Annotated in this window: 37 protein-coding genes and 1 riboswitch (1 of these 38 only partly in view); of the genes, 18 read left to right on the top strand and 19 right to left on the bottom strand. The window is 64.6% G+C overall.

Features of this window, described 5'->3' with window-relative positions:
* Positions 1-468, top strand: partial view of a sodium-translocating pyrophosphatase gene (locus tag ASF90_RS08590; RefSeq protein ID WP_055848469.1) — the final stretch only. 1,560 nt of this gene lie to the left of the window's left edge; 468 of the gene's 2,028 nt are visible here — the last part of the coding sequence; the start codon falls outside the window, past its left edge; the stop codon is at positions 466-468.
* A 214-nt stretch (positions 469-682) separates the two neighbouring features.
* On the opposite strand, the gene ASF90_RS08585 is transcribed toward ASF90_RS08590, so the two are convergent.
* Positions 683-1,165 carry a hypothetical protein gene (locus ASF90_RS08585; RefSeq protein ID WP_055848466.1) on the bottom strand — a complete coding sequence of 161 codons (483 nt, stop codon included), beginning with the start codon at positions 1,163-1,165 and terminating at the stop codon, positions 683-685.
* Positions 1,166-1,362: 197 nt separating this feature from the next.
* Between ASF90_RS08585 and ppa the strand changes: the two genes are divergently transcribed.
* Complete coding sequence (gene ppa, locus ASF90_RS08580; RefSeq protein WP_005990841.1) at positions 1,363-1,899, top strand: inorganic diphosphatase; 537 nt, start codon at positions 1,363-1,365, stop codon at positions 1,897-1,899.
* A 147-nt stretch (positions 1,900-2,046) separates the two neighbouring features.
* Positions 2,047-3,162, top strand: coding sequence for an HDOD domain-containing protein (locus tag ASF90_RS08575; RefSeq protein WP_055848462.1), 1,116 nt, complete (start codon positions 2,047-2,049; stop codon positions 3,160-3,162).
* Positions 3,163-3,459: 297 nt separating this feature from the next.
* On the opposite strand, the gene ASF90_RS08570 is transcribed toward ASF90_RS08575, so the two are convergent.
* The 4 genes from ASF90_RS08570 to thiC form a co-directional block, all read right to left on the bottom strand.
* Complete coding sequence (locus ASF90_RS08570) at positions 3,460-6,348, bottom strand: TonB-dependent receptor (RefSeq protein WP_055848459.1); 2,889 nt, start codon at positions 6,346-6,348, stop codon at positions 3,460-3,462.
* A 48-nt stretch (positions 6,349-6,396) separates the two neighbouring features.
* Positions 6,397-7,290 (bottom strand): helix-turn-helix transcriptional regulator, encoded by an 894-nt coding sequence (locus tag ASF90_RS08565; RefSeq protein WP_055848457.1) that lies wholly within the window; start codon positions 7,288-7,290, stop codon positions 6,397-6,399.
* 110 nt (positions 7,291-7,400) lie between these two features.
* Positions 7,401-9,740 carry a winged helix-turn-helix domain-containing protein gene (locus ASF90_RS08560; protein WP_055848454.1) on the bottom strand — a complete coding sequence of 780 codons (2,340 nt, stop codon included), beginning with the start codon at positions 9,738-9,740 and terminating at the stop codon, positions 7,401-7,403.
* 418 nt (positions 9,741-10,158) lie between these two features.
* On the bottom strand, positions 10,159-12,036 hold the full coding sequence (gene thiC, locus ASF90_RS08555; RefSeq protein WP_055848450.1) for a phosphomethylpyrimidine synthase ThiC: 1,878 nt from the start codon (positions 12,034-12,036) through the stop codon (positions 10,159-10,161).
* Between the two features lie 115 nt (positions 12,037-12,151).
* A riboswitch (TPP riboswitch) is annotated at positions 12,152-12,249 on the bottom strand.
* 273 nt (positions 12,250-12,522) lie between these two features.
* Between thiC and ASF90_RS08550 the strand changes: the two genes are divergently transcribed.
* On the top strand, positions 12,523-14,493 hold the full coding sequence (locus tag ASF90_RS08550; protein WP_055848448.1) for a prolyl oligopeptidase family serine peptidase: 1,971 nt from the start codon (positions 12,523-12,525) through the stop codon (positions 14,491-14,493).
* 12 nt (positions 14,494-14,505) lie between these two features.
* On the opposite strand, the gene ASF90_RS08545 is transcribed toward ASF90_RS08550, so the two are convergent.
* Together ASF90_RS08545 and ggt are read right to left on the bottom strand one after the other, a co-directional pair.
* Complete coding sequence (locus ASF90_RS08545) at positions 14,506-16,344, bottom strand: methyl-accepting chemotaxis protein (RefSeq protein ID WP_055848445.1); 1,839 nt, start codon at positions 16,342-16,344, stop codon at positions 14,506-14,508.
* A gap of 79 nt (positions 16,345-16,423) precedes the next feature.
* A complete protein-coding gene (gene ggt, locus ASF90_RS08540) occupies positions 16,424-18,133 on the bottom strand; it encodes a gamma-glutamyltransferase (protein WP_055850281.1) in 1,710 nt (569 codons plus the stop codon).
* Between the two features lie 644 nt (positions 18,134-18,777).
* Between ggt and ilvC the strand changes: the two genes are divergently transcribed.
* From ilvC to ASF90_RS08515, 5 genes are all read left to right on the top strand, one after another.
* Complete coding sequence (ilvC, locus tag ASF90_RS08535) at positions 18,778-19,779, top strand: ketol-acid reductoisomerase (protein ID WP_055848443.1); 1,002 nt, start codon at positions 18,778-18,780, stop codon at positions 19,777-19,779.
* A 44-nt stretch (positions 19,780-19,823) separates the two neighbouring features.
* Positions 19,824-21,545, top strand: coding sequence for an acetolactate synthase 2 catalytic subunit (ilvG, locus tag ASF90_RS08530; protein ID WP_055848442.1), 1,722 nt, complete (start codon positions 19,824-19,826; stop codon positions 21,543-21,545).
* On the top strand, positions 21,529-21,786 hold the full coding sequence (locus ASF90_RS08525) for an ACT domain-containing protein (protein ID WP_055848439.1): 258 nt from the start codon (positions 21,529-21,531) through the stop codon (positions 21,784-21,786). The genes ilvG and ASF90_RS08525 overlap by 17 nt, the downstream gene beginning before the upstream one ends.
* A 90-nt stretch (positions 21,787-21,876) precedes the next feature.
* On the top strand, positions 21,877-22,995 hold the full coding sequence (locus tag ASF90_RS08520) for a threonine dehydratase (RefSeq protein ID WP_055848436.1): 1,119 nt from the start codon (positions 21,877-21,879) through the stop codon (positions 22,993-22,995).
* A complete protein-coding gene (locus tag ASF90_RS08515) occupies positions 22,992-24,554 on the top strand; it encodes a 2-isopropylmalate synthase (protein ID WP_055848434.1) in 1,563 nt (520 codons plus the stop codon). The genes ASF90_RS08520 and ASF90_RS08515 overlap by 4 nt, the downstream gene beginning before the upstream one ends.
* 591 nt (positions 24,555-25,145) lie before the next feature.
* Here ASF90_RS08515 and leuB read toward each other — a convergent pair.
* The 4 genes from leuB to leuC form a co-directional block, all read right to left on the bottom strand.
* Positions 25,146-26,219, bottom strand: coding sequence for a 3-isopropylmalate dehydrogenase (leuB, locus tag ASF90_RS08510; protein WP_055848430.1), 1,074 nt, complete (start codon positions 26,217-26,219; stop codon positions 25,146-25,148).
* Positions 26,220-26,256: 37 nt separating this feature from the next.
* On the bottom strand, positions 26,257-27,042 hold the full coding sequence (locus ASF90_RS08505) for a class I SAM-dependent methyltransferase (protein ID WP_055848428.1): 786 nt from the start codon (positions 27,040-27,042) through the stop codon (positions 26,257-26,259).
* Positions 27,039-27,686 (bottom strand): 3-isopropylmalate dehydratase small subunit, encoded by a 648-nt coding sequence (gene leuD / locus ASF90_RS08500; protein WP_055848425.1) that lies wholly within the window; start codon positions 27,684-27,686, stop codon positions 27,039-27,041. The genes ASF90_RS08505 and leuD overlap by 4 nt, the downstream gene beginning before the upstream one ends.
* A 66-nt stretch (positions 27,687-27,752) precedes the next feature.
* Entirely contained in the window at positions 27,753-29,192 is a 1,440-nt protein-coding gene (gene leuC / locus ASF90_RS08495) for a 3-isopropylmalate dehydratase large subunit (protein ID WP_055848422.1), read from the bottom strand.
* A gap of 122 nt (positions 29,193-29,314) precedes the next feature.
* Between leuC and ASF90_RS08490 the strand changes: the two genes are divergently transcribed.
* Positions 29,315-30,193: a LysR family transcriptional regulator gene (locus ASF90_RS08490; RefSeq protein ID WP_055848419.1), complete on the top strand. Its 879-nt coding sequence runs from the start codon at positions 29,315-29,317 to the stop codon at positions 30,191-30,193.
* Positions 30,194-30,303: 110 nt separating this feature from the next.
* Here the strand turns inward: ASF90_RS08490 and ASF90_RS08485 are convergent, their stop codons facing one another.
* Together ASF90_RS08485 and ASF90_RS08480 are read right to left on the bottom strand one after the other, a co-directional pair.
* On the bottom strand, positions 30,304-30,510 hold the full coding sequence (locus ASF90_RS08485) for a hypothetical protein (protein ID WP_055848416.1): 207 nt from the start codon (positions 30,508-30,510) through the stop codon (positions 30,304-30,306).
* A gap of 74 nt (positions 30,511-30,584) precedes the next feature.
* Complete coding sequence (locus ASF90_RS08480; RefSeq protein ID WP_115560302.1) at positions 30,585-33,611, bottom strand: ligand-binding sensor domain-containing diguanylate cyclase; 3,027 nt, start codon at positions 33,609-33,611, stop codon at positions 30,585-30,587.
* 333 nt (positions 33,612-33,944) lie between these two features.
* Between ASF90_RS08480 and ASF90_RS08475 the strand changes: the two genes are divergently transcribed.
* The 3 genes from ASF90_RS08475 (at position 33,945) to ASF90_RS08465 (ending at position 36,786) form a co-directional block, all read left to right on the top strand.
* A complete protein-coding gene (locus ASF90_RS08475) occupies positions 33,945-34,598 on the top strand; it encodes a TetR/AcrR family transcriptional regulator (RefSeq protein WP_055848412.1) in 654 nt (217 codons plus the stop codon).
* 128 nt (positions 34,599-34,726) lie between these two features.
* The gene (locus ASF90_RS08470) at positions 34,727-35,383 is read left to right on the top strand and encodes a protein-L-isoaspartate O-methyltransferase (RefSeq protein ID WP_055850279.1); all 657 of its coding nucleotides are present in this window, start codon (positions 34,727-34,729) and stop codon (positions 35,381-35,383) included.
* A 20-nt stretch (positions 35,384-35,403) separates the two neighbouring features.
* Positions 35,404-36,786, top strand: a complete 1,383-nt coding sequence (locus ASF90_RS08465) for a TolC family outer membrane protein (RefSeq protein WP_055848408.1) — start codon at positions 35,404-35,406, stop codon at positions 36,784-36,786.
* Positions 36,787-37,346: 560 nt separating this feature from the next.
* Here ASF90_RS08465 and waaA read toward each other — a convergent pair.
* Positions 37,347-38,663: a lipid IV(A) 3-deoxy-D-manno-octulosonic acid transferase gene (gene waaA, locus ASF90_RS08460; protein ID WP_055848405.1), complete on the bottom strand. Its 1,317-nt coding sequence runs from the start codon at positions 38,661-38,663 to the stop codon at positions 37,347-37,349.
* 76 nt (positions 38,664-38,739) lie between these two features.
* Between waaA and ASF90_RS08455 the strand changes: the two genes are divergently transcribed.
* Positions 38,740-39,660, top strand: coding sequence for an LpxL/LpxP family Kdo(2)-lipid IV(A) lauroyl/palmitoleoyl acyltransferase (locus ASF90_RS08455; protein WP_055848401.1), 921 nt, complete (start codon positions 38,740-38,742; stop codon positions 39,658-39,660).
* 85 nt (positions 39,661-39,745) lie between these two features.
* Here the strand turns inward: ASF90_RS08455 and ASF90_RS08450 are convergent, their stop codons facing one another.
* From ASF90_RS08450 to ASF90_RS08440, 3 genes are read right to left on the bottom strand one after another with little or no spacing between them, the layout of a single operon-like run.
* Positions 39,746-41,080 carry an O-antigen ligase gene (locus ASF90_RS08450; RefSeq protein WP_055848396.1) on the bottom strand — a complete coding sequence of 445 codons (1,335 nt, stop codon included), beginning with the start codon at positions 41,078-41,080 and terminating at the stop codon, positions 39,746-39,748.
* Positions 41,061-42,173 carry a glycosyltransferase gene (locus tag ASF90_RS08445; RefSeq protein WP_055848393.1) on the bottom strand — a complete coding sequence of 371 codons (1,113 nt, stop codon included), beginning with the start codon at positions 42,171-42,173 and terminating at the stop codon, positions 41,061-41,063. Before ASF90_RS08445 ends, ASF90_RS08450 begins: the two co-directional genes overlap by 20 nt.
* A gap of 10 nt (positions 42,174-42,183) precedes the next feature.
* A complete protein-coding gene (locus ASF90_RS08440) occupies positions 42,184-42,381 on the bottom strand; it encodes a zinc-finger domain-containing protein (RefSeq protein ID WP_055848389.1) in 198 nt (65 codons plus the stop codon).
* 701 nt (positions 42,382-43,082) lie between these two features.
* Between ASF90_RS08440 and ASF90_RS08435 the strand changes: the two genes are divergently transcribed.
* A complete protein-coding gene (locus ASF90_RS08435) occupies positions 43,083-46,424 on the top strand; it encodes a GH92 family glycosyl hydrolase (protein ID WP_055848387.1) in 3,342 nt (1,113 codons plus the stop codon).
* 555 nt (positions 46,425-46,979) lie between these two features.
* Here the strand turns inward: ASF90_RS08435 and ASF90_RS08430 are convergent.
* Both ASF90_RS08430 and ASF90_RS08425 read right to left on the bottom strand, forming a co-directional pair.
* The gene (locus tag ASF90_RS08430; RefSeq protein ID WP_055848385.1) at positions 46,980-49,289 is read right to left on the bottom strand and encodes an NADP-dependent malic enzyme; all 2,310 of its coding nucleotides are present in this window, start codon (positions 49,287-49,289) and stop codon (positions 46,980-46,982) included.
* Positions 49,290-49,487: 198 nt separating this feature from the next.
* The gene (locus tag ASF90_RS08425; protein ID WP_055848383.1) at positions 49,488-50,834 is read right to left on the bottom strand and encodes a dicarboxylate/amino acid:cation symporter; all 1,347 of its coding nucleotides are present in this window, start codon (positions 50,832-50,834) and stop codon (positions 49,488-49,490) included.
* A gap of 285 nt (positions 50,835-51,119) precedes the next feature.
* On the opposite strand from ASF90_RS08425, the gene ASF90_RS08420 reads away from it, so the two are divergent.
* From ASF90_RS08420 to ASF90_RS08410, 3 genes are all read left to right on the top strand, one after another.
* A complete protein-coding gene (locus ASF90_RS08420; RefSeq protein ID WP_055848380.1) occupies positions 51,120-52,292 on the top strand; it encodes an OprO/OprP family phosphate-selective porin in 1,173 nt (390 codons plus the stop codon).
* 204 nt (positions 52,293-52,496) lie between these two features.
* Complete coding sequence (locus tag ASF90_RS08415; RefSeq protein WP_055850277.1) at positions 52,497-55,136, top strand: PAS-domain containing protein; 2,640 nt, start codon at positions 52,497-52,499, stop codon at positions 55,134-55,136.
* 412 nt (positions 55,137-55,548) lie between these two features.
* Positions 55,549-57,669 carry a TonB-dependent receptor gene (locus tag ASF90_RS08410; protein WP_055848378.1) on the top strand — a complete coding sequence of 707 codons (2,121 nt, stop codon included), beginning with the start codon at positions 55,549-55,551 and terminating at the stop codon, positions 57,667-57,669.
* Positions 57,670-57,671: the final 2 nt, after the last annotated feature.

The raw sequence follows: 57,671 nt of genomic DNA, 5'->3' as shown, positions 1-57,671 counted from the left end.
GAAGCGGTGGGCCGCGCGGCGGGCGCAGTGGTCGAAGAAGTGCGACGTCAGTTCCGCGAGATCCCCGGCATCATGGCCGGCACCGCCAAGCCGCAATACGACCGCGCGGTGGACATGCTGACCCGCTCGGCGATCCGCGAAATGATCGTGCCCTCGCTGTTGCCGGTGGTGGTCCCGATCGTGGTCGGGCTGTTGCTGGGGCCACGGGCACTGGGTGGATTGTTGATCGGCACCATCGTGACCGGGCTGTTCCTGGCCATTTCGATGACCACCGGCGGCGGAGCCTGGGACAACGCCAAGAAGTACATCGAAGACGGCCATTTCGGCGGCAAGGGCAGCGAAGCGCACAAGGCGGCGATCACCGGCGACACCGTCGGCGACCCGTACAAGGACACCGCAGGGCCGGCAATCAATCCGTTGATCAAGATCATCAACATCGTGGCGCTGCTGCTGGTGCCGCTGTTGTAGCACGGCATGCCCGCAGGGATCTCGGACCTGCGGCCATAGGGCCGCAGGTCATTGCGCGGGAAAGCTGGCTATCGCGTCGGACAATACTGACGTCACTGTCTTCGCAGCGAACGTATTGGCGGTCGTTTGGCGTCCCTGCGGCACTGCGAACGTGCGCCGTCATAACGTGGCAGCAACGACACCCGCCTTTGCCATCTCTCAAAGACAGCCAATCTCAAAGACAGCCAATCAGGCCGTCGTAGATCGGCGGCGCGCCGCCCGGCAGCGGCTCGAACAAGGGGTTGGTTACCGCAAGCACACGGTACATCTCGTCCAGGCGCGTGCCGGCTTTCAGGGGCGCCGTGCAGCGCCAGACCCGGCTGTCGGAGCGGAGATAGCCGCTACGCGGATCGACGCTGATCTCGCTCGCACCGAAGGTCCAGATGCAACTGCGCACCACGCCGGTGACGCGGTGGACCGAGCAACGAAAGCGCAGCGGCTGGTAGTCGCTGAATTCGCCTCCGCAGAAGGTGTCGCCGCAGATATTGTCGAAATCACGGTCCAAGCGCTGCTCCAGATCGACGAAGGCCTCCCAGCCCTCTCCATTGGCCGGCCAGTCCACCGCGTCCACGTAAGTGGGTAGTGGCGTTGCCGCAGCGGCCACCTGGGCCGCGAGGGACAGCAGCAGTACGACGAGCAAGCGTGCGAGCCTGAACATGGCGTTTCCCCGAGCAGTGGATGAGCCTGCAGCGTGCCCGGTGCCCAGAGAAGCAGCGATCAGCGAGCCACCCGTGATGAATGCAGGCTATGCCGCATCGGACCCTCAGAAGATTGCCCATTCAGTGTCGCTGCAGCGCAACAGCCGAACGCGTAGAATCGCGCTCCACACACTGCTGACGCTTCGGAGCTACCCGCATGGGCCTTGAACTGGTCACCTCTGGCAAGAATCTGCCGGAAGAAATCAACGTCGTCATCGAAATCCCCAAGGATTCGGAGCCGGTCAAGTACGAAGTGGACAAGGCCAGCGGCGCGATCTTTGTCGACCGCATCCTGTCGACCCCGATGCGTTACCCCTGCAACTACGGCTATGTGCCCAACACCCTGTGCGGCGACGGCGATCCGGCCGACGTGCTGGTGGTCCTGCCGCTGCCGCTGGTCCCGGGGTCGGTGGTGCGCTGCCGTCCAGTCGGCGTGCTGCGCATGAGCGACGAGGCCGGCAGCGACGAAAAGATCCTGGCGGTGCCGATCGAGAAGATCTTCTCCGGCTACGCGCATATCGAAGATATCAACCAGGTGTCCAGCCACTGGATGGAGCGCATCGGTCACTTCTTCGAGCATTACAAGGATCTGGAGAAGGGCAAGTGGGTCAAGCTCGACGGCTGGGGCGGCGCGGCCGAGGCCAAGCGCATCCTGGTCGAATCGGTGGAACGCTATAATTCCGACGCGCCCTGAGCCGTTGGCCGTAACACTGCTCCGCACTTGCGGAGCGACCGGGATCACGCTTTTGCCGTGATCCCGGTGACCGCCGCCGGTAGATTGGGTACATTGCCGAGTTGCGTTTGGCCGGCGTCTACCGTCGGTGACTTCTGGGGAAGTGTCTTGCGTATTCTGTTTGTTGGGGACGAAGCCAGTCTTCCGTCCGACCTGGTCGACTACGTCGCCGATCTCGGCGACCAGTGGCAGGCGCAGCAGGTGGCCGATGGAAATTCGGCGATCGAAGCTGCCGCGTTGTCGCCATTCGATGCCGTCATCGTTGCCCCGGTGTTGCCGGACCTGACTGCTGCCACGTTGCTGGGGCAGATCCGTACGCTGCGCCCGGACACCATCCGCATCGCGCTGATCGATGCCCAGGACGGCCAGCGGACGCCGCCGGCCCGCATCATCGGCGTGGCACATCGTTTCCTGCCGATGCCGCTGGCGCCGGAAGTCCTGCTCGAAGCCGTCACCAGCCTGGAAGAACTGCGCGACCTGCTCAGCAATCCGCGCTTGCGCGCGGCGATCGGACGTATCGAAAAACTGCCCTCGCCGCCGCACCTGTATCTGAGCCTGATGCATGCGCTGGAAGAAGACGATGGCGCCGATGCGGCCGACATCGCCAAGCTCATCGCCGGCGACCCGGCGATTGCGGCCAAGGTGCTGCAGCTGTGCAATTCGGCGTTCTTTTCCGGCGGACGCAGCATCACCGACCTGCGCACGGCGGTCACCCGCCTGGGCGTGGCGACGCTGCGCGACCTGGTGCTGGCCAGCGAAGTGTTCTCGGTGCAGACGCTGACCCCGGCCGAGCGTAGCGCGATGCAGCGCCGTGCCCTGCTCTCTTCGCGACTGGCGGCGAAAGTGTTGCCACCCACCAGCGCCGAACTCGGCTCCACCGCCGCCTTGCTGGCCGACATCGGCCTGCTGTTGCCGGGCGTGCGCGATGAGCGCGAACCGCCACTGGAAGGCGGCGACGAGCGCCTGGGCCATACCGAAGCCGGCGCGTATCTGCTTGGCCTGTGGGGCCTGCCGATGCCGATCATCGAAGCAGTGGCGTTCCACCGCCATCCGCAGCGCTCCAGCCTGCGCAGCTTCTGGGTGACCGGTGCGGTGCATGTCGCCACGGCACTGGCCAGCGGCGAGACGGTGGACGAAGAGTATCTGTCCAAGGTCGGCGTCATTTCCCGACTGCCGACCTGGCGCGAGCAGGCCGAGACGTTGCTGGGGCTTGCCGAGGCGTGAGTGACCGCACCACTTGGTGCGAATAGTGAAACGATGGAGGCGCGAGAGATTCGCGCCTTTTTCTTTGGCGTTGCAGATAGCGCGGAGGGGTGCAGCAGCCCTTTGCAGCGTGCAGCTTTCGCATGGTTGCCCTGGACACCGGGATGCGCCCTTCCAGATGGCTATGCAGGTTTCTACGCAGCGCTGGCGCACGACACAACGTCAGGAGCGCTGCGTTCGTCGCATCCCGGCACCAGGAATGACGGACATAAAAAAAGCGGGCCTTTCGGCCCGCTTTTCGTTACGACGCTTCGATGATCAGAAGCGCTGGTTGTACTGCACGAACAGGAAGCGGTCGTAATCCAGCATCGGATCGATCGCCGCAGTGCTGCTGTTGGTGATCGAGTAGGTCACCGGCGGCTGCTTGTTCCAGATGTTGCGGGCACCAACGGTCACGCTGCCATCCCACGGAGCCTGCCAGGTGACAGAGACGTCCTGATAGGAGATCGAGCCCTTCTTGTTGGAACCGGTACCGCCGCCCCAGCCCGGATTCGGGGTCTGGTAGTTCGGGTTGTTGCACTCGATGCCTGCCGCTGCATCCCAGCAGTAATCGCGGAAGCCGCCGTAGTAACGCAGGTTCCAGTTGGCCGACAACGCGCCCAGCGACCAGTCCAGACCCAAGGTGGCACGCACGCGCGGGAAGTTCCAGTAGCCGGCGGAGTTTGCCCACTCGGCACCGGCTTCTGCCTGCGACTTGTAGGTCGCCAGGTAGTTGGTGTCCAGGTTGACAGCGAACTTGCCGTACGCGGTTTCCGGCATGCGGTAACGCACACCGAAGTTGTAGCCTTCGGTTTCCAGACGGCCCAGGTTGACGTTGCCGCGGCTCAGCGTGGTGACCTGGCCGGTGACCGCGTCGCGACCGTAGTCGGCGCAGTAGCTGGCCAGATTGTTGAGGTAGCAGTTGTTCAACACATCATTGGCCGTCAACGCGGTGATGATGTTGGAGATCGAAATGCGGTACCAGTCCAACGAGAAGTCCAGGCCCTGCACCCAATGCGGGCTGTAGACCATGCCCACGGTGCGGGTGATGCTGTACTCGGGTTCGAGTTCGGCATTGCCCACGCCAGAGTTGAACGGTGCGTTGCCCTGCACGTCGCGACGCGTGACCGCGTTGCCCGCGGTATCGGTCTGACGGAAACCAGCCGGCAAGCCTTCGCCAGCGCAACGTGCTGCCACGCCCGCGTTGCCCAGCGAGCCGAAGGTGGCGTCGCACGGATCGGTGAAGGTATCGAACGTCTGCGAGCCGCCACCGAAGGTGTCCGACAGGGTCGGCGCACGGAAACCGGTGCCGTAGGTACCGCGCACCAGCAGGTCGTCGATCGGCTTCCAGGTGAAGCTGAACTTGCTGTTGGTGGTGTCGCCAAAGCGGCTGTAGTTGCTGTAGCGCGCGGCCACGTCGAACGACAGTTCCTTGGCGCCCGGCAGATCCTTCAGCACCGGAATCAACAGCTCCAGGTAGGCTTCGTTGGTCTGGTAGCGACCTTCGGTGGCCTGTGCCGCCAGGTCGGTGGTGTAACCGGCGCTGGACAGCTGATCCGGATAGTCGTAACCGCTGATTTCGCGGTGCTCGACGCCTGCGGCGAAGCCCAGCTCACCGGCCGGCAGATCGAACAGACCACCGGTGACGTTGGCGGTCCACTGCTTGCTCAGGCTCTGCTGCGTGGCCTGACCCAGCGCATTGATGTACTGCAACGCGTTCGGCGTGGAGGCCGACGGGCCACCCAGGATGTTGAACGGGGTGCACTGGCCCAGCGCATTGCTGGTACCTAGCGCGATCGGAGCCGCTGCGGTACCGCACTGCACTTGACCCTGTGCATTGAGGAACGACGGGCCCAGTGCCTTCTGCAGCGCCAGCAAGTTGATGTTGCCGCGCGAAACCTGCGTCACATCGTACTTGTTGTAGTTGAAGCCAACGTCCCAGTTCCAGCCGTGGCTGCCGACGTCGAACACGCCTTCCAGCGCTGCATCGAAGTGCAGGGTCTTGACGTTGCTTTCGGTGGTACGCGGCAACTCAACCGTACGGCGGAACCAGCTGTTGATGTCCTGGCCAACCGGGTTGTAGTAGCTGCTGCCACTGATCGCCACCGGGAACTGCGGCTGCGAAGAAGCTTGCAGCGGGTAGCCGGCGATCTGACGGTTCGAGTCGCGCTCGGAGTACATCGCGGTCGACTTGAAGGTCACGCTGTCGGTCAGGTTGTAGCTGCCGGTCGTGAAGATCGACTTGTTGCGGCTGGACTGCTGCAACATCATCTGGTCGACGGAATTGAAATAGTCGTCGGTGGTGATGTCGTTGTGGTAGTTGGCGATGTTGCGCGAATCCGCGCCCACGCCACGGCCGTCGAACGAACCGGTGTGGTTGAGGATGTAGGTCTGGTCGTTGGAGGTGAAGCGACCCCACGGGCCGGTTGCACTCAGACCATCTTCGATGTGGTTCGGGCCGGCCGAGTAACGGGTCAGCGCGCGGTCCTTGGCCCACACCGGGTCTTCGTTGGTGTAGTTGACGCCGAACACCAGCGAGGCGCGGTCGGTGGTGGTGCCGGCGGTGAAGGAGTACTGCTCCTTGGAACCGTCGCCACGACCGTTCTGGCCGAAGTACGCCGAGGCTTCTGCACCGTCGTAGTTCTGACGCAGGATGATGTTGACCACACCTGCAACAGCGTCGGAGCCGTAGATCGCCGAGGCGCCGTCCTTCAGGACTTCGATGCGCTCGATCAGCGAGCTCGGGATGGTGGACATGTCGGTCAGGCCGTTCAGGCTGCTGGTCCAACGCTTGCCGTTCACCAACACCAGGGTACGGTTCTCACCCAGGTTGTAGAGGTTGACGTACTGGCCGCCCTGTTCCGGATCCGAGGTCAGCACAGCAGCCTTGCTGTAAGTCTGCGTACCGGCAATCGACAGGTTCTGGAGGATGTCACCAACGCTCACCAGGCCGGACTTCTGAATGTCCTGCTGGGAGACGGTGAAGACCGGCTGTGCGGTTTCGACGTCGACCGAGCGGATGCGCGAGCCGGTGATTTCGATGCGGTCCAGCGTCGTGGTCGACGGGGCGGACTGCTCTTGTGCGTTGGCGGCAAAAGCCGGCGTCAACGCGATCGCAATACCGGCGGGCAACAGGCCCAGCCGCACTGCGGAGGTGCGAAGGTTCATCAATCTCTCCAGGGTTCGTTAGTGGCGCGTTAAGCGCCCCCGTGCAAATTACGTTTGCGTGAACGCCGTCGCTTTGCGCGTCACGTTCCGTGGCTTTGCCGAATCTGGCGGATTGGTCGTCTGCTCGCGATAACGCGATGCAGAGACGCCAAAACGCGCACGAAATGCGCGTGCGAAGCTGCAGCAATTGTCGAAGCCGCTTGCGGCCGCAACCTCACCGATCATCATCGAGGTATCGCGCAGCAAGTCGGAGGCTCGCTCCAGCCGCAAACGTGCCGACAACGCCTGCGGGCTTTCTTCGTACAGGCTCTGGAATGTCTTGGAAACGTACCAACTGGAGAAGTTGGTCAGCTGCGCCAGTTCGCTGATGCGCACCACGCGGTCACTGTTGCCTTCCAGATAGAGCCGGGCGCGCTGCATGCGGCCGAACACTTGACGGCGGCGGCTACGCGAGCGACCCGGGCAACGCTGCTCCTGCTCGACAAAGTCGCGCTGCATCGCCGCCAGATGCAGCAACAACGGGCGCGCCGATGCGCTGCCGCTCTGCAAGGCCGCGTTACGCCACAGCCGCAGCGCAATGCGCAGGTCGCTGCGCGACAACTGACTACGGCCCGGGTACAGCGTGGCATCGGTCAACTCGGCCAACGACTGCAAGCTGGTGCCATCCAGGCTGACGCCAACGCACAGCGCGCTGCGATCTGCCTGCACGGTGGGATGCGAGTCCTTATCGAAGGCGATCCAGTCGCCGGCGCGCAGCCGGAAACGACCTTCCTTGGACTCCACCCAGGCGCGACCCCGCAACTGCACCCACAAGGTGAATGTCGCAGCGGCGGTACGGATGCTACCCAGACGCGAGACGGCCAGACAGGTGGTCGATGTCGAGTCGCTGGCACCGTCCAGGCAGAGTGCGAGCCCGCGATCGGCAGTGATGACCTGTTGCATGTTGGCAGCCCCTTGTACAAAAGAGGGCGTAGTGTTTTGCCGAATCTGGCGTGAGTCAGGACGTTTCGACGAAGCTCTGCCGAAATTGCCACGAAGCCTTTCCGAAGGAGTTACGAGGCTATTTTTCTCAACACCATCAACAGGTTGGAGATGAAGCCGACGGACACCGATGGCTGCTCCGGCAATGCCATGTAGGCGATCGCGCTGCCGTCTTCTTCGGCCAGCGCCACATACATCGCACCGCTGCGCTGATCCAGGCTGAAACCGTTGATGGTGGTGAACTTCGCCGCGTCCAGGCACTGCGCGCGACCGCCGCCGAGCGCACTGTCGTGCGTGGCGCAACTGTCATTGGACGACAGGTAATGCACCTGACCCTGGGTTCCCGGCGCCCAGCTGCGATAGCGCCAACGCGATGGTTGCTGCGCGTCCACCGGCTGCACGGTATCGGCGGCCAGGGTTGGCGCGATCTGCCATAGCCCTGCCCCGCTCAGATGCGTAAACAGCACCTGCCCACTGATGCGATCCAGGCGCACCTGCGAGACATCCTGCAGCGTGGCCAGCGCGCGCCAGGGGCTGCTGCTGCGGTCGTATAGCGTGGCAAAGGTATGACCATCGTCGGCCGCAGCCACGACCAGCAACCGGTTGGGATCGGGAAGATGGATCGCCTGCAATGGCCGCGCTTGCGGTACCGGCAGGCGTACCGTCTTGCCGGTGCTCGGAGTCACTTCAAAGAGCGCAGCGTGTCCATCCGCGTCGCTGCCGCTGACCAGCACTTGCTGCGAATCGGCCGACCAATCGGCAGCCTGTCGCGCATCCGGCCGAATCCCTTCGATCAACCGCACCGAGCCAGGATTGGTGACATCGCCCCACCACAACCCATACGCACCGGAGCGATTGGACGCGAAGATGAGCTGACGCCCGTCGGGCGCAATCATTGGTTGATCGTCGCGCCCATTGGAGGGAAACAGGCGGCGCCGGATGTAGCCACCATTCATGGGGTCGTGGATGACCTGATACACCCCAAATTGCGGCTTGCGCTGCACAAAGACCAGATGCCCGTGCGCCACGTCCGGCGCCTGCGCATCGTCCACGCCCAGATCGTGCAGGCTACGAGCGACCAGATCGAGCCGATACAAACGCGCTTCGCTATCCACGCGACGCCCGAAGATCAGCCCACTGCCGTCCGGCAACCAGCTCCAACCACGGATATCGGCATTGTCGTGCGTCAATCGCTCCGCGCTGCCGCCTTGCGCGGGTATCCGCCACAAATCACCCAGCTGCGGATTGCGCAGAAACACAATCCATTGCCCGTCCGGGGAATAGCGCGGTGCGTAGTCGAAGTCGGTCGGTTGCGCGCTGTACGTCAATCCCTGCCATTGCCCGGTCTCAAGATCGAGACGCCGGATTCGCGCTGCGCCTTGCGGGCCGGTCATGCTGCCGAACAACAACGCGCGGCCGTCGGGCGACCAGCTGAAACTGAGCATGTCCGCGCCATCGCAGCGCACCACCTCGCGGGCTGCAGACTCACCTGCCGCAGCAGCGATCATGATCCTGCAACTTCCATCCGGCGATTGCCGGGAAAACGCGATTTCGCGCCCATCCGGCGACCAGGCGGGCAGTCGATCCGAGATGCCGGGCGCAGGCGCTTCCAGCACGCGCGGATACGCGTTGTCGGTCGTCTTGACCAGGATCGAGGTCCCCTGCCGATCGCTGGTCAGCGAGGCGTAGGCCACCCTGCTGCCGTCGGGCGAGAGGCTGGGCGTGAGGTCGAATCCGCCGCCTGCGGTGATGACCTGGTACGGCCGCTTGGGGCTGCCCGGAACAGCTGCCGGCGTTGCGCCCTCGGTTGCCGGGGCACGCAGCCACAGCGTGCGTGCCGCGAGGCCTAGCACCACCACCAACGCCAGGCTGGCCACAGCCAGCGTCATCCAGCGGCGTCGGCGCGGCGTCATTGCTGCAGCAGGCAACGGCGCTGCAGCTTGTTCCGGCGTGCGATGACTGGCCTCAGCCGCAGTGCTCACCGCATCTGTAGCGGACGGCGCGTTCTGCACGGACTGCTGCACGCCAGGCGACGCCGGCGTGGATGCGGTCTGCGCCTGCATCGCCGACACATCCGCGTACGCCTCCCACGCCACCGGCGCCATCAGGCGGTACCCGGTCTTGGCAATCGTCTCGATGTACTCGGAACGCTGACTACCGCTGCTGGCAAACGCTTTTCGCAGCTGCGTCACCGCCTGGGTCACGACATCGTTGGTGGGCAGGGTATCCGGCCACACCTCGGCGAGCAGCTGCTCGCGCGTAACCACCTGCCCTGGCTGTCTTGCCAGGGTCAGCAGCACCGCCAACGATTTGGGAGGCAATCGCAAGGCCCGCCGCGCGCCCGGTGCGTGCACTTCGCGCGAGGCAACGTCGACCACACACGGCCCGACACGCAGCCGGCCAGATGACATTGCAGTAGCAGGAGGAACACTCATCGGCAAAGACACGCATCGGCATGCAAGGACTACAAAGACGCATCGCACTGAGTGCGAAACGCCAAATTCAGCAAAGGACCACGACCAACTGTGTCATGCATCCAATTGGTGCAAATTTTACTCTATGCCTCGTTGCTTCCTATGACAGGCGGCGACGTCAGGCTCTCTCTCTCTCGCCGACGAATTCAAATAATTACGATGTTCCCTTCGCGCCTTCTGGCGCGATTTTTTTATCTGCGATTCAGCTAAAACGCCGCAAAGCCTTATCTGTTGTAACCGCTTGCAGCGCGATCGCATCGCGGCACTTGCGCGCAGCGATGCGATCTGGTCAACCAAAGCTGAATTTTTGATAAGCGGGCCGTGCGCTACGGGCAACCCAATGCAGGTCTGCGGACTAGGAGGCGCGATAGACCTGCGCACCCTGCGCCAGAAACTGCGAGGCCTTCTCTTCCATGCCAGCCGACAAGGCGTGCTCTTCGCCCATGCCATGTTCGGCCGCGTAGTCGCGCACATCTTGGGTGATCTTCATCGAACAGAAGTGCGGCCCGCACATCGAACAGAAATGCGCCAGCTTGTGCGCGTCCTTGGGCAGGGTTTCGTCGTGAAACTCCTTGGCCTTTTCCGGATCCAGCCCGAGATGGAACTGGTCGTCCCAACGGAACTCGAAGCGCGCCTTGCTCAGGGCGTTGTCGCGCACCTGTGCGCCTGGATGTCCCTTGGCCAGATCGGCCGCATGCGCGGCAATCTTGTAGGCCATGATGCCGTCGCGCACGTCCTGCCGATTGGGCAGGCCCAGATGCTCCTTGGGCGTGACATAGCAGAGCATCGCGGTACCGAACCAGCCGATCATCGCCGCGCCGATCGCGCTGGTGATGTGGTCGTAGCCGGGCGCGATGTCCGTGGTTAACGGCCCCAAGGTGTAGAACGGCGCTTCTCCGCATTCGCGCAGCTGCTTGTCCATGTTCTCCTTGATCAACTGCATCGGCACATGCCCAGGCCCTTCGATCATGGTCTGCACATCGTGCTTCCAGGCGAGTTTGGTCAACTCGCCCAGCGTTTCCAGCTCACCGAACTGCGCGGCGTCGTTGGCATCGGCGATGCAACCCGGACGTAACCCATCGCCCAGCGAAAACGCCACGTCGTACGCCTTCATGATCTGGCAGATATCCTCAAAGTGCGTGTAGAGAAAGTTCTCCTTGTGGTGCGCCAGACACCACTTGGCCATGATCGATCCACCACGCGACACGATGCCCGTCACCCGCTTCGCAGTGAGCGGCACATAGCGCAACAGCACACCGGCGTGGATGGTGAAGTAGTCCACGCCCTGCTCGGCCTGCTCGATCAAGGTGTCGCGAAAGATCTCCCAGGTCAGTTCTTCCGCACGACCATCGACTTTTTCCAGCGCCTGATAGATCGGCACCGTGCCGATCGGCACCGGCGAGTTGCGGATGATCCACTCGCGCGTTTCATGGATGTGCTTGCCGGTAGAAAGATCCATCACCGTGTCGCCGCCCCAGCGGATCGACCACACCAGTTTTTCCACTTCTTCTGCAATGCCCGACGACACCGCGCTGTTGCCGATGTTGGCGTTGATCTTGGTCAGGAAATTACGACCGATGATCATCGGTTCGCTTTCCGGGTGGTTGATGTTGTTGGGCAGGATCGCGCGGCCGCGGGCGATCTCATCACGCACGAATTCCGGCGTGATGCGCTGCTGGATCGACGCACCAAACGATTCACCGGGATGTTGCTTGCGCAGCATCGCATCGGTGACGGCCTCCAGGCGCTGGTTCTCGCGGATCGCCACGAACTCCATCTCTGGGGTAACGATGCCGCGACGTGCGTAATGCATCTGGGTGACATTGGCACCGGCGCGCGCCACCCGTGGCAGGCGCCTTGCGGGGAAGCGCACCGCATCCAGCCGCGCATCGTGTTCGCGGCCGCGCCCGAAGTGCGAACTTAAGGTGTCCAGCGCCACCGTATCGCCACGTTCGGCAATCCAGTCGGCGCGCAACGGCGCAAGGCCGGCAGCAAGATCGATCGCCACCTGCGGATCGGTGTACGGCCCGGAGGTGTCGTAGACGCTGAGCGGCGCATTGTCTTCGCCGCCGAACAGCGTCGGCGTGCGCGTCAATACGATCTCGCGCATCGGCACCTGCAGGTCGGTACGCGAGCCGGAAACGAAGATCTTGCGAGAGCCGGGGATCGGCTGGGTCACAGCCTCGGATAACGATTGGGCTTGTTGTTGCAAAACGGTGGGCGCGGCATTCATGGCGTTCGTCCTGTGTGCTGGAAAACCAGCACCAAGGGCGCTGGCTCTGCGAAGAAGTCGCAGTGCGGACGAAGCGGCGGCGCTCAACACTCAGGTGCCCGTGCAGTCACGGACCCTCGCATCTAACGAAGCTTCCCTACGCCGGTATGAGCCGGATCAGGTTCGAAGGGACTATCTCAACCGCAGCGCACTGCGGTACCCCCACTTCGGCGGCGATTAAACCACATCGCCGATACCGGCAGCATGCGCGGTTGCGTGCATGCAGCACTGACGCGCCGCGCGGAAGCTACCCGATGAACGCAGGAGTGCAGCTGACATGCCCAGACATGTTCACGGCACATCGGCTGGCTAGCGTGGCCGCACAACAACCAGAAAACTGCTCTCTCTCCATTGCCGCCGCACTCCGGCGGCATTTTTTATCGGCCACTTGCAGCCGCCGGCCACGTTTCGTTATCGTCGCGTGAAACACAGGGATGGACGACGCGAATGCAATGGATGCAACGGTGTGCGTGGATCGCAGTAGTGCTGATCGGGACGGTGGGACCTGGCGTGGCGGCCGAGCCGCTACCGGCGGAAGCATTCGTCGAATCCGGCCCAATCTCCTCGCCCGCGATGTCGCCGGACGGCAAGCACCTGGCGGTCAGCGCCGATCTTGGGGATGGCAGCTACGCGCTGGTGGTGTATCGCATCGCCGACATGCAATCCACCACCATGCTGCGCTTGCCGCGCTACGAGTTGCCGGTGCGCATTGCCTGGGTCAGCGACCGGCGGCTGGTGATCGGCAAGGGTCGCAAGCTCGGCTCGCTGGAAGAACCTGTGCCGATGGGCGAGATCATCGCCACCGACCTGGATGGCGGCAATCAGCGCTACGTCTACGGCTACCAGCAAAGCACGCGCAATGCCGGGCTGGAGCGCGGCTTCGGCTACATCGAAGGGCTGCCGAGCCGGCGTAACGGGCACTTCTACATGCGGCGGCTGTCGCTGGATTCGCGCCATTCGATGCTGTACGACGTGGACGCGAGCACCACCACCCACCGGCTGATGGCCGACATCGACGTGCCGCGCCTGAGGTTCGTGCTCGACAACGATGATGTGGCGCAGTACGCCTACGGCACCGATGACGACGACAATTCGCTGCTGTTCCGCCGCAACGGCAACGGCTGGACGCCACTGACGCAGGTCCAGGCCAATTGGCGCCCAATTGCGTTTGCCGAACAGCCCGGTCGTGTCTATGGCTGGTACAGCGTCTCCGGCGGCCCGGCGGCATTGGTGTCCAGCGATCCGGACGGCCAACAGCGCAGCGTACTGGCGTCCGACCCGTTCTACGACGTGGATGATCTGCAATGGAGCCCGGCACCCTATGCACCGTTCGCGGCCCGACTGGGACCGGGCCGGCCCGCGCTGCGCTATACCGCGCCCGACAGCGCACCGGCGCAGTTGCATCGCAGCCTCAGCGAGACCTTGGCGGGTCAGTACGTGGATTTCGTCAACTTCACCGAAGATGGCAGCGCCGTGCTGCTGAAGGCCTATAGCGACCGCGATGCCGGCGCCTGGTACATCTTCAATCGCCCGACCAATACGCTCAAGCTCGTCATCAAGGCCCGTAGCGCCCTGCCCGCGGCACTGATGAGCGAGCGGCGCATGGTGCGCTTCCAGGCTCGCGACGGGCTGGCGCTGGACGGCGTACTAACCGTTCCGGCAGCGGCCGGCCAGGGCGCGCCCCTGCCGATGATCCTGCTGCCACATGGCGGCCCGCATGCCGACGGCGACGGTTGGGCATTCGATACCGATGCGCAATTTCTCGCCAGCCGCGGCTACCTGGTGCTGCAGGTCAACTATCGCGGCGGCACCGGCCGCGGCAATGCCTTCGAACGCGCGGGCTACCGCCAGTGGGGAGAAAAGATCCAGGACGATCTGGTGGATGGCGTGCGTTGGGCGATTGACCAGGGCCTGGCCGATCGATCGCGCATCTGCAGCTACGGCGCCAGTTTTGGCGCGTACGCGGCGATGATGGTGCAGGTGAAGGCACCGGACCTGTTCCGCTGCGCGGTGGGGGTGGCCGGCATCTACGACCTGCAGATGATGTACACCAAAGGCGATATCAATCAGAGCGCGTCCGGCACCAATTACCTGCAACGCGTGATCGGCCGCGACGCAGCCGACCTTGCCGCGCACTCGCCGGTTTCGCTGGCCGAACGCATCAAGGCACCCGTGCTGTTGGTCCACGGCGAAGAGGATGAGCGTGCGCCCTTTGCCCAGGCCAAGAGCCTGCGTGCTGCGCTCACGCGTAGCGGCAACGCGCCCGAATGGATGGCGGTGCCCAAGGAAGGCCACGGGTTTTACAAGGACGCCAACCAGATCGCCTTTTACCGCACCCTAGAAGGCTTCCTGGCCAAACAGTTGGGTAATCCGACAACCGCAGCGGCGGGCGGCACCACGCCGACCACGCCGCAGTAACGCCGGCTCACGTCACTCCAGCGTATAGCCCACCCGCAGGCCGCCCCAATGCTTGCGGCCGACGAAGATCGGGGCAGACAGATCGAACATGATCTGGCCGGTATCGCGGCGGTAGACCTGCAGGCGGTATGGGTCGGTATGCGCGCCGACGCTGCGGCCAACGCGGTCGGAGAACTTGCGCTTGGTGCGGTTGCCGACCAGATCGCGCTTGGGGTCGCCGGTCAGTGGCTGGGTGAAACGGAGATTGTGGGTAGGCACGTAGCCGTCGGGATTGGCGCAGATCGCAAACACGATCCACGGATGCGCATCCAGCAAGGGCTCCTGCAACGGAGGCAGCACGTGATCGCACACCGCGTCGAAGTCGGTGCTGAACTTGGGCGGCTCCACACCGGCAATCGGGGTGTAGGTACGCGCGAACAACGCCGCTTCGTCGATCTGCCCACGCGCGATGGCCTGTGCCAATGCAATGCCGATCTTGCCCGCCGTGGCGACGGCGAGTTCCTTGACGCGCGCGTGCCTGGGCACCTGCAGCGGATCGGCCGGCAGGCGGAACAGACCCACGCAGTCGCGCAAGGTTTCGGTGCCGCGTTCCAGCGCTTCGCTGCGTTCGGCCACGTGCGCGGCGTGCTGCAGATTGCTGCGGCCCAGCGCCACCACCCCATCCACGGCACGCTCGATGCCGCGAATTTCGCCGTCCTGTGCCTGGATGCGCCCGGCCACCGTGGTCATCGCGCTACTGGCCTGCCCAAGCACACGGGTGATGCCATCGAGCACCGCCTCGGTGCCGCGCGCGGAGGCAGCGCCCTCGCCCACTGCAGCGCTGGTTTCGGCCAGGATCGCGCGCACATCGCGCGCCGCCGCAGCGGCACGTTCGGCCAGACGGCGAATCTCGGTGGCGACCACCGCAAAGCCGCGCCCGGCAGCGCCGGCATGCGCCGCTTCGATACTGGCGTTGATCGACAGAATATTGGTCTGAAACGCCACCGAGTCGATGACCTCGATGACCTCGCCGGCACGTGCCGCGCGGCGTTCCACTTCGTGCATGGCCTGGCCCAGCGCATGTGCCGCGGCCACGCCTTGCCGCGCGCTTTCATCGGCGCTGGCGGCCAGCGCGATGACCTGGGCCAGCTCGGCATTGACGTCCTGCAGGCTCGACGACAGCCGCTCCACTGCAGTGCGTGCGCCGTCCAGCGCCTCGGTTTGCGCCTGCGACTGGCGCACCATCTCGTCGTTTTCGGCCACCAACGGCGGCACTTCGGCGGCGATCTGCACCGACAGCGCCACTGCCTGTCGGATCGCTTCGGCCAGATTGCCGAAGCCGGCCTGCAGCCGGCGCCCCATGTCGGTGTCGGCCAGACCGGGCGGGAGCAGCAGTTCCAGTTCGCAGCCAGCCAACGCCTGCGCGGTGCGCTCCAGCACGGTGCGGTCTTCGTGTTCGGCCTGCAGGCGTGCCACCAAGGGCTGCAACAGCGGGGAGATCGGCACCGGGCGGCTACCGTCGGCCAGCCGCGTGGCTTCGCGCAACAAAATGGCGGTCTCGACATGCGGCAACGACAGCATCCAGCCGCCGTACTCGCGGTCGCGGACGTAACGCACGCGCCGGGCCGGGTCGTCGCCCGGCGCAGCCCACACGCCTTCGTCGCCAACCAGATCGGTGGCGCTCAATCCCCACAGCACGGATGCCGGCAGACCGTCCAATTCAGTGGCGGTCTTGCCAAGCACGTCGAGGCCGGCGCGGTTGCAGGCCACCACACACGCCTCCGCCGACAGCCGCAGCAAGGCAACCGGTGCGTCGGGAAGCAGGGCCGCACGCGTGTGCGACGGCAGGTCGGGCGATTGCATCGAGCTCATGGGGATTCCTAAACCATCAGTGTCATTAGCGGCGCGCGGTGGGCAGAATTGAGCGGCGTACTCATCCGTGGCGGCTTGCTCAGTAGCCGGCGGCCTGCCCGTCCTTGCGGCTTTCCGAGGCGCCGTAATACACGCCGTTGGCCGGGTCGCGCGCGATCGCCTGATAGCCGCCATACGGGCCGTCGGCAAAGATCACCCGGTGGCCTTTGCGCATCAACGCGCGAATGGTGTCGTAGGAGAATCCGGTTTCCAGATTGAGCTCGCCGCCATCGCTCATTGCGGTGGCCTGGCCGGTCGGCTCGGTGGAGCCCTCGTGCTGGATGCGTGGCGCATCGCCGGCTTCCTGCAGATTCATATGAAAGTCCACCAGGTTCATCACGATCTGCACGTGCCCCTGCGGCTGCATCGCCCCGCCCATCACGCCAAAGCTCAACCACGGCTTGCCGTCCTTGGTGACGAACGCCGGGATGATGGTCTGGAACGGCCGCTTGCCCGGCGCATAGCCGTTGGGGTGGTCCTTCTTCAACACGAACATTTCGCCGCGGTCCTGCAGGATGAAGCCCAGCCCCGGTGGCGCCATGCCGCTGCCCATGCCGCGATAGTTGGACTGGATCAGCGACACCATCATGCCGTCGGCATCGGCCACGGTCATGTAGATGGTGTCGCCTTCTTCCAGTTGTTTGGGCGTGCCGGGTTGCACTTCCTTCAAGGCCTTGTCCATGGAAATGAGCGACCGGCGCTGGGCGGCGTACTCCTTGGACACCAGCTTGGCCAGCGGTGCCGGCTGGAAGGCCGGGTCGGCGTAGAAGCGCGCACGGTCGGCAAAGGCCAGCTTTTTGGCCTCGGTGAACAGATGCACGTGCTCGGCCGAGCCGAACGGGATCTTGGAAAAATCGTAGCCTTCCAGGATGTTGAGCATCTGCAACGCCGCGATGCCCTGGCTGTTGGGCGGCAGCTCCCACACGTCAACGCCGCGGTAGTTGGTGCTGACCGGCTCCACCCATTCGCCCTGATGGCTGGCCATGTCCTCGTAGCTCAGGTAGCCGCCATTGGCCTTGAAGTAGGTGCCGATGGTGCGCGCGATCGGCCCCTTGTAGAACGCATCGCGGCCGCCGTCGGCGATCTGCTGCAGGGTGTTGGCCAGGTTCGGGTTCTTCCACAGCTCGCCCTTGCGCGGGGCGTGCCCGTCGATGGTGAACTGCTCCTTGAAGCCTGGGTATTGCGACAGCCGCGGCACCGAGCGGTCCCAGTAATAGGCAATGGTTTCGGCCACCGGGTGGCCTTCGCGCGCGTAGCGGATCGCCGGCGCCAGGTTCTGCGCCATCGGCTTGCGCCCGAAGCGCTCGTGCAATGCGAACCAGCCATCCACCGCGCCCGGTACCGACACCGGCAGCGGCCCGGTCGGCGGAATGTCCTTCAGCCCGCGCCGCTGAAACTCGGCCAGGGTCAGCGACTTGGGCGAACGGCCCGAGCCGTTGTAGCCGTAAAGCTTGCTGGTCTTGGGATCCCACACGATGGCGAACAGATCCCCACCCACCCCATTGCCGGTCGGCTCCATCAAGCCCAACGCCGCATTGGCGGCGATCGCCGCGTCCACCGCCGAACCGCCGTTTTTCATCACATCCAACGCGATCTGGGTGGCCAGCGGTTGCGAGGTCGCCGCCATCGCATGCGGGGCGATCACTTCGGAGCGGGTGGCGAAGGCTTGTCCGGTGACACGGTCGGCGGCGCCAAGAGGCGGCGCAAGCAGCGCCAGAGCAGACACCAATAAGACGGGTACGCGACGCATGATCAAGAGCTCCCCCACGACACAACGAATGAAGCACCAACCATAACAGCGGCCTCCGTCGCAGCGTTCGATCCCGGTCGCACTGAGGCAATAAAACCGCGCAGTTGGTGATGCAGGTTGGCGTTATTGACACGCCGCCGATCCGGTTTCAGCAGAAACCATGCTGCTGCCATGCGGCTTCGCGCTGAGCGCATGCTGCCAATACAGATGTTTCACCCGCAAGGGTTGACACCTCACCGGCGGCGATGGTTATCTCAGTCCATGCCGCACCGCCCCACCACCTCGAACGCTTTGATGTCCGCGCCCTCCGGCGCGTTGGCAGCGTCGCTTCTCGTGCTCGTACTTATTACCTCGCCAACCGATGCGGGACGAGACTTCGTGTAGGCAACAGACACACAAGGCTTCGATCAGACCCCGCACCGGCAACGGCGCGGGGTTTCGCGTTTCAGGGACCCCCAAAAGTTTCGAATGACATGAACGACATCACTGACATCGCCGCACCGCCTTCCATCAGCGCCAGCCATTGCGCTGCTGCAAGCGTCTGCATGCGCAGCGTTTTCGCTCATCCCCGCTTTGCTCGGCCAACCAGCGTCCGCGCTGCCAGCTGATCTCTTTCCCACTGCCAACCCCGCAAGGATTACTTCATGAGCAACGACACCCAACCGAAAATCGCGATCATCGGCTACGGCAGCCAGGGCCGCGCGCATGCGCTGAACCTGCGCGATTCCGGTTTCGACGTCACCGTCGGCCTGCGTCCCGGTGGCCCGACCGAATCCAAGGCGCAGGCCGATGGCTTCACCGTGGTGGCGCCGTCCGACGCGGTGAAGACCGCCGACCTGGTCGCGATCCTGACCCCGGACATGGTGCAGAAGAAGCTCTACGAAGAGGTCATCGCGCCGAACATGAAACAAGGCGCCTGTCTGCTGTTCGCGCATGGTTTGAACGTGCATTTCGACATGATCAAGCCGCGCGCCGATCTGGACGTGGTGCTGGTTGCGCCCAAGGGCCCGGGCGCGCTGGTGCGTCGCGAGTATGAAATCGGCCGCGGCGTGCCGTGCATCTATGCGGTGTACCAGGACACCAGCGGCAAGGCCGAGCAGTTTGCGCTGACCTATGCCGGCGGCCTGGGCGGCGCACGTGCCAACATCATCAAGACCACCTTCAAGGAAGAGACCGAAACCGATCTGTTCGGCGAGCAGGCCGTGCTGTGCGGTGGCGCCTCGTCGCTGGTACAGGCCGGTTTCGAAGTGCTGGTGGAAGCTGGCTACCAGCCGGAAATCGCGTATTACGAAGTACTGCACGAACTGAAGTTGATCGTGGACCTGTTCTACGAAGGCGGCATCACCCGCATGCTGGAATTCGTGTCCGAAACCGCACAATACGGCGACTATGTCAGCGGCCCGCGCGTGATCGACGCCAGTACCAAGGCGCGCATGAAGGACGTGCTGACGGACATCCAGAACGGCACCTTCACCAAGAACTGGGTGGCCGAATATGAAGCCGGTCTGCCGAACTACACCAAGTTCAAGCAGGCCGACCTGGAACACCCGATCGAGGAAGTGGGCAAGAAACTGCGCGCCAAGATGGTCTGGCTCAACGGCGAACAGCAAGCTGCTGCCACACCGGCGAATCAACAAGCGGCATAACGCCGCCGCATCCCCCACCGCTTAACACCGAAGGTTCGCAACGCATGAATACCTCCGCACACAGCACGCCCCGCAATGGCGCGCGCTGGCTGACGCAGGCCCTGGAAGCCGAGGGCGTGGAAACGCTGTTCGGTTATCCGGGCGGCACCATCATGCCGTTCTACGACGCCCTGGTGGATTCCAGGCTCAAGCACATCCTGGTCCGTCACGAACAGGGCGCCGCCCTCGCCGCCAACGGCTACGCCCGTGCCAGCGGCAAGGTGGGCGTGTGCGTGGCGACCTCCGGCCCGGGTGCGTCCAATCTGGTCACCGGCATCGCAGACGCGATGCTCGACTCGGTGCCGATGGTGTGCCTGACCGGCCAGGTCGCCACGCCCTTGCTGGGCACCGATGCGTTCCAGGAACTGGACGTGTTCGGCATGACCATGCCGATCGTCAAGCACAGTTTTCTGGCGCGCAGCGTGGACCAGTTGCCGGAGATCGTGCGGGATGCGTTTCGCATCGCGCGCGAGGGTCGCCCGGGCCCGGTGTTGATCGACTTGCCGAAGGACGTGCAGATCGCCGATGCCTCGCATCTGCCCGAGCATGTGCCGGCCGCAGTGCTGCCGCCACCTGCACCGTCGGACGCGAAACTGGCCGACGCGCTGGCAGCCATCGCCAGCGCCGAGCGCCCGGTGGTCTACGGCGGTGGCGGGATTGCACTGGCCGATGCGGTGGAAGCATTCCGGCGCTTTGTCGAAGCCACCGGCATCCCGACCGCGCTGACCTTGCGCGGGCTGGGTGCATTGCCGCACGCGCATCCGGATTACCTGGGGATGCTGGGCATGCACGGCACGCGAGCAGCCAATATGGCCATCCAGGAATGCGATCTGTTGGTGGTGGTCGGTGCCCGTTTCGACGACCGTGCCACCGGCAAGTTGAGTGAGTTCGCACCGTTCGCGCGCGTCATCCATCTGGATGCCGATGCGTATGAAATTTCCAAGCTGCGCACTGCCGATATCGCCGTACCTGGCGATGTGGCAACCAGTCTTAAGGCGTTGAGTGCAGCACGCGGCAACTGCCAGGCATGGCGGACACGCTGCTTTGCCAATCGCGAAAAATTCGGTGCGCGTTACGACGCGCCCGGTACCGATATCTACGCACCGGCGCTGCTGAAGCGCCTGAGCGAAGTGGCGCCGCCCGATACCATCATCGCCTGCGATGTGGGGCAGCATCAGATGTGGGTGGCCCAGCATTGCCGCTTCAACGATCCGCGTAATCACCTCACCAGTGGCGCGCTCGGCACCATGGGCTTCGGCCTGCCAGCGGCGATGGGCGCGCAGTTCGCCTGTCCCGATCGCACCGTGGTGCTGGTCTCCGGCGACGGCAGTTTCATGATGAATGTGCAGGAGCTGGTGACCATTGCACGCTGCAAGCTGCCGGTGAAGATCGTGCTGCTCGATAACAGCTCGCTGGGCATGGTGCGGCAGTGGCAGGAGTTGTTCTTCGCCGAGCGCTACAGCGAGATCGATCTGTCCGACAACCCGGATTTCGCCGCGCTGGCGCAAGTGTTCGGTATTCCGGCCAAGCGCATCATTGCGCGCGGCGATGTCGATGCAGCGCTGGCGGAGTTGCTGGCCCAGCCGGGCCCCGGCCTGCTGCATGTGGCCATCGACGCACGCGCCAACGTGTGGCCGCTGGTGCCGCCCAACAACGCCAACAGCACCATGCTGGACAGCAATCCCGCACACGCGGTCAAGGAGACGACACATGCGTTACCGGCTTGACCTGGTGCTGAAGCCGGCCGAAGGCGCATTGGTGCGCGTGATCGGCATGACCGAGCGCCGCGGGTTTCGCCCGTGCGCCATCCAGGGCGCCGCCGCGCCCGACGATGCCGGGCGCTGGCATTTGCAGCTGGACGTGGACAGCAGCCGGCCGCCGGAAACACTGCGCCTGCAGCTGGAAAAGGTCTACGACTGCGAGTCGGTAGTGATCACGGCGCTGGAAACGGTCGAGGCGGCCGCATGACCACCCAGACCTCGGGCATGCAGACTTCGCGCGACCATCAGACTGCCATCCGGAGGTGTCTTCTTCCGGATCGGCCGCGCGCGTGCCGCAATGCCTGATTCCGGCCGCTCCTCTTCGCAGGAACCAGACGTAAGCGACGTGGCCGTCAGCGTGGCCGACGTGCTGGCCGCACAGGCACGTCTGCGCAAATATTTGTCGCCGACGCCACTGCACTACGCCGAGCGTTTCGGCGTGTGGCTGAAGCTGGAAAACCTGCAGCGCACCGGCTCCTACAAGGTGCGCGGTGCATTGAATGCATTGCTGGCGGGACTGGAGCGCGGAGACGAGCGCCCGGTGATCTGCGCCTCGGCCGGCAACCATGCGCAAGGTGTGGCGTGGTCGGCGTATCGGCTCGGTGTGCAGGCCATCACGGTGATGCCATATGGCGCGCCGCAAACCAAGATCGCCGGCGTCGCGCACTGGGGCGCCACCGTGCGCCAACACGGCAACAGCTATGACGAAGCGTTTGCGTTTGCGCGCGAGCTGGCCGACCAGAACGGCTATCGCTTCCTGTCGGCCTTCGACGACCCGGACGTGATTGCCGGCCAAGGCACGGTCGGCATCGAACTGGCCGCGCACGCACCGGATGTGGTGATCGTGCCGATCGGTGGCGGTGGCTTGGCCTCCGGTGTGGCGCTGGCGTTGAAGTCGCAAGGCGTGCGCATTGTCGGTGCGCAGGTCGAGGGCGTCGATTCGATGGCGCGTGCGGTGCGCGGCGACTTCCGTGAAATCACCCCCGTCGCCACGCTGGCCGACGGCGTCAAGGTCAAGATTCCTGGCTTCCTGACTCGCCGCCTGTGCGCGAGCCTGCTCGACGATGTAGTGATCGTGCGTGAGGCCGAGCTCCGCGAAACCCTGGTGCGTCTGGCACTGGAAGAACACGTCATCGCCGAAGGCGCTGGCGCCCTGGCATTGGCCGCCGGTCGCCGTGTTGCAGGCAAACGCAAATGTGCGGTGGTCTCTGGCGGTAATATCGACGCAACCGTTTTGGCCGCACTCTTGTCCGAGGTGCGGCCGCGTCCGCCACGCAAACCGCGGCGTCGCAATACCGAGCGACTTCGCAACGAACGCAGCGTCAAGCCTCCACCCCAAACACCCGCTCTTTCCCGCCCATCCGCAGTCGCTTCAACGCCTGTCACCGCCATCGCCGTAGAGGAGTCTTCCTGGTGAACACGACCGTATCCAACCAGACCCCGCGTATCCGAATTTTCGACACCACCCTGCGCGACGGCGAGCAATCCCCCGGCTGCAGCATGACGCCCCAGCAAAAGCTGGTCATGGCGCGCGCGCTGGACGAACTCGGCGTGGACATCATCGAAACCGGTTTCCCGGCCAGCTCGCACTCAGACCGCGAAGCTATCGCGATGATCGGCCGCGAGCTGCGCCGCCCCACCCTGGCGGTGTTGTCGCGCTGTCTGCAGGCCGATATCGAAACCTCGGCAAAGGCGCTGGAAGCTGCAGCCAACCCGCGCCTGCATGTGTTCCTGTCCACCAGCCCGCTGCACCGCGAGCACAAGCTGCGCATGAGCCGCGAGCAGGTGCTGGAGTCGGTGCACAAGCACGTGACGCTGGCGCGCGGTTACATCGATGACGTGGAGTTTTCTGCCGAAGACGCCACCCGTACCGAAGAAGATTTCCTGGCCGAAGTCACCCGTGTGGCGATTGCGGCCGGGGCCACCACGATCAACCTGCCCGACACGGTGGGCTTCACCACGCCGGAAGAAATCCGCGGCATGTTCGCGCGGCTGATCGCCAGCGTGGAGGGTGCCGACAAGGTGATCTTCAGCGCGCACTGCCACAACGATCTGGGTCTGGCGGTGGCCAATTCGCTGGCAGCCATCGAAGGCGGCGCGCGTCAGGTGGAGTGCACCGTCAACGGCATCGGCGAGCGCGCCGGCAACTGTGCGCTGGAAGAAATCACCATGGCGCTGAAGGTGCGTGGTGCGTTCTACAACATCGATTCGGCGATCAACACACCGCGCATCGTGTCGACCTCGCAGTTATTGCAGCGCCTGGTTGGCATGCCGGTGCAGCGCAACAAGGCCGTGGTCGGCGGCAACGCCTTTGCACATGAATCGGGTATCCACCAGCACGGCATGCTGCGTCACCGCGGCACCTACGAAATCATGCGCCCGGAAGATGTGGGCTGGGAATCGTCGCAGATGGTGCTGGGCCGCCACAGCGGCCGCGCAGCGGTCGAGCAGCGCCTGCGTGCGCTGGGGTATCTGCTGGAAGAGGAAGAGGTCAAGCTGGTCTTCGAACAGTTCAAGGCCTTGTGCGAGAAGCAGCGCGTGGTCACCGATGCCGATCTGCAGGCATTGATGCAGGACGCGACCGTGCAGGAAGGCTACCGTCTGGCTTCGATGACCATCAGCGACGTCGGCAGCCGCGCGAACGCGTTGGTGGAGCTATCGGATCCGGATGGCAATCGGGTGGCGGAAACCGCGCAGGGCAATGGCCCGGTTGATGCCTTGTTCGGTGCATTGGCGTCCGCCACCGGCGTGAAGCTGGAGCTGGACAGCTACCAGGTGCACAGCGTGGGCATCGGCGCGGATGCACGCGGCGAAGCCAGCCTGAGCGTGCGCCACGATGGTGTGGAGTACGAAGGCACCGGCACCAGCAAGGACATCATAGAGGCCAGCGCACTCGCTTGGCTGGATGTAGCCAACCGACTGTTGCGCCAACGCGAGCGCGGCGTGGTTGCTGGCAAGACGGCTGCGGTGGCATAACGCCGCACCGACTGACAGTTTGCAAAAGACCTGACGGCCAGCGGAGCGATCTGCTGGCCGTTTTGGTTTTGGTTTCGGTTTTGGGTTTTGGTCTATTTTTTCGTCTCCGGCCTTGCCCCTCGCTATTAACGCTTGGCGCGTGGTCGTTCAATCTTGTGCTGGCACAGACAGTCAAGGTGTTTTTGCTCTTCGATCCGCAGCATTGAAATGAAAGCGCGGTGTCGTCTCTGGGGTCGGGACCATGTGGCGGCATGGATGCCGCCACTGAGTCTCCACGGACGGATTCACGGCGTGTCCCGGCACCGGAGACGGCACCGCGCCACCGGCATATCGACACACGAAGTCTGTCAATTCTGGGCGGAAGCAAAGATTTACTGAGGGGCGCTTGCACGCGCACCGCCGTGGGACACGCCGCAAGTACGTCCATGTAGGACCTCAATCCGCGACCGTTGATCGGTTTCCTTGGGGCGTGTCCCGACACCGGATGAGGCGCCGCGCACCGATAGACCCCGCAAAAACGAAAGCGGCCATCGCCCAAACAGGACGATGACCGCCAGTACGTTCGACAAAACGATACATCCAACCAAAGCTTTACAGCGCAGCCACCACCGCATCACCCATCGCGACCGTACCAACCTTGGTCGTGCCTTCTGACCAGATGTCGGCGGTGCGCAGGCCCTGGTCGAGCACCTTGCCGACGGCCTTCTCGATCGCATCCGCAGCGGCAGCCTGCGCGAAGGTGTAGCGCAGCATCATTGCCACCGACAGGATGGTGGCCAGCGGATTGGCGATGCCCTGCCCTGCGATATCCGGCGCCGAGCCGTGACACGGCTCGTACATGCCTTTGCTGTTGGCATCCAGGGAGGCCGAAGGCAGCATGCCGATCGAGCCGGTGAGCATCGACGCCTGGTCGGACAGAATGTCGCCGAACATGTTGTCGGTCACGATCACATCGAACTGCTTGGGCGCGCGCACCAATTGCATGGCCGCGTTGTCCACATACATATGCGATAGCGCGATGTCCGGATAGTCTTTGGCGACTTCTTCCACCACCGCGCGCCACAACTGGCTGGAGGCCAACACGTTGGCCTTGTCGACCGAGCACAGTTTCTTGCCGCGCAACCGCGCCATCTCGAAACCGGCTTTGGCGATGCGACGAATCTCGCTTTCGCTGTAGGGCAAGGTGTCGTAGGCCTGACGCTCGCCATTTTCCAGCGTGCGATTGCCGCGCGGCTGGCCAAAGTAGATGCCGCCGGTGAGCTCGCGCAGGATCAGCAGATCCAGTCCCGCAACAACTTCCGGCTTGAGCGTGGAGGCATCGGCCAACTGCGGATACAACAGCGCCGGACGCAGGTTGGCGAACAAACCCAGCTGCGAGCGGATCTTGAGCAACCCACGCTCCGGGCGCAGCGATGGATCGATGCTGTCCCATTGCGGCCCACCCACGGCGCCCAGCAGCACCGCGTCGGCAGCGCGCGCGCGCTCCAGCGTTTCGTCAGCGAGCGGGCTGCCGTACTTGTCGTAGGCCGCGCCACCCAGTTCGTCGTACACCAGGCTGAAACCCAGGCCATGTTGTGCGTCGATCCGCGTCAACACCTTGACCGCTTCGGCCATGATCTCCGGGCCGATGCCGTCGCCAGGAAGAATCAAAATCTGCTTGCTCATGCAATCCTCGTGAGTTGGTGCCGTAGCAACCTGAAAATCAACGTGCTGCCCATACCACCAGCACGTCACTGCTGAAGGAGCCATCGGCTGCAATCTGAAAGTAATCGCGTACCTCGTCTACCGCCGCGTCCTGCAACCCGCGAATGGCTGCGCGCAACACCTCTGGCGTGCGCATGCGGTCGACCCAGCTCAGATAGTCCAGCTGTAGCCGTTGGCGATGATGACGCTGCACCCGCAAGCCGGCATCGCCCAGCATCTGCAACCACTGCGCAACACTGTAGTCGCGCACATGACTGGTATCGCGCAACACCTCGATCGCCTGCAGGTGCGTGTCCAGCAATGGCAACCCCGGCGCCACCACATCGATAAAGGCAGCAACGCCGCCGGGACGCAACACGCGCCGCACTTCGCGCAGTGCCTGTCCCACGTCGCTCCAGTGATGCGCCGAGTAGCGGCTGACCACTGCATCCAGGCTGCCGGTCTCGAACGGCAAGCACTCGGCAACGCCTTGCACAGTGCGCACTTGCGTCAGCCCACGCTCGGCGGCGGTGGCCGCCACGACGGTGAGCATATCGGCAGACAAATCGTAGGCCACCACCTCGGCCATCAGCGGCGCCACCTGGAAACTCACATGCCCGGCACCGCAGCCAAGGTCGAGCAATCGCCCATTGCGATGACCCGCCAGGCCAGCGCGGAGCTCGGCGAACTCGGCGCCTTGCGCATGCACGTCGCTCTGCAGATACGCGTGCGCCTGCGGCCCGAACTGCGCAGCGACATGTTCGCCCAGCGCCCCCGTATCGGCGGTGTTGGCAATCGCGTTCACTGCAGTGCGCCGAACAACCACGGTTGGCGCGCGCGATGGCCTTGTTCGAAGCGGCCGATTGCATCGGCGTCCTGCAAGGTCAGGCCGATGTCGTCCAGCCCGTTGAGCAGGCAGTGTTTGCGGAATGCATCGACCTCGAAGCTGTACTCCACGCCATCGGGGCGGCGCACGCGTTGTGCGGCCAGATCCACGGTGAGTTGATAGCCCTCGGTGGAAAAGCATTGCTCGAACAAGGCGTCGACTTCTGCTTCGGTCAGCACAATCGGCAGCAGGCCGTTCTTGAAACTGTTGTTGAAGAAGATGTCGGCAAAGCTCGGTGCAATCACCACGCGAAACCCATATTCGTCCAACGCCCAAGGCGCATGTTCACGCGAGGAACCGCAGCCGAAATTCTTGCGTGTCAGCAACACGCTGGCGCCTTGATAGCGCGGGAAATTGAGCACGAACTCCGGGTTGATCGGCCGCTGGCTGTTATCGCGCCCAGGCTCGCCGATATCCAGATAACGCCACTCGTCGAACAGGTTCGGACCGAAGCCGGTGCGCTTGATCGACTTGAGGAATTGCTTGGGAATGATCTGGTCGGTATCGACATTGGCGCGATCCAGCGGCGCCACCAATCCGGTGTGTTGCGTGAAAGGAGTCATAGAAAGGCCGAGAATTGGGAGTGGGAAATAGGGAATAGGCAGAGCGGAACGGGGCGTGGCGATTCCCTATTCCCGATTCTCGATTCCCTGCAGCTCACGCACATCGACAAAGTGGCCGCTCACCGCCGCCGCTGCAGCCATTGCCGGGCTGACCAGGTGGGTGCGTCCGCCGGCGCCCTGGCGGCCTTCGAAATTGCGATTTGAGGTGGAGGCGCAATGCTCGCCGCTGCCGAGCTTGTCCGGGTTCATCGCCAGACACATCGAGCAACCCGGCTCGCGCCATTCGAAACCGGCCTCCAGAAAGATCTTGTCCAGGCCTTCGGACTCGGCCTGCGCCTTGACCAGACCCGAGCCCGGCACCACCAGTGCCTGCTTGATCGTGGACGCCACCTTGCGGCCCTTGGCCACTGCGGCGGCGGCGCGCAGGTCTTCGATGCGCGAGTTGGTGCACGAGCCAATGAACACCCGATCCAGACGGATGTCCGTAATCGACTGATTGGCCTTCAGGCCCATGTATTTGAGCGCGCGCTCGATCGAGTCGCGCTTGGTCGGGTCTTGTTCGGCGGCCGGGTCAGGTATCTGCTGATCCACCGCCAGCACCATTTCCGGCGAGGTGCCCCAGCTCACTTGCGGCTTGATGTCTTCGGCACGCATCTCCACCACGGTGTCGAAGTGCGCCCCCGGGTCGGAGACCAGCGTCTTCCACAGTGCAACGGCGGCATCCCAGTTCGCATCCTTGGGCGCGAACGGGCGGCCTTTGACGTATGAGATCGTCTTGTCGTCCACCGCCACCATGCCCACGCGCGCACCGGCTTCGATGGACATGTTGCAGATGGTCATGCGCCCTTCCATCGACAGCGCTTCAATGGCGCTCCCGGCAAATTCCAGGGCGTGCCCGTTGCCACCAGCCGTGCCGATCTTGCCGATTACCGCCAGCACAATGTCTTTGGCAGTCACGCCGAACGGCAGCGTGCCGTCGACACGCACCTGCATGTTCTTCATCTTCTGGGCGATCAGGCACTGCGTGGCGAGCACATGCTCGACCTCGGAGGTACCGATGCCGTGCGCCAGCGCGCCGAACGCGCCATGCGTGGAGGTGTGCGAATCGCCGCAGACCACGGTCATGCCCGGCAAGGTGGCGCCCTGCTCGGGGCCGACCACATGCACGATGCCCTGACGCGCGTCGTTCATCTTGAACTCGAGGATGCCGAAGTCGTCGCAGTTCTCGTCCAGGGTCTGTACTTGCAGGCGCGAGACTTCATCGCTGATCGACTCCAGGCCGCCCTGCCGCTCGGCGCGCGTGGTCGGCACGTTGTGGTCGGGTGTGGCGATGTTGGCGTCGATGCGCCACGGCTTGCGGCCGGCCAGACGCAGTCCTTCGAAGGCTTGCGGCGAGGTCACTTCATGCAGGATGTGGCGGTCGATATAGATCAGCGACGAACCGTCGTCGCGGCGCGTGACCTCATGCAGGTCCCACAATTTGTCGTACAGGGTCTTGGCAGTCATCGCGGCGATCCGATGGAGTGGCGGTTGGTGGGTGCACCACCTGGCTGCGTTCGATGCTAGGAGCTTGCCTTCGATAACGCAAATTCATATTGTTTATTCAACAAATGAAATTCAGGAATGGCATGGATCTGGCGAGTCTCAGCGCTTTCGTCGCAATTGCTGACAGCGGCAGCTTTTCGGCGGCCGGTGAAGCGCTGCATCTCACCCAGCCTGCGGTGAGCAAACGCATCGCCTTGCTGGAGGGGCAATTGTCGGCTCGGCTGTTCGACCGCCTGGGCCGCCAGGTGGTGCTGACCGAGGCCGGCCAAGCCTTGTTGCCGCGCGCCCAACGCATCCTTGCCGAACTGGAAGACACGCGTCGTGTGCTGGAGCACCTGGGCGCGTCGGTTGGCGGGCGCCTGAGTCTAGCCACCAGCCACCACGTCGGCCTGCATCGGCTTCCTGCATTGCTACGCAACTTCGCCGCGCAACACCCGCAGGCCGCACTGGACATCCAGTTTCTGGATTCTGAACTGGCCTATGCAGCGGTGCTGCGCGGCGAGGTGGAATTGGCGGTGACCACGTTGGCGCCGGACACGCGTGCACCGCTGCGTGCGCAACCGATCTGGCACGACCGCCTGCAATGCGTGGTGGCCCCCGACCACCCGTTGGCCGCATTGCGCAAGGTGACGCTGGACGATGTGGTGGCGCATCCGGCGGTGCTACCCGACCCCGGCACGTTTACCCATCGCATCGTCGCCGGCCTGTTTGCCGAGCGCGGCCTGGTGCCGCACCTGCGCATGACCACCAACTATCTGGAGACGATCAAGATGCTGGTCTCGGTAGGGCTGGCGTGGAGCGTCCTGCCCGAACGCATGATCGATCACCAGATCGTGGCGCTACCGCTGGCCGATGTGGCGCTATCGCGCGAACTGGGATGCGTCACGCATGGCGGACGCACCTTGTCGCGGGCGGCACAGGCGTTTGTTGCGTTGTTGCAGTTGCAGGCGGAGCGGCCTTAGGGCGCCCGAACCAACCTCGAATGCGTTGTTGAACGCTCAATCATTGCGCGGCAATAGCCCGGCCTTTTGGTACCAACGAATGCAAGCACCCTCCAACACAGCCCCGACAATCAAGACAGGAAGAAACAGTGCGCCATGCCAGAGAGCGTGCCGACGCAGAGCGGAATCACACCGAACCAGCAACACCACTTGTCAGGCAGTGGCAACACTTTGTAACGCTCGCCCTTTTCCGGACTCCGGCGAAAATCCGCCTTGTTGAGCACAGCGAGCAGCCCCAAGATTGCAAAATAAGTAAGCACGATCCATAGGAGCAACATAAGTTCTCTAGCCTTCACGGTTCGATACACCACCACGCGCCTGAAACTTACGCACCGGGGTCACAGCGCCATCTTCAACGCACCACCGTGCCATCGCACGACCGATCGACCAATCGATCGCGCCCCTGCCGCTTGGCCTGATACAGCCGACGGTCTGCCAACGCGAGCAGTTCGCGTCGGGTCGGCGCTTCATCGCTCATCGCCATACCCATGCTGGCGGTGCACCGCACCGTGATGCCTTGCGCATCGACGTCGATTGCCGCAAGACGCTGCCGCATGCGTTCGAACAGCGCGCGCGCCTGCACGGCATCCAGCCCGGTGACCGCCAGCAGAAATTCTTCGCCGCCATGGCGTGCAGCGAAGCACTGCGCCTGATCCTGGTCGCTCAATGCCTCGCCCAGCGCGCTCAATACCGCATCGCCGACATCATGGCCGTACTCGTCGTTGATGTGCTTGAAGTGGTCGATATCCATCAAGGCCAGCGCCAGCGCGGCACCACCGCTACGCGCATCGTCGAACCATTGCTGCAGCACGCGCTCGGCTTCGCGCCGGTTGGGCAATGCGGTCAGCACATCGTGGCTGGCGCGGTATTCCAGCTGGCGCATCAAGGCTTCGCGCTCCTGGCTGGCCTGTTGCAGCGCGAGATTCTTGTCGCTCAGTTCGCGGGTGCGCTTATCGATCACGGTATTGAGTTGGCGCTGGCTGCGCCGATAGCTGGCCGTGCGCCACAGATAAAATCCGTAGATCAGGCTCGCCAGCGCAAGGATGCCCAATGCGATCACTTCGCCACGGCGCCACCAGGGCGGCGCCAACGCGATGACCAGACTGGATTCCCCCAGCAGCGCGGTCTGACGCCAATCCACCGGTAGCGACATCGCCTGCACGCGGAAGCGAAAACGGCCTGGCGGCAGGTTGGTGTACACCGCCTCGGTTGCGTTGTCGGCATCCACCCAGTCCGGGTCGAAGCCGTCCAGGCGATAGCGGTAACGCACCTTGTCCGGGCCACGGAAATTCAGGCCGGCATAAGTGATTGCAATGCGGCGGGTCTCTGCGCCGAGCTGATGCGGGCCGCTCAACGGTTGCACCATGCCGTCGACCAGCAAGCGCTCGAACACGATCGGCACGCGATGGCCTTGCAAGGTGCCGACACGCGCCGGATCGATCACGCCCAGCCCGGCCGAGGTGGGAAACAACAACTGCCCGGTCTGTGTCAGCCAGCCAGCGGGAGCGCTGCTGCCGTTGCCTTGATTGCTGGGCATGCCATCGCTGCGGTCCACCACCTCCACACTCAATTGTTCGCGGGTACCGGCATCGATCTGGTCGAAGTCGTTGCGCGCGATGCGGAAGACGCCGTGGTTGCTGGATAACCACAGATAGCCGTGGCCGTCGTCGATCACGCGGAACACCTTGTCGCGCGGCAATCCGACGCGATGGTCGTAGACGCGGAAGTGGTCGCCCTGCAGGCGCAGCAGGCCGCGATCGCTGGCGATCCAGAGATCGCCACCGGCATCGCGCAAAAAGTCGAAGGCGTTTTGACCCGGGAAATCCTGTTCGCCCAGCCACGCTCGCGTGCTGCCGCCCGGCGACAGCCCGGTCATACCGCGATCGGTGCCGATCCAGATGATGCCCTGCGTGTCGCGATACAGCGCCTGCACCGAGCCGTCGGGCACGCCATCGGCGGCGGTGTAGCGGCGCGCCTTGCCATGCCGCCAGCGCACCAACCCGCCGGTGGTGCCGATCCACAGATCGTCGCCATCGGGCAACACCGCGCGTACCGACAACGACGGCAGGCCATCGCCCGCGCCGATGCGCACCAGCACCTTTCCTTGCGCATCCAGCCGCAGCACGCCCTGACTGTAGGTACCGGCCCAGACCCCGCCGTCGCCGGCATCGGCCAGCGACAACACCGACTGCTCCAGCACACGGCCGCCTTCGGCCGGCGACAGCGATATGCGGCTGATTTGATCGTCGCGCCAACGGTCCAGACCCACCGCGCTGCCCACCCACACCGTGCCGTTGCTGGTCTGCAACACGGTGCGCACGTAATCGGAGGCCAGGCCGTCCTCATGGGTCACGCCGTGCGCGGCGCCTTCGGCAATCCGGAACAGGCCATGCGTACTGCCGACCCAGATCAAACCTTCGGCATCTTCCAGCAATGCCGGGCTGGCGACGCCGGTGATCGAAATCTGCTCGTCCGGCACAGCCACCCCGCTGTGCACCACCAACGTACCGGTGGGCATGCTCATCCACAGATGCCCGCGCCGATCCAGTAGCAGCGCATCGACCCGCTGCCCCTGGCGAAAACGCTGCAGCCCGCCGCCGCGACTCCACCACCACACACCGTCATCGCCGGCGACCAGCAATCCGCCCTGGCGATCGCTGGCAAGCCGGCGCACCGGCACCGCCTGCATGCCATGCATTGTTCCCCAGGCCTCGGCGGCGGCGCCATTGCGGGGCAGACGGTACAACCCGACCTCCGTGCCCACCCACAGATCGCCAGTGTCGTCGGCCGACAACGCGGTGATGCGTGCACGTGGCAGGTCGGTCTGACGCCCAACGTCGACCAGGCGCCCATTCGCTTCGAGCCGATACAGCGTCTGCGGCGTGCCCACCCACAGGGCGCCGTCGGCACGACGCAATAGCGCGCTGACCGCCAGATGGCGCGCCGTAGCGTCCCCCAGCTGCTGCCAGTGGCCGTCCTGATAGTGATAGACCCCGTCGAACGCGGTGCCGAACAACATGCCGCCGGTGCTGTCGCGCACCACCACGAACACGCCGCCCAATTCGGCGCCCGGCGTGTTCTGGCGGTCGTACACGGTGAAATCGCGGCCGTTGAAGCGCGCCACGCCTTCCCAGGTGCCCACCCAGATCAGCCCGTCTTCGCCCTGGGCCACGGCGTGCACCAGGTTGTGCGGCAGGCCGTCGTCCATGTTCCAGCGCGTGACGGTGTGATAGGCGGTGTGATCGAGCGCCTGTGCGCCAGCCTGGGACAGTCCCAGAACCCCGCAACACAGCCCAAACCACAGCCACACAAGGGCCGCCCGCAGCACGCGTGTGCTGCGAACGCAGCTTACATGCGTCTGCGCCCCGACCCCGTCCACGTTCCCCATTCCCCTCATCCGTGCCCGCTGACCATGCGTGCCGGTATGTACCGACAGGCCTGAGGCAATCTATCACCGGGGTTTTCGGGCCGCCCTAGGTGGATTCCCCACAGCTGCCGGGCCAACCATGACACCGGGAGCATTCAACTGAAACAATGAATGCCCATCATCATCGGCATGGCGTTTGGGCATTGCGCCCACAGTGTCGTCGCTTCGCTGCGGCTAGTCCGTTGCCTCGATCGCTCCCAGGCTCGACCAGTTGAAGCACCCGCGCGCTGATGCATTCAGGCCGTCGAGTATAAATATAGAACCCGATGGTCTAGTATTGACCGTATGTCCAGCTCGCCCCCCCTCAAGTCCAAGGCCAAGAGCAACGGCCCTGGGCGTCCCAAGGATCTTGGGAAACGTGCCGCCATCCTGGGTGCTGCCCGCGCCCTGTTCATGGAGCTAGGCTATGCCGGGGTCAGCATGGATGGCATCGCTGCTCAGGCCGGCGTCTCCAAGCTCACCGTCTATAGCCACTTTGGCGACAAGGAGAGCCTGTTTTCCGAGGCGATCCGTGCGCAATGCCAGCAGATGATGCCGGACGACCTGTTCGACCACGCGCCCGAGGGTGCGCTGCGCGACCAGTTGGTCGAAATCGCGCATGCGTTCTTTGCCATGGTCAGCACCGAGTCGGCCATTTCCACCCACCGCATGATGATGGCGCCCGGCACCGGCGATGTGCATGTGCGCGAAATGTTCTGGGAAGCCGGCCCCAAGCGAACCCAACAGGCATTGGCGGATTTCCTGTCGGCGCGTGTGGCCGACGGCCAGCTCGACATCGCCGATCTGGCGCGCGCGGCCTCGCAATTCTTCTGCCTGCTCAAGGGCGAGCTGTATGCCTTGATGATGTGCGGCCTGCACGGCCAGCCCACCCGCGCGCAGGTGGATGAGCACATCCAATCCAGCGTGGACTTCTTTTTGAGAGCGTATGCGCCCCGTTGATCGCCCCGGGCCTTTGGTGGCGATGACTTCCGGCACTGCGCCAGCGGCCGGCGCGCAGCGATGCTAGATGCGCCAGTTGCCCCGTGCACCGGTAAAATGTTCGCCCCACCGCGTTGGATAACCGCACCATGACGATCGATTTCACCCAGGCCCGCGAAAAGATGGTCGAACAGCAGATCCGGCCGTGGGACGTGCTGGACCTGCGCGTGCTCGACGTGCTGGCGCGCCTGCCGCGCGAAGCCTTCGTGCCGGAGGCCTACAAGACCCTGGCCTATGTCGACGTGGAAATTCCGCTGTCGGCCGGTCACAAGATGATGAAGCCGGTAGTCGAAGGCCGCATGTTGCAGGCGCTGGATCTGCAGCCGGGCGAAGACGTGCTGGAAATCGGCACCGGCAGCGGTTTTTCCACCGCCTGCCTGGCCGCACTCGCGCGCGAAGTGGTCAGCCTGGAGATCGATCCGGCACTGGCAGCGGCAGCACGCGCCAATCTGGACAGCACCGGTGTGGGCAGCAATGTGCGCATCGAAACCGCCGACGTGTTCGGCTGGCAGAGCGAGCGTCGTTTCGATGCCATCTGCGTGACCGGCGCGGTCGATACGCTGCCGACGCAGTGGCTGCAGTGGTTGCGCCCGAACGGCCGGTTGTTTGTGGTGCGCGGTCACGCACCGGTGATGGAAGCGGTCCTGGTGCGTGGCGACGTCAACGCCCCGCGCATCGAATCGTTATTCGAAACCGATCTCGCTTATCTCCAGGGCGCCGCACCGACGCCCCGATTCCAATTCTGATTCCCAAGGAAGCTTCCCCGATGATCCGCCGATCCCTCGCCCTGGCCCTGGCCGCCGCCCTGTCACCGATGGCAGCGCATGCCACCGATCTGCTGCAGGTCTATGAAATGGCCCGCAACGGCGACCCGCAGCTGGCCGTGGCCGAGTCCACGCGGCTGGTGAATCGGGAGGGACAGGTGCAGGCGCGTGCGGCGCTGTTGCCGCAGCTGGACGGTAGCGCCGGCTACACCCAGGCACATCGCGAGCTGGAAGGCGTGGATGGTCGCTCCACCACCAAGCAGCGGCAGTACACGGTTCAGGGCAGCCAGACCATCTTCAACTGGGCGCAGTTCGCCAATCTGCGTGCGCAGCGCGAAGTGGCCAAGGCCGCAGACTTCACGCTGGCATCGGCCAACAACGACCTGATCACCCGCACCTCGGCGGCGTATTTTCAGGTGCTGGTCGGTATCGAGTCGCTGGCGGCGGCAGAAACCAACGAAGCGGCGGCCAAGAAGCAGTTCGACTACGCCGACAAGCGCCTGGAAGTAGGCCTGGCGCCGATCACCGACGTGCACGAAGCGCGCGCGCAGTACGACCAGGCGCGTGCCGACAGCATCAACGCACGCAATACGCTGAAGGATTACTACCAGGCGTTGACCGAACTGACCGGCCAGCCGGTAGTCGGCCTTCGTGCGCTGCCGGAAGACTTCCGCCCGGAAGTGCCGGCTGCTTACAGCAACGTCGATCAGCTGGTATCCGCCGCCATCGCCGACAACCCGGCGCTGAAGGCACAGCAGCTGCAGGTCAGTGCAGCCGAGGCGCAGGTCAATGCGGCGCGTGCCGGCCATTACCCCACCTTGAGCCTGGGCGCCAATATCGGTCGCAGCAATAGTTGGGGCGGCCAGGGCACGGTCGATCAGGCCGCAGGTAACTTCACCACCGCGGGCCGCGATATCGATACCGATTCGGTCGGCATCACGCTGTCGATCCCGATCTTCGCTGGCGGCGCAACGCAGTCGGCCGTGCGTCAGGCGCTGTCGCGTCGCGATATCCAACAGGACACCTACGAGCAGCAGAAGCGCGCGCTGGACCGCAATACGCGCAATGCCTATCAGACCGTGGTCGCCGGTATCAGCGAAGTGGAAGCGCGCCGTTTGGCAGTGGTCTCCGCGCAAGCCGCCTACGATGCCTCGCAGGTCGGCCTGGAAGTCGGCACGCGGACCGTGCTGGACGTGGTGCAGAACCAGCGCACCCTGTTCCAGGCGCAGTTGAACTACGCGCAGTCGCGCTACACCTTCCTGCAGAATCGCCTGCTGCTCGGCCAGGCCATCGGCAAGCTCGACATCACCGACCTGCAGGATGTGAATCGCCTGCTGTCGCAGGATGCCGAAGCCAGGCTGCAGGGCAGCGGCTCGCTGCAGTAAAGCGAGCGGATAGGTCACTAAAAAGGCGGGCGAAGGCCCGCCTTTTTTATGTCCGATGCAAGCGCGTACCTGGCTGCGTGCGATACCTGCGATGACTGCCGCATCAGCGGGTGATCTGCCGCTTGGCTGGAGTGCCCTTGCCGCCCGCCATCGCGGGACACGCCGCAAGTAGGTCCTTGTAGCGGCATTCATGCCGCGTAAGAGCCCGCGACGGTGGGCGGGCAAGGACCAATCAAGATGGTCGATGTGCGTAGCTCTTCTCAAAGCAAACCACACCCTGTCTGGTGCGGTGTCCTCGCCACTTGCGGGACCGTGTGGCGGCATGGATGCCGCCACCGGGCCTCCACGGACGGATGCACGGCGTGTCCCGCGAGCGGTGAGGACGCCGCGCCCTCGACCAATGCGGCTTGAGACTCTCCAGATGACGCCAAAAAGTGGCTAACAAAACGACCGCGCGATCGCCCCGTTTGATTGGTCGCTCCAAGACCACTTGATGATGTGACTTGGCATGACTGCAACAGGTTCTGTGCAACGATGCAGCACGCACGCAGTTAGATCTTTCAAGACTCCACACCATCACCAACCACCTGCGGCAAATCAGGTGCAATCTGCACCAGCGTGCGTGCCACTGCGCCCTTGCCGTTGGCGACCAGCGCCAACCCTGCGGCAGCCATCGCCTCACGCCGGGCCGGGTCGCCGAGCAGACGCGCAAGATCGCGATAAACACAGTCGGCGTCCTCGCAGATCGCGACCGCATCGGCCTCGCGCATGCGCCGCGAAATTTCCGAGAAATTATGCAGATGCGGGCCGGTCACTGCCGGCGTGCCAACCGCTGCCGGTTCGAGCAGGTTGTGCCCGCCGATCGGCTGCAGGCTGCCACCGACGAAAGCAACCTGCGCGCATGCATAAAAACTCATCAGCTCGCCCAAGGTATCGATGACGAAGACCGTATCGAGCGCTTGTGGCCACTGCTGCGCTTTGCGTGTCGCCACGCGCCAGCCGCGCTCGCGCGCCAACGCCTCGACCTTCGGAAACCGCTCGGGATGGCGTGGCGCCCACAGCAGCAGCAGGTCCGGAAACTGCACCAGCAACTGCGCATGGATATCGGCCACCGCCGCCTCTTCGCCCTCATGCGTGCTGGCGGCAATCCACACCGGCCGCGTTGCCGGCACATGGGTACGGAACTGCGCGACCAGCGCCTGTAACTGTTCGGGGGCGGCGATATCGAATTTGAGATTGCCCAGCGCCACCACTTGGTCCGGACGCGCGCCAAGGGTGATGAAGCGCTCCGCATCGTCCTGCGACTGCGCCGCCACGCAGGTCACCGTGCGCAGCGCGCGGCTGATCAAGGGCGCCAGCACGCGGTAACCGCGCAAGGAGCGCGCCGACAAACGTGCGTTGAGGATGTACAGCGGAATCTGGCGGTCGCGGCAACCGAACAACATGTTCGGCCATAGCTCGGTTTCCAGAATCAGCGCCAGCCGCGGGCGAAAATGTTCCAGAAAGCGCCCCACGCTGCCGGGCACGTCGTACGGCAGATACACATGGTCGACCGCATCGCCCCACACCGCGCGCACGCGCTCGGAACCGGTGGGCGTGATGGTGGTGATGACCCAGCGAATATCCGGGCGTTGCGCGCGCAAGGCGTTGACCAGCGGCGCGGCTGCATTGACCTCGCCCACCGACACCGCATGCACCCACACCCGCGGGCGGCCGCAGGCATGCGTGTACGACGCATAGCGCTCGTTCCAGCGGTTGAAGTATTCGCGCACGCGAAAACCGCGCCACACCAGGTGGTACACCGTGACCGGCAACAACAGGTAGAGCAGCGCCGAGTACAGCCCGCGCAACAGCCATTCGATCGGGTCTTTCCGCATGCATGCAGGATACGGGAGCGCCTGCACGTGCGCATGTGCACGCTGCCCGATGCGCCCGATCCCTTAGAATCGCACCATGTCCGAGTCCGCCAACGTCGCCGTCCGCCCCTCCCTGCGCAACCCCAAGCATTGGCCCATGTACCTGGGCCTTGCGGTGATGGTGCTGGCCGGGCGCCTGCCCTGGACGCTGCAACGCGCGGTGGGCCGTGGCGTGGGCTGGATCGCGATGCGCGTGGCGGGCACGCGTCGGCGTGCTGCCGAGGTCAACCTCAGACTGTGCTTTCCCGAGCAGGACGATGCATGGCGAGCGCGACTGCTGCGGGATAGTTTCGACGCGCTGGGCGTGGGCCTGTTCGAATTTGCGCGTGCGTGGTGGGGCAGCATCGACGCCATTCGCCCAGGCGTGCAGATCGAAGGACTGGAGCATCTGCAGCAGCTGCAGGAACAAAAGCGCGGCGTGCTGCTGGTGTCCGGCCACTTCATGACACTGGAAATGTGCGGGCGGCTACTGTGCGACCACATACCGCTGGCCGGCATGTACCGCAAGCACCGAAACCCCGTGTTCGAATGGGCGGTCAAGCGCGGCCGCTTGCGCTATGCCACGCACATGTTCGCCAACGAGGATCTGCGCGCCACCATCAAGCACCTCAAGCGCGGCGGTTTTCTGTGGTACGCGCCGGACCAGGACATGCGCGGCAAGGACACCGTGTTCGTGCCGTTTTTCGGGCACCCGGCCTCGACCATCACGGCTACCCATCAGCTCGCGCGGCTGACCGGTTGCGCGGTGGTGCCGTATTTCCATCGCCGCGAAGGCGGCCGCTACATCCTCAAGATTGCGCCGCCGCTGGCAGGCATTCCGTCGGAGGATGTGATCGCCGATACCACGCAGGTCAATGCGGCGATCGAGGACATGGTGCGCGAGGCGCCGGATCAATACCTGTGGATCCACCGCCGCTTCAAGCGTCAGCCAGGTGGGCGCAGCGCGTTCTATCAGTGAGCTGTCGCTGCAGGTGGCGCGCCGATGATGGCGTGTGGCACGCAGGTCTCCCCTGCCCGGCACCCGCGATCACGATGCCAGCGGCTCAGCCCAGCGGCGGCTGATCCGCGTCGTCGTTGAGCAACGCGCCGGCATACAACCCGGCCAGCATCAGACTCAAGCCGCCCCAGAAGCTGGAATAGAACGCCAGATGGGTATTGAGCGGGAAAACGGTAGCCACCAACGCGATCATCGCAGGCCGCGCCTGCTCGCGTGCGGCTAGACTCGAATAGCGCCACGCACGCCACGCTTGCGCCGCACCGGCCAGCCATAGCAGCAAGCCGATCACACCGGTTTCGGCCAGGATTTCCAGCACGATCTGATGCGCGTGGAAGGCCGGGCCATCGCCCCAGGCGGGCGCCTGTGCAGGGGCCGGATTGCAGGCTGGATATGCCTGTCGAAACCCGCGCGCGCCCACCCCATTGAGTGGATGCGCGCGGATCATGCACAGCGCTGCGCCCCAGATCTGGCCGCGTCCGGACAAGGCCTGATCCACGCCTTGCTCGCCATTGCCAAATGCCAGAGTGGTGCGCTGGATGCGCTCGCGTGCCTGTGGTGCCACCGCTACAACGCCACCAGCCAGCAGCACGCCGGCCACCGCCACTGCCAGCAGGCGCCGGCCGCCCAATAGTTGCCACCCGGACAGCAGCACGATCACGCCGTAGGTGATCCACGAGGCGCGCGACCCCGCCAACACCAGCACCACGCCGACCGCGGCCGCCGCGCCTGCCCAGGCCCAGACATTGCGCCGCCCCAGTGCCAGCAGCAGGAACGGCGACAGGCTGGCCAGGGTCTGCCCGAACTTGAGATTGCACGGCCCCAGCACGCCGCTGAGGCGGTCGGCCAGCGCCAGCTCCTGCGGCGTGCACAGCCCGTGGCCGCTGATCAGCTGCTTGAGTTGATCCAGCGCGAAGAACAATGGGCTGCTGCCGATGGCAGCCTGCAATAGCGCGTCCAGCGTCCACACCCCGCCGATCACCGCCAGGCCGATGAAGGTGCGGCGTCGCCGCTGCGCATTGGCGACCGCAATCGCGCACAGCCACATGAAAGGCAGATAGCGCAGATCGGTGGCTGATTTGCGCAGGGCGCGACCGACATCCATCGCATCGAACGCGGACAGCATCTGCGGCAGCCAGTACGCAAAGAACAACACACTGGTCAGCGCCCAGGCCGCACCGCTGAGCAGGCGTGTGCCGCCGCGAAAACGTGCGTGCAGCAAACGGTACGCCGCGAACAACGCGCCCAGCGACAGCACGGTTTCGGCCAAGCCGGGCGTAGGCCACAGCGCGACAAACAGGAGCACCCATAGCGGCGCCCAGCGCCCGGCATCGGGCGTCAATGCGGGCGCGCTTATTGGAACGTCAGCGGCGGAGTTCGTCATAGATCTTCAAGGTGGCCGATTGCATGGCCTGCAACGTATAGGGAAGGACCGCCGGCGGTGTGGGCGGGTGCTGCAGAAGCTGCAGTGCCTGAGCGCATAGCGCATCGGCATCGAAGGCCGGCACCGCACCGTCGGGCTGCAGCTCGGCAAGCAATTCGCCAACGCCGCCATGCTGCCAGCCCAGAACCGGCCTGCCCACCGACAAAGCCTCGACCACGGTACGGCCGAAGGCTTCGGGCTTGCGCGACAGCTGCAGCACCAGATCGCTGGCGGCATAGGCATCGGCAATGCGCGTGGTGGGCTCGGTGAAGGCGACCGCCTCGGCCACCTCCAACCGCGCTGCTTCGGCTTCCAGCTCGCGCACATACGCCTCGCGCCCGGGTTCGCGCGCACCCGGCAGCCACAGCCAGGCCGGCACGCCGGCAGCGCGCACATCGGCCAGCAGTTGCAGACCATCGGCATGGCCCTTCAAGCGCGTGCCGCGCCCCGGCAGCAGCAACAGCGGTGCGTCGGACGGCAGCCCAGGCAACAGGGTCTGCGCCCAGCTGCGCGCGCGCCGATCCGGTCGCAAGCGGCGCGGAAACTGGGCGATGTCGACGCCACGCGGAATCGTGCGCAGATGCGCCGGATCGGTCTGCGGATAGTGCGTGCAGACATAGTCGCGCACGGTTTGCGAGACGCAGATGACGCGTTCGCCATAGGTCATGACCGCGCTGTAGCGGCTGGGCGAATTGAGCCCGTGCACGGTGGTGACGAAGCGCGGGCGCGTGGCTGCGGGCATCCCGCGCAGCGCGTACCACCCCAGCCAGGCCGGCAGCCGCGAACGCGCGTGCACGATGTCGGCACCGAGTTCGGCAAACAGACGACGCAGGCCGACCACGTGGCGCAGGGTCAGCAGCGACTTGCGGCCGATGTCCAGGGTGAGGTGCTCACCGCCGGCTTCCAGCAACTGCGGGACCAGGCGCCCGCCAGCCGATACGACCACGGCGCGATGGCCAGCGCGCACCAGCGCGGCAGTCACTTCCAGGGTGGAGCGTTCCACGCCGCCGGACTGCAGCGCCGGCAGCAATTGCACCACGGTCAGGCGGTGCATGCAGCCAGGATCAGTCGGCGAGTACGAACAGCGAGCCGCAATACGGGCACTTGGCTTCGCCGTTGGGTTCGTCTTCGATCGGCAGATACACGCGCGGATGCGAGTTCCACAGCGCCATCTGCGGCGTCGGGCAGCTCAGCGGCAGGTCTGCCCGCTGCACGGTGTAACGCTTTTCGGCATTGGCGGGCGCGGTGGCGGTCTGGCTCATGGCGGTGCGATCGGTAAACGAAGACAGAGCCCGGATTCTAGCAGCCTGCCTGCATGCGCAGGGCCGCGCCGTTGCGCGCGTTTTGCTTGCGCATGCGATTGGCAGCCGGGAAGACGGGCGTGGCCCACATGAATGAGCGTGAGTTGCCGAGCCAGAGGCGGCATCGGCATCGTGGGGTTGGGAGCGCTAACAAAGCGCACCGGAGGGCGCCACCCGGGAACGGATGACCGAATCGTGATGCCCAAACGGTGCCGCGTACCAATGCACCTCGCTGCCGGACGCGCAGCGCGATTGATGGTCGCTCGCGTTGATGCAAGGCAGAACTGCTTGCCCACCACAGAGTCGTTACGCAGGTCTCGCCGTTGTCGGTAGCAACCGGAGCGGTCGAGATGTGCGGTGCCTTGCATGGTGAACGGTCAACGGTGAGCGCTCATCAAGGTGACTGCGCAAACGTCGACATGGAAGAGCGGCATTTGGATGACTCTCTCACCTCCCGCACGCCCAGCGGCGCAGCATCCAGCGCACAGCTCGCTTGCGTGCGCTCAGTGTTTTGTCCACGATCGGCCGGCACCCGAATCTGTGCGGATCGAACAGCACGCATCCCTCTCGCCCGCTGCCGGCATTGCAGCGCAGCGTCCATGCGACGCAACCTGGGCGGCGATGAACGCGCTGCTGGTCCGCCATCAAGGAGACACCACCACGTGAGTCTGTCGGTCGTTGTGCGGCGTTTGCCGTTGGTTGTTGCGTTGGCACTCGCATCTGCGCATGCAGGTGCGGCAGGCGGGTTTGCCAGTTCCTTCGATCAAGGGCAGCCCATGCCGGTCCAAGCGATGCCTGGCGATGTGCGGATCGCGGTCGGCAGCGGCCCTGCCGCGCCCTACGCGGCCAAGCCCAGCACCGGCTACAGCGGCGCGCATGCGCTGCGTTACGACAGCAGCGGCACGGGAAGGCGCACCTTGTTTGCCACCGACATCGTGATCGATGCGCACACCACCTTGTCGTGGATGGTGCTGCCGGAGAGCGTCGGCACCGATCATGTCGCCTCGACCTATGTGTCGCTGGATCTGGTGTTTGAAGATGGCACGCGGTTGTCGGCGAGCCAGGCGCACGACCAGCATGGCGTGGCGATAGGTGCGCGTGCGCAAGGACAGTCGAAGACCTTGTACCCGCAGCAGTGGGCACGCAAGGAAGTGCGACTGGGTGAGGTGGCCGGCCTGCATGGGCGACGCGTGCGGGTGATCGAGCTGGAGCTCGCACCGCCCGCGGGCGCATCAGCGGCCGGCTGGATCGACGACATCGCGCTGGGCGATGTGCCGCTGCCGACGCCGGCACGCCCGTCGGATTGGGTATTGACCACGCGGGGTACGCAGTCCAACGGCACGTTTTCGCGCGGCAACAATTTCCCCGCCACGGCGGTGCCGCATGGATTCAACTTCTGGACGCCGGTAACCGATGCGGGAACGCTGACCTGGTTGTACCGCTGGAACGAGCAGAACGATGCCGATAACCGGCCACGCCTGCAGGCGCTGGCGCTGAGTCATCAACCCAGTCCGTGGATGGGCGACCGGCAGACCTTTCAAGTCATGCCCTCACTCGGCGCGGGCGTGCCCGAAGCCGATCGCGGCAAGCGTGCGCTGGCGTTTTCGCATGCCAATGAAATAGCGCGCCCGTACCGCTACGCGGTGCAGTTCGACAATGGCCTGCACGCCGAGATCGCACCGACCGACCATGCGGCGCTGTTCCGCTTTCGCTTCCCGGATCACGGCGATGCCAACCTGCTGTTCGACAATGTGGATGCGCGCGGCGGGCTACGTCTGGATGCCGCGACGCAGACGCTGTCCGGTTACACCGATGTGCGCAGCGGGCTGTCGACCGGTGCGACACGCATGTATGTGGTTGCGAGCTTCGATCGGCCGTGGACGTCTAGCGGTCGCGTCGATACCGGGCGGCCCACCGGCTGGATCAAGTTCGATGCTGGTAAAGCGCGTCAGGTGCAGATGCGCATCGCCACCTCGTTGATCTCGCTGGAGCAGGCCAGACACAACCTGGCGTTGGAAATCGCACCGCAAGCATCCTTCGAGCAGATCGCCGCGCAAGCGCAGGACGCGTGGGACGCATTGCTGGGGCGGTTCGATGTGCCCGATGCGACTGCCGACCAGAAAACCACGCTGTATTCCAATCTCTATCGGCTGCATCTGTACCCGAACTCCGCGCATGAAAACGCAGGGAATGCAGATGCGCCCGACTGGCGTTACGCAAGCCAGAACAGCTGGTCGGACGACAACATCGACGGCAGCGCGGTGCGCAGTTTTGCACCGATCCGCGACGGCCGGGTTTACGTCAACAATGGGTTGTGGGACACCTTTCGCACCGCGTGGCCGGCCTATGCGCTGTTTGCGCCCGACGCTGCCGGAACCTTTGTGCAAGGCTTTATCGAGCAAGCGCGTGCGGGGGGATGGATTGCGCGTTGGTCTTCGCCCGGCTACGCCGACCTGATGGTCGGTACCAGTTCCGATGTGGCGTTTGCCGATGCCTGGCTCAAGGGCGTACAAGGCTTCGATCCGGCCGAGGCGTACGCCGCCGCGCTCAAAAACGCCACCGTGGTGGCACCGGATCGTCACGTAGGCCGCAAAGGCATGGCGCGTTCGACCTTCCGCGGCTACGCCGATACCGATACGCGCGAAGGCATGTCGTGGTCGATGGAAGGCGCGCTCAACGACTTCGGCATCGCCAACATGGCCGATGGATTAGCCAGGCAGGCGACCAACGCGAACGTGCGCGAGCGCTATGCGACCGAGGCGATGTATTTCCGCCAGCGTGCGGCCGGGTATTCGGCACTATTCGATCCGGCAATCGGTTTTTTTCAAGGGCGAAACGCGGATGGACGCTGGCGGGTGGATGCGGCGCACTACGACCCGCGCGTCTGGGGCAATGACTACACCGAATCCAGCGGCTGGACGTTCGCGTTCACCGCGCCGCACGATGGCGAAGGGTTGGCCTCGCTCTACGGCGGGCGCGCCGCATTGGCGGCAAAACTCGATACTTTCTTTGCCACCCCGGAAACCGCCGAGGCAAAATTTGCCGGCTCTTACGGAGACACCATCCACGAAATGACCGAGGCGCGCGACGTGCGCCTGGGCATGTATGCGCACAGCAACCAGACCGCGCACCATATTCCGTGGATGTATCTGTTCGCTGGCCAGCCGTGGAAAACCCAGCAACTGACGCGCGAGATCCTGTCGCGCCTGTATCTGGGAAGCGAGATCGGCCAGGGCTATGCCGGCGATGAAGACAACGGCGAGATGTCGGCGTGGTATCTGTTCGCAGCGCTGGGGCTGTACCCGTTGCGCATGGGCGCACCGGAGTATGTGATCGGCTCGCCGCTGTTCAAGCATGCCAGCGTGCGGTTATCCGATGGCGGTACGCTTGTCGTCAATGCGCCGCAGAACTCGCCGCAAAATGTGTACGTGCAATCGCTCAAGCTCAACGGCAAGCCGTGGCACAAGACCTGGTTGGCGCATGCGGACATCGCCAACGGCGCGACGCTGGAGTTCGTGATGGGCCCCACGCCATCGCGCTGGGGGAGCGAACCGAAGGATGTGCCGCCATCGTTGACGCCGGCCGGGCAGCGCCCTGCCCCGTTGCACGATCTGCTGGGTGCTACCGCGCGCATTGTGATGGACGATGGCCGAGATATCGCGGCGCTGCATGATGACGATGCAGGCACGGTCAGTGCGCTATCGGCCGTGTCGACGTTGACGCTGAGTGGGCTCGAACCTGGCAAGGCGACGCTATATACCTTGACCAATGGCAGTGCGGCGATTGCTGCAGCTGGCTGGACGTTGGAAGCGCGCAATGCAGGTGGTGCGTGGCGGGTGGTCGATCACCGCAGCGACGAGCGTTTTCAGTGGGCGTTACAGACGCGTCCGTTTCGGATTGCGACGCCTGGCGCGTATGCGGAGTATCGGCTGCGGCTGACAATGCCTGCGCGCGCGCAGTTGGCCGAAATCGAGCTATTGGGTGCTGTTCCGGATGCGCGTTGAGAAGGGGATGACTGCTGGTGTGATCGCTTTTGAGTGACGAAGGAACGCGAGGCGTTGTTGCTTGCGTCGTTGATCAGCGTTTCAGTGGGTTGCAACGCTGATTCGCTGCTGAGGGTGGATCGTACCCTCACCCCAACCCCTCTCCCGAGGGGAGAGGGGCTTTCAGGCAGTGACTGCGCACTGGGTGTTGCGCTGCTTGATGTCTTGTAGCAACAAGGTTCTCGACAGGTTTCCGTCGTTGCCCTGTCGACCGAGCGCTTGCCACTTCGGATCAACTGTTGCTTGTCGGCTGACTGCTGCCACTTCAGATCAACTGTTGCTTGTCAGCTGACTGCTGCCACTTCGGTTCAACTGTTGCTTGTCGGCTGACTGCTGGCACTTCGGATCAACTGCTACTTGTCGGCTGACTGCTGGCACTTCGCTCAGCCATTGCCTCGTCGGCTGATTGCTGGCACGTCGATAGCCGTCGCCTTGCGGCCGACTACCAACACTCGATCAACCAATGCCCAGTTGATCGAATGCTTGCCACCCCAGCCCAATCGCTACCGCATCAACTCAAGCGTTGCCCTTTTCAGCCGCCGCTTTTTCCGCATCGCGTTGCCTGCGGATTTGCGCATCTACCGCGGCGATCGCGGTCATGTTCATCACCCGGCGCGAGGTAGCGCTGGTGGTGAGGATGTGCACCGGCTTGGAGATGCCCATCAGGATCGGGCCGATCGCCACGCCGTCGGTGAACACGCGCACCAGGTTGTAGGCGATGTTGGCTGCTTCCAGATTCGGCAGCACGAACAGGTTGGCGCGGCCCTTCAAGGTGCTGTTGGGCATGATCTGCTTGCGCAGCGCTTCGTCCCAGGCGGTGTCGCCCTGCATTTCGCCGTCGATGTTGAGCTCGGGCTTGCGCTTGAGCAGCGCCTCGCGCACCTGGCGCATCTTCAGCGCGTCGCGCGAGTCGTGGCTGCCGAAGTTGGAGTGCGACAGCAGCGCGATGTTGGGTTCGATACCGAACAACTTGAGGCGATAGGCGGCCTGCAGGGTGGCTTCGACCACCTGTTCGACAGTGGGGTCTTCCTGCACGTGCGTGTCCAGGAAGAAGAACACGCCCAGCTGGTTGATCACCCCGGTCATCGCCGAGGTGGAACTCACGCGCGGCTCAAGCGGGATCACGCTGCGGGCGTAGCCCAGCTTCTTGTGGAAGCGCCCCACCACGCCGGACAGCATCGCATCGGCTTCGCCGCGCGCCACCATCACCGCGGCGATCAGGGTCGGGCGTGAGCGCATCAGCTCCTTGGCGGCAGTGACGGTGACGCCGCGACGCTCGGTGAGCGCGTGGTAGTACTGCCAGTATTCGTTGAAGCGGGGGTCGTCGAGAATATTGGTGATCTCGAAGTCCACGCCGGCGGTCAGGCGCAGGCCCATCCGCTCGATACGCGCTTCGATCACATCCGGGCGGCCGATCAGGATCGGGAAGGCCAGGCCTTCGTCGACCACGTTCTGCACCGCGCGCAACACCACTTCTTCCTCGCCTTCGGCATACACAACACGCTGCTTGTCGGCACGCGCGCGGTCGTAGACCGGCTTCATCATCAGGCTGGTGCGGTAGACGAACTGGCTGAGCTTATCGCGATAGGCCTCCATGTCGGCGATCGGGCGCGTGGCCACGCCCGAGTCCATCGCCGCCTGCGCAACCGCCGACGACAGCTCTACCAGCAGACGCGGGTCCAGCGGCCGCGGAATCAGATACTCCGGGCCAAAGCTCGGGGTCTCGCCGCCATAGGCCGCGCCCAGGTCGGAGGCCTCGCGGCGCGCCATCGCCGCAATCGCCTTGACGCAGGCGATCTTCATTTCTTCGTTGATGCCGGTCGCACCCACGTCCAGCGCGCCGCGGAACAGATATGGGAAGCACAGCACGTTGTTAATCTGGTTCGGATAGTCCGAGCGGCCGGTGCCGATGATGCAATCCGGACGCACCGCCTTGGCAGCTTCCGGGGTGATCTCCGGGTTGGGATTGGCCAACGCGAAGATCACCGGCTGGCGCGCCATCGTGGCGACCATTTCCGGCTTGAGGATGCCGGCCGCCGACAGGCCCAGGAAGATATCCGCACCCTCGACGATCTCGGCCAGCGTGCGCTTGTCGGTGTCGCGTGCGTAGCGCTGCTTGTCCGGATCCAGATCGGTGCGGCCGGTGTGGATCACGCCGTCACGGTCCAGCGCCAGGATGTTCTCCGGCTTCAGGCCCAGCGAGACCAGCATGTTGACGCAGGAGATACCGGCCGCGCCCATCCCGGTGGTGGCCAGCTTGACCTCTTCGATCTTCTTGCCGGTGACCACCAGCGCGTTGAGCACCGCGGCGCCGACGATGATCGCAGTGCCGTGCTGATCGTCATGGAACACCGGGATGTTCATGCGCTCGCGCAGCTTGCGCTCGACGATGAAGCATTCCGGCGCCTTGATGTCTTCCAGATTGATGCCGCCGAAGGTCGGCTCCAGGCTGGCGATGATGTCCACCAGCTTGTCCGGATCGTTCTCGTTGATTTCGATGTCGAACACATCGATGCCGGCGAACTTCTGGAACAGCACGCCCTTGCCTTCCATCACCGGCTTGGACGCCAGCGGGCCGATGTTGCCCAGGCCCAGCACGGCGGTGCCATTGGTGATGACCGCCACCAGATTGCCGCGCGCGGTGAGCTCGCTGGCCTGGGTGGGTTCTTCGACGATCGCCTCGCAGGCGAAGGCCACGCCCGGCGAATACGCCAGCGACAGATCGCGCTGGGTCAGCATCGGCTTGGTCGCGGTGACCTTGATCTTGCCGGCCGGCTGCTGGCGGTGATAGTCGAGGGCGGCCTGTTTGAAGTCGTCGTTGGACATCGGCTGTGTGAGTCTCGAAGGCGCAGGAGGGCTGAATTCTACCCTCCTGCCTGAACAAGGGCCTGTCGCGCAGCTGTCAGCGCGGCAGGGAGATTGCATGCTGCAGCGCGTCGTGCGCGGCGGCCGGTGTTGGCTGGAACCGAAAACGGCCCTGCACCCCGCCGGATACACCGACGGAGAACAGGGCCGTAGGAAGCATCAGCGCGCGCTGATCGGGGCGACGACGCCGGCCGAGGCCACCGGCGCCTGCAACGGCGGCTCGCCGCCATCCAGCACCAGCTTGAGCTGGTCGCGGTCCAGCGCGTTTTCCCAGCGCGACACCACCACCGTGGCCACCGCGTTACCGATGAAGTTGGTCAGCGAGCGGCACTCGCTCATGAAGCGGTCCACGCCCAGGATCAGCGCCATGCCGGCCACCGGCACGTCCGGCACCACCGACAGCGTGGCCGCCAGGGTGATGAAGCCGGCACCGGTCACGCCGGCCGCGCCCTTGGAGCTGAGCATCGCCACTGCCAGCAATGTGATCTGCTGGCCCAGGGTCAGGTCCACGTTGGTGGCCTGGGCGATGAACAGCGCCGCCAGGGTCATGTAGATATTGGTGCCGTCCAGATTGAACGAATAGCCGGTCGGCACCACCAGGCCCACCACCGACTTCTCGCAGCCGGCCTTTTCCATCTTTTCCATCAGCGACGGCAGCGCCGACTCCGACGAAGAGGTGCCGAGCACCAGCAGCAACTCGGCCTTGAGGTAGCGGATCAGCTTGAGCACGGAGAAGCCGCACAGACGGCAGACGATGCCCAGGATCACCAGCACGAAGAACAGCGAGGTCAGGTAAAACGAACCCACCAGCCAGGCCAGATTGACCAGCGATTCCACACCGTACTTGCCGATGGTGAAGGCGATCGCACCAAACGCACCGATCGGCGCGGCCTTCATCAGCATGTGCACCAGGCGGAACACCGGGGCGGTCAACGCTTCCAGGAAGCTCAGCACCGGGCGGCCACGTTCGCCCACCAGCGCCAGCGCAATACCGAACAGCACCGCCACGAACAGCACCTGCAGGATGTTGCCATCGACGAACGCGCTGATCAGCGTGGCCGGGATGATGTCCATCAGGAAGCCGACCAGGCTCAGCTCGTGCGATTTCTGCACGTAGGTGTTGACCGCGCTCTGGTCCAGCTCGGCCGGGTTGATGTTCATGCCGGCGCCGGGCTGCACCACGTGCGCGACGATCATGCCGACGATCAGCGCCAGCGTGGAGAAGAACAGGAAGTAGGTCATCGACTTGGCGAAGACCCGGCCCACCGTCTTGAGGTGGGTCATGCCGGCGATGCCGGTAACGATGGTCAGGAAGATCACCGGGGCGATGATCATCTTCACCAGCTTGATGAAGGCGTCGCCCAGCGGCTTGAGGCTTTCGGCGAAGGCCGGCTCGAAGTGGCCCAACAGGGCGCCGAGGACGATCGCCACCACCACCTGGAAATACAGCTGGCGGTAGAAGGGCACGGACGCCGGCACCGGGCCGGCAGGCTTGCTGATGTGCATGACACCACTCCGAAGGAACTGGAGGGTGCCTGAGCAGGCACCCGGTGCAGGCATTCTGGGCGCACGTCACAGGCAGGGCCGATAACCCATTGGTACTACGCACTGTCGGCAGGCTGAACGTCGCCTTACACTTCAGCCGCGCCGCCGCCGGCCGTTAATTCCATTTAACGCAGATACCGACGTTTCTGTGCAGTCGCCGCCCGGACCTGCGCGCTTGCTGAAGCTGTTCACCGCGATCGCCATGGCAGGACGCCCGACCCCTTTCATTGCCGAAGACCATTCCCTATGCGCCTCAATCTGCTTGTTCTGGCGTTGGCTATCGCCATCGTCCCCGCCGCTGCCAATGCAGCCACCTCGATCGAAAACTGGCCGACCAAGTACACCTTCGGTGATGGCACCGAGCTGGGTCTGACCGGCAACTACGCCTACGACGACAACAACTTCTCCGGCGACGACCGCCTGGAAGACCGCAACGATTTCCGCCGCAAGGAATTCGGCGCCACCATCAAGAAGAAGGGCGTTTATGACGCCATGGTGTATTTCGACTTCGAAGCCAAGCTGTGGCTGGACGTGTTCTTCCGCGTCGAGACCAAGGCGCTGCTGGGCCAGGATTACGGCCGCGTGCGCCTGGGCTACATGAAGGTGCCGGTGGGTCTGGAAGCGGTGCAGAGCTCGCGCGCGGGCAGCTTCATGGAGCTGGGCCTGCCGGTGCAGGCAGTGTTCCAGGGCCGCCGGACCGGCGTGGAATGGACCCTGGAGCGTCCGCAGTACTTGCTGCAGGCCGGCGCGTACGGCGGCAAGGATCTGCAGGGCGACAATCCCGGCACCACCCAGGCCGTGCATGCGGCATGGACCCCGTTCAAGGCCGAAGGCGACGTGCTGCACCTGGGCATCGCCGGCTCGGTCGAAAACCCGCGCGGCTTCAGCGATGGCCGCGGCGTGTCCTTCAGCCCGCGCGTGCGCCTGCGTGCCCGCCCGGAAGCCGGCCTGACCGATGTGCGCCTGATCGACACCGGCACCATCCTCGATGTGGACCACGTGATCCGTACCGGCGTGGAAGCGGTCTGGATCCATGGCCCGTTCTCGCTGCAGAGCGAAGCCCTGCGTGCCGAAGTGGCGCGTAATGCCGGCCAGCCGCACTTCATCGCCCAGGGCCAGTACGTGTACGGCACCTGGTCGCTGACCGGCGAGTCGCGCAGCTATGCCGGCGGCGTGCCGGGCAACATCAAGCCTGCACACGACTACGGCGCGGTCGAACTGACTGCCCGCTACAGCCGCCTGAATCTGGAAGACAACAACATCCACGGCGGCCGTCAGCACGACACCACCATCGGCGCCAACTGGTACCTCACCAGCCACTTCAAGTTCCAGGCCAACTACAGCTGGGTGGACTCCTCGCGCAATGGCGTGCATGAAACCCCGCACGTGATGGAGCTGCGCGCACAGGTGCAGTTCTAAGCATCGCTGACGCAACCCAGCGCGCGGGCAATGTACTGCCGCGCACTGGTGTGATTCACGCGCTGCTGTCGTCTTAGACAGCAGCCGGTGTTCCGATACGGCCGCATCCTGTCACGGGTGCGGCCGTTGTCGTTTTGGCGCGCGTATCTGTCGCGCGATCGGGCGATGGCTGCGCGTGCGGGAGCGGAACGCCATACTTGCCGCATGTATGTCTCGCATCGCCGCCGTCTGCTGCTCACCCTGGTCATCGTGCTGGGCGGAATGGTCGTGGCCATGCTGGCGGCCAGGCACTTTGTCGAACAGAACGCGCTGCGCGAGGAAAGCGCCACCGTGCGCCGGCAGCTGCGTCTGTATGCGCAAGCGCTGCAACAACGCATCGACCGCTATCGCACGCTGCCGCAGATTCTGGCGCTGGACCCGGAGCTGCGCGCGGCGGTCTCCGGCCCGCTGTCGCCCGCGCAGGTGCAGCAGCTCAATCGCAAACTCGAACGTGCCAACAATGTCACCCAGTCGTCCACGCTGACGCTGATCGACCGCAGCGGCATTGCGCTGGCGGCCAGCAACTGGCGTGCGGTGCGCAGCAATGTTGGTGTGGATTACGCCTTCCGCCCGTATTACCAGCAGGCGCTGGCCACCGGCAGCGGCAGTTTTTACGGCATCGGCATGACCACCAGCGAGCCAGGCTATTTCCTGTCGCAGGCCATCGTCGATGCTGCCGGCCAGGTGCAGGGCGTGGTGGTGATCAAGATTGCGTTGGCCGCACTGGAGCGCGAATGGCTGCAGACGCCGGACATCGTGCTGGCCTCCGATGCGCATGGCGTGGTGTTTCTGGCCAGCCGCGCCAGCTGGCGCTACCGCATGCTGGCGCCGCTCACCCCGCGCGACCGCACCGAACTGCAGACCACCCGCCAATACGCCAATCAAGGGCTGCTGCCGCTGCGTCGACGCTTGATCGAGCAGACCGGCAACGGTGGCGTCCTGGCCGAGGTGCGCGACCCGCCACTCGGCGCGCCAGTGCTGTGGCAAACGCTGGAAGTCCCGGACAGCGGCTGGCGCCTGCATCTGCTGCACGACACCCGCGCCAGCGCCGCCGCCGGCCGCGCCGCAGCCATCGCCGCTGCGGGTGCCTGGCTGGCATTGGCCTTGCTGTGGTTGTTCGTGCAACAACGCCGGCGGCTGTCGGCGCTGCGTCAGCGCAGCCGGCATGAGCTGGAAACTCTGCTGCAACAACATGCCGAAGAACTGCGCACCGCCCAGGACGGCGTGGTCACCGCCGCGCAACAGTCCAACGCCGGCCTGAGCCGCAGCCTGGAACATCTGCCGCAAGGCGTGGTGGTGATCGACGAGGCGCTCAATCTGGTGGCGTGGAATTCGCGCTATGTGGAGCTGTTCCGCTTCCCGCAGGAGTTGCTCAAGATCGGCCGCCCGATCGAAGACCTGTTCCGCTTCAATGCCCGCCGTGGGCTGCTGGGGCCGGGGCCGATCGAGGCGGCCATCGAGCGACGGCTCAATCACCTGCGCAGCGGCAAGCCGCACATGCGCGAAAGCGAGAAAGAAGACGGCACGGTGCTGGAAATCCGTGGCAACCCGCTGCCCGATGGCGGGTTCGTCACCAGCTACGCCGACATTACCAGCTACAAGAACGCCGCCCGCGAACTGCGCTCGCTGGCCGATGCACTGGAACATCGCGTGGCCGAGCGCACCCGCGATCTGGCCGCCGCCAAACGCGAGGCCGAGAGCGCCAACCGCTACAAGACCCGCTTTGTCGCCTCGGCGGTGCACGACCTGCTGCAGCCGCTCAATGCCGCGCGCATGTTCGTGTCGGTGTTGCGCGGGCAGCTGCGCGAGCCAGGCAGCGCGCGCGTGGTCGACAACATCGACGGCGCACTCGCAGCGCAGGACGCCATCCTCAACAGCCTGCTCGACATCTCGCGCCTGGAAGCCGGTAGCCTGAAGACGCAGGTCCGCGACTTCGCACTGGCTCCCTTGCTGGAAACGCTGGCGCGCGAGTTCGGCATCCTGGCCGAAGACCGCGGCCTGGTGCTGGAGTGGGTGCCGACATCGGTGGTGGTGTTGAGCGATGCAACCCTGCTGCGCCGCATCCTGCAGAATTTTCTGTCCAACGCGATCCGCTACACGCCGCGCGGGCGTGTGCTGATCGGCTGCCGTCGGCGCGGTGGCTGGCTGCGCATCGAAGTGCATGACCAGGGCCCCGGCATTCCGGATGCCTTGCAGCACGAAATCTTCGAAGAATTCCGCCGTCTGGACGATGGCGTGGCCAACGACCGCGGCGCCGGGCTGGGGCTGGCGATTGTCGAACGGATCGGCCGCCTGCTGGGACACCGCATCGGCCTGCATTCAACGCTTGGCAGCGGCAGCGTGTTTTCGGTCACCGTACCGATCGGCGAACGCGCCGCCATCGCCACGCAGTTGCCGCCGCCCACCGCCGAACACGGCAACGACCCCATCCTGCACGGTTGCCGGGTGTGGTGCGTGGACGACGACCCGCGCGTCTGCGAGGCCACCCGCGCCCTGCTGGAACGCTGGGAATGCCGCGTGGATTTTTCCGGCGGCCCGGACGAAGCGCTGGCCCATGCCAGCGCCGACGAAGCACCGGAATTGCTGCTGCTGGATGTGCGCATGGGCACGCACTACGGCCCGATGCTGCTGCCGCAATTGGTGAGCCGCTGGCAGCGCGAGCCGCGCATCATCCTGGTCACCGCCGAGCCCGACCCGGCCCTGCGCGAACACGCACAGGAATTGGGCTGGGGCTTTCTATCCAAGCCGGTCCGCCCGCCTGCACTGCGCGCGCTGATGACGCAGATGCTGCTGCGGCGTGGGTGATTCGGTGGCGGCTTCGTGCATCGGTAAAGGCACCAGCAGCTGACCAATCGCGTTGTCGAGGCCTGCGTGTTGGCACGGAAAGCGCTGCGGGCGCGCGCGTGATCGTGCGGAATCCATCGCGCACCGGTTCAACCCATGTTCGGTACGTCGCCCTTTGATGCAGGCAGCCGCATGCGTGGGCATGCGAAAGGCCTGGATATGCGCGATGCCTGCACTGCCAGCGCCTCGCTCCGGCACCGCAGCACTGCTGCCGACGCACGCGCATGCGCGCATCGCGTTGGACTGACGCGCCAAACGGCGAGGCTCACGCCTGCTAGACTATCGATAATGATTCCCATTTGACTATCGTCTTTTTTGCGTTGCCCTGCATCTGCTGCATCGATGCCGAGTGCGTTTTGGAGTGCTTTGCCCCATGAAATCTCCCCTCTCCGGATCGGCCGGCGTGCCGCTCGTTGCGACCCTCTGCCTGCTCGCGTCTGCCAGCGCATCCGCACAATCGGATGTCACCGATACCCTGGATACGGTGGTGGTGGCCGCCTCGCGCTCCAGCATGACCGTGGCCGAATCGCCGCAAACGGTGTTGATCATCGACAAGGCGCAGATCCAGCAGCAGCTGACCATCTCCAGCAACTCGTCCGACGTGCTCGCCAACTTGATTCCGTCGTACACGCCCAGCCGCGGCAAGATGAACGGTAGCGGCGAAACCTTGCGAGGGCGCACACCGTTGATCCTGATCGACGGCGTGCCGCAGTCCAATCCGATCCGCCCCACCGGGCGCGAGGCGCACACCATCGACTACGCGATGGTCGAGCGGATCGAGGTGATCCAGGGCGCCAACGCCATCAACGGGCTGGGCGCCACCGGCGGCACCATCAACATCATCACCCGGCGTCCGCAGGACGGTGAGCTCAATCAGCACGTCGACGTGCAGGCCACCGCACCCACCTCCCAAACGCGTGCAGAAACCGCAAGCGTCGAGACCCGCTACCGCGTGGACGGCCGCACCGACAAGCTCGATTACCTGTTCTCGGCCAGCTACAGCGATCAAGGCCTGTATGTGGATGGACAAGGCCGGCCGATCGGTGCTGACAACACCCAGGGCGACCTGATGACCTCCAAGAGCTACGACGTGCTGGCCAAGCTCGGTTACGCGCTCACCGATGCGCAGCGCCTGAGCGTCAGCGTCAACCGCTACCGCATCAAGAACGACAACGACTACATCGGCATCGCCGGCAACCGCGCGCAAGGCCTTCCCACCACCTCGGTGCGCGGTACGCCGCAGGGCACCGCGCCGTGGAACGACGTGCTGACCTCCAGCCTGTCCTACACCAATGATGACCTGGCCGGCATGCAGCTGAGCGCGATGGTGTTCAACCAGGAATTCGAAGGGCTGTTCGGCGCGGATAATTCGTCCACGTTTCAGGACCCGCGTATCGCACCGGTCGGTACGCTGTACGACCAATCGCGGTCGGTGGCCTCCAAATGGGGCAGCAAGGTCAGCTTAACCAAGGACGATCTGTTCGACAGCCGGCTCAAGCTCACCGGCGGCATCGACCTGCTTGCCGACACCGGCAAGCAGGATCTCTACGGCACCGGACGCACCTACGTGCCCGAGTCGGACTACCGCAACCTGTCGCTGTTCGTGCAGGGCGAATACAAGCTGCTGCCCACGCTCACCTTGCACGCCGGCGTGCGCCGCGAAGAAGCCGAGTTGAAGATCGACAGCTACCAGAGCTTGTGGCGCTACAACCGTGTCGATGTCGAAGGCGGCACGCTCGACTTCAACCAGACCCTCTACAACACGGGGCTGGTCTACACACCAGTCGAAGGCGTGAGTTTCTTCACCAGCTATTCCGAAGGCTTCGGCATGCCGGATGTGGGCCGGGTGCTGCGTGCGATCAATACGCCGGGCACGCGTGTAGCCAACCTGAGCACGCTGGAGCCGATCCTGACCAAGAGCGTGGAAGCCGGCACCCGCCTCACGCGTGGCGCGTTCGATGCGGATCTGAGCTACTTCCAGTCCAATTCGGATCTGGGCACGCGCGTAGTGCCGATCAACGGCGCTTTCATGATGAGCCGCGAGAAGACCCGCGTGCAGGGCGTGGACGCCAGCCTGGGCTATCGCCTGGATGCCGCACATCGCCTGCGCCTGTCCTACGCGTACACGCGCGGCCGCTACGACAGCGACAACGATGGCCGGCTGGATGCGCGCCTGGACGGGCTCAACGTGGCGCCCAATCGCGTGATCGCTTCATGGTCGGCGCAGTGGACGCCGAAGCTCTCCTCGTTCGTGCAGGCCCAGCATGCCTTCAGCCAATCCTTCGACGAAGCGGACAAGCGCTTCAGCGGCTACACGCTGGTGGATGCGACGTTCAACTACGCGCTGCCGCGTGGTGCGCTGCGCATGGGTGTGTCCAACCTGTTCGACAAGCAGTACATCACCTATTACTCGCAATCGGCGCTGGTCGAGCCGCTACGCTATTTCGCCGGGCGCGGCCGCACGCTGACGCTGGGGTATTCGCTGGATTTCTGATG

It is taken from the genome of Xanthomonas sp. Leaf148 (genome assembly GCF_001423585.1).
Taxonomy (GTDB): Bacteria; Pseudomonadota; Gammaproteobacteria; order Xanthomonadales; family Xanthomonadaceae; genus Xanthomonas.
The sequence above is the reverse complement of the archived record's forward strand: the minus strand, read 5'-3'. Positions and strand labels throughout refer to the sequence as shown.

Excerpts from the sequence above, each read along its gene's own strand:
- ggt (WP_055850281.1), bottom strand. The coding sequence starts at position 18,133 with ATGCGTCGCGTACCCGTCTTATTGGTGTCTGCTCTGGCGCTGCTTGCG.
- ASF90_RS08415 (WP_055850277.1), top strand. The coding sequence starts at position 52,497 with ATGTATGTCTCGCATCGCCGCCGTCTGCTGCTCACCCTGGTCATCGTG.
- waaA (WP_055848405.1), bottom strand. The coding sequence starts at position 38,663 with ATGCGGAAAGACCCGATCGAATGGCTGTTGCGCGGGCTGTACTCGGCG.
- ASF90_RS08410 (WP_055848378.1), top strand. The coding sequence starts at position 55,549 with ATGAAATCTCCCCTCTCCGGATCGGCCGGCGTGCCGCTCGTTGCGACC.
- ASF90_RS08565 (WP_055848457.1), bottom strand. The coding sequence starts at position 7,290 with ATGCAACAGGTCATCACTGCCGATCGCGGGCTCGCACTCTGCCTGGAC.
- ilvC (WP_055848443.1), top strand. The coding sequence starts at position 18,778 with ATGAGCAACGACACCCAACCGAAAATCGCGATCATCGGCTACGGCAGC.
- ASF90_RS08420 (WP_055848380.1), top strand. The coding sequence starts at position 51,120 with ATGCGCCTCAATCTGCTTGTTCTGGCGTTGGCTATCGCCATCGTCCCC.
- leuC (WP_055848422.1), bottom strand. The coding sequence starts at position 29,192 with ATGACTGCCAAGACCCTGTACGACAAATTGTGGGACCTGCATGAGGTC.
- ASF90_RS08465 (WP_055848408.1), top strand. The coding sequence starts at position 35,404 with ATGATCCGCCGATCCCTCGCCCTGGCCCTGGCCGCCGCCCTGTCACCG.
- ASF90_RS08455 (WP_055848401.1), top strand. The coding sequence starts at position 38,740 with ATGTCCGAGTCCGCCAACGTCGCCGTCCGCCCCTCCCTGCGCAACCCC.
- ASF90_RS08470 (WP_055850279.1), top strand. The coding sequence starts at position 34,727 with ATGACGATCGATTTCACCCAGGCCCGCGAAAAGATGGTCGAACAGCAG.
- ASF90_RS08490 (WP_055848419.1), top strand. The coding sequence starts at position 29,315 with ATGGATCTGGCGAGTCTCAGCGCTTTCGTCGCAATTGCTGACAGCGGC.
- ppa (WP_005990841.1), top strand. The coding sequence starts at position 1,363 with ATGGGCCTTGAACTGGTCACCTCTGGCAAGAATCTGCCGGAAGAAATC.
- thiC (WP_055848450.1), bottom strand. The coding sequence starts at position 12,036 with ATGAATGCCGCGCCCACCGTTTTGCAACAACAAGCCCAATCGTTATCC.
- ASF90_RS08430 (WP_055848385.1), bottom strand. The coding sequence starts at position 49,289 with ATGTCCAACGACGACTTCAAACAGGCCGCCCTCGACTATCACCGCCAG.
- ASF90_RS08485 (WP_055848416.1), bottom strand. The coding sequence starts at position 30,510 with ATGTTGCTCCTATGGATCGTGCTTACTTATTTTGCAATCTTGGGGCTG.
- ASF90_RS08440 (WP_055848389.1), bottom strand. The coding sequence starts at position 42,381 with ATGAGCCAGACCGCCACCGCGCCCGCCAATGCCGAAAAGCGTTACACC.
- ASF90_RS08475 (WP_055848412.1), top strand. The coding sequence starts at position 33,945 with ATGTCCAGCTCGCCCCCCCTCAAGTCCAAGGCCAAGAGCAACGGCCCT.
- ASF90_RS08425 (WP_055848383.1), bottom strand. The coding sequence starts at position 50,834 with ATGCACATCAGCAAGCCTGCCGGCCCGGTGCCGGCGTCCGTGCCCTTC.
- ASF90_RS08560 (WP_055848454.1), bottom strand. The coding sequence starts at position 9,740 with ATGTCATCTGGCCGGCTGCGTGTCGGGCCGTGTGTGGTCGACGTTGCC.
- leuD (WP_055848425.1), bottom strand. The coding sequence starts at position 27,686 with ATGACTCCTTTCACGCAACACACCGGATTGGTGGCGCCGCTGGATCGC.
- ASF90_RS08545 (WP_055848445.1), bottom strand. The coding sequence starts at position 16,344 with ATGAGCTCGATGCAATCGCCCGACCTGCCGTCGCACACGCGTGCGGCC.
- leuB (WP_055848430.1), bottom strand. The coding sequence starts at position 26,219 with ATGAGCAAGCAGATTTTGATTCTTCCTGGCGACGGCATCGGCCCGGAG.
- ASF90_RS08550 (WP_055848448.1), top strand. The coding sequence starts at position 12,523 with ATGCAATGGATGCAACGGTGTGCGTGGATCGCAGTAGTGCTGATCGGG.
- ASF90_RS08585 (WP_055848466.1), bottom strand. The coding sequence starts at position 1,165 with ATGTTCAGGCTCGCACGCTTGCTCGTCGTACTGCTGCTGTCCCTCGCG.
- ASF90_RS08520 (WP_055848436.1), top strand. The coding sequence starts at position 21,877 with ATGCCTGATTCCGGCCGCTCCTCTTCGCAGGAACCAGACGTAAGCGAC.
- ASF90_RS08445 (WP_055848393.1), bottom strand. The coding sequence starts at position 42,173 with ATGCACCGCCTGACCGTGGTGCAATTGCTGCCGGCGCTGCAGTCCGGC.
- ASF90_RS08525 (WP_055848439.1), top strand. The coding sequence starts at position 21,529 with ATGCGTTACCGGCTTGACCTGGTGCTGAAGCCGGCCGAAGGCGCATTG.
- ASF90_RS08570 (WP_055848459.1), bottom strand. The coding sequence starts at position 6,348 with ATGAACCTTCGCACCTCCGCAGTGCGGCTGGGCCTGTTGCCCGCCGGT.
- ASF90_RS08450 (WP_055848396.1), bottom strand. The coding sequence starts at position 41,080 with ATGACGAACTCCGCCGCTGACGTTCCAATAAGCGCGCCCGCATTGACG.
- ilvG (WP_055848442.1), top strand. The coding sequence starts at position 19,824 with ATGAATACCTCCGCACACAGCACGCCCCGCAATGGCGCGCGCTGGCTG.